At 63.5% G+C, this 55140-nt stretch carries 61 protein-coding genes and 3 tRNA genes (2 of these 64 cut by a window edge); 26 read left to right on the top strand and 38 right to left on the bottom strand.

What is annotated here, in order from left to right; translation table 11 throughout:
• Both F7R26_RS07985 and F7R26_RS07980 read right to left on the bottom strand, forming a co-directional pair.
• Positions 1–681: the 5' portion of a hydantoinase B/oxoprolinase family protein gene (locus tag F7R26_RS07985; protein WP_150985773.1), read on the bottom strand. The gene continues 2970 nt to the left of window position 1, outside the view; only the first 681 of its 3651 coding nucleotides appear in the window; it begins with the start codon at positions 679–681; its stop codon lies beyond the left edge, outside the window.
• A 105-nt stretch (positions 682–786) separates the two neighbouring features.
• Positions 787–1419: a winged helix DNA-binding protein gene (locus F7R26_RS07980; RefSeq protein ID WP_150985772.1), complete on the bottom strand. Its 633-nt coding sequence runs from the start codon at positions 1417–1419 to the stop codon at positions 787–789.
• A gap of 306 nt (positions 1420–1725) precedes the next feature.
• On the opposite strand from F7R26_RS07980, the gene F7R26_RS07975 reads away from it, so the two are divergent.
• The 8 genes from F7R26_RS07975 to pgi all read left to right on the top strand — a co-directional run bounded on the left by F7R26_RS07975 (position 1726) and on the right by pgi (position 12007).
• Complete coding sequence (locus F7R26_RS07975; RefSeq protein ID WP_150985771.1) at positions 1726–3069, top strand: amidase; 1344 nt, start codon at positions 1726–1728, stop codon at positions 3067–3069.
• 145 nt (positions 3070–3214) lie between these two features.
• Positions 3215–4177 (top strand): TRAP transporter substrate-binding protein, encoded by a 963-nt coding sequence (locus tag F7R26_RS07970; RefSeq protein ID WP_150985914.1) that lies wholly within the window; start codon positions 3215–3217, stop codon positions 4175–4177.
• A 178-nt stretch (positions 4178–4355) separates the two neighbouring features.
• Entirely contained in the window at positions 4356–4907 is a 552-nt protein-coding gene (locus F7R26_RS07965) for a TRAP transporter small permease subunit (protein ID WP_150985770.1), read from the top strand.
• On the top strand, positions 4907–6217 hold the full coding sequence (locus F7R26_RS07960; protein ID WP_150985769.1) for a TRAP transporter large permease: 1311 nt from the start codon (positions 4907–4909) through the stop codon (positions 6215–6217). Before F7R26_RS07965 ends, F7R26_RS07960 begins: the two co-directional genes overlap by 1 nt.
• A gap of 40 nt (positions 6218–6257) precedes the next feature.
• The gene (locus F7R26_RS07955) at positions 6258–7547 is read left to right on the top strand and encodes a D-amino acid dehydrogenase (RefSeq protein ID WP_150985768.1); all 1290 of its coding nucleotides are present in this window, start codon (positions 6258–6260) and stop codon (positions 7545–7547) included.
• Positions 7548–7549: 2 nt separating this feature from the next.
• Positions 7550–9175, top strand: coding sequence for an NAD(P)H-hydrate dehydratase (locus F7R26_RS07950; protein ID WP_193692138.1), 1626 nt, complete (start codon positions 7550–7552; stop codon positions 9173–9175).
• The gene (locus tag F7R26_RS07945) at positions 9172–10134 is read left to right on the top strand and encodes a DMT family transporter (protein ID WP_150990514.1); all 963 of its coding nucleotides are present in this window, start codon (positions 9172–9174) and stop codon (positions 10132–10134) included. The genes F7R26_RS07950 and F7R26_RS07945 overlap by 4 nt, the downstream gene beginning before the upstream one ends.
• 238 nt (positions 10135–10372) lie before the next feature.
• Positions 10373–12007 (top strand): glucose-6-phosphate isomerase, encoded by a 1635-nt coding sequence (gene pgi, locus F7R26_RS07940; RefSeq protein WP_150990516.1) that lies wholly within the window; start codon positions 10373–10375, stop codon positions 12005–12007.
• A gap of 12 nt (positions 12008–12019) precedes the next feature.
• Here the strand turns inward: pgi and F7R26_RS07935 are convergent, their stop codons facing one another.
• Positions 12020–12718 (bottom strand): ABC transporter ATP-binding protein, encoded by a 699-nt coding sequence (locus tag F7R26_RS07935; protein WP_150990518.1) that lies wholly within the window; start codon positions 12716–12718, stop codon positions 12020–12022.
• On the opposite strand from F7R26_RS07935, the gene F7R26_RS07930 reads away from it, so the two are divergent.
• Positions 12717–13400, top strand: a complete 684-nt coding sequence (locus F7R26_RS07930; RefSeq protein ID WP_150990520.1) for an arylesterase — start codon at positions 12717–12719, stop codon at positions 13398–13400. The genes F7R26_RS07935 and F7R26_RS07930 overlap by 2 nt on opposite strands.
• 72 nt (positions 13401–13472) lie before the next feature.
• On the opposite strand, the gene F7R26_RS07925 is transcribed toward F7R26_RS07930, so the two are convergent.
• The 8 genes from F7R26_RS07925 to mnmC all read right to left on the bottom strand — a co-directional run bounded on the left by F7R26_RS07925 (position 13473) and on the right by mnmC (position 24694).
• A complete protein-coding gene (locus tag F7R26_RS07925) occupies positions 13473–15422 on the bottom strand; it encodes a SurA N-terminal domain-containing protein (protein ID WP_150990522.1) in 1950 nt (649 codons plus the stop codon).
• A gap of 245 nt (positions 15423–15667) precedes the next feature.
• A tRNA-Asp gene (locus F7R26_RS07920) sits at positions 15668–15744 on the bottom strand.
• 56 nt (positions 15745–15800) lie between these two features.
• Positions 15801–15876: transfer RNA gene (locus F7R26_RS07915), tRNA-Val, on the bottom strand.
• Between the two features lie 301 nt (positions 15877–16177).
• Positions 16178–18589, bottom strand: a complete 2412-nt coding sequence (lon, locus tag F7R26_RS07910) for an endopeptidase La (protein ID WP_043351692.1) — start codon at positions 18587–18589, stop codon at positions 16178–16180.
• A 249-nt stretch (positions 18590–18838) separates the two neighbouring features.
• The gene (clpX, locus tag F7R26_RS07905) at positions 18839–20113 is read right to left on the bottom strand and encodes an ATP-dependent Clp protease ATP-binding subunit ClpX (RefSeq protein WP_043345921.1); all 1275 of its coding nucleotides are present in this window, start codon (positions 20111–20113) and stop codon (positions 18839–18841) included.
• Between the two features lie 247 nt (positions 20114–20360).
• Positions 20361–21011 carry an ATP-dependent Clp endopeptidase proteolytic subunit ClpP gene (clpP, locus tag F7R26_RS07900; protein ID WP_150990524.1) on the bottom strand — a complete coding sequence of 217 codons (651 nt, stop codon included), beginning with the start codon at positions 21009–21011 and terminating at the stop codon, positions 20361–20363.
• Positions 21012–21084: 73 nt separating this feature from the next.
• Positions 21085–22446: a trigger factor gene (tig, locus tag F7R26_RS07895; protein WP_150990526.1), complete on the bottom strand. Its 1362-nt coding sequence runs from the start codon at positions 22444–22446 to the stop codon at positions 21085–21087.
• Between the two features lie 223 nt (positions 22447–22669).
• Positions 22670–24694 (bottom strand): bifunctional tRNA (5-methylaminomethyl-2-thiouridine)(34)-methyltransferase MnmC2/FAD-dependent 5-carboxymethylaminomethyl-2-thiouridine(34) oxidoreductase MnmC1, encoded by a 2025-nt coding sequence (gene mnmC, locus F7R26_RS07890; RefSeq protein WP_150990529.1) that lies wholly within the window; start codon positions 24692–24694, stop codon positions 22670–22672.
• 287 nt (positions 24695–24981) lie between these two features.
• Here mnmC and F7R26_RS07885 point away from each other — a divergent pair, with 287 nt between their 5' ends.
• Entirely contained in the window at positions 24982–25839 is an 858-nt protein-coding gene (locus F7R26_RS07885) for a 23S rRNA (adenine(2030)-N(6))-methyltransferase RlmJ (RefSeq protein WP_043345913.1), read from the top strand.
• Positions 25840–25939: 100 nt separating this feature from the next.
• On the opposite strand, the gene F7R26_RS07880 is transcribed toward F7R26_RS07885, so the two are convergent.
• Positions 25940–26191 carry a DUF1488 family protein gene (locus F7R26_RS07880; RefSeq protein WP_150990531.1) on the bottom strand — a complete coding sequence of 84 codons (252 nt, stop codon included), beginning with the start codon at positions 26189–26191 and terminating at the stop codon, positions 25940–25942.
• 333 nt (positions 26192–26524) lie between these two features.
• Here F7R26_RS07880 and F7R26_RS07875 point away from each other — a divergent pair, with 333 nt between their 5' ends.
• The 7 genes from F7R26_RS07875 (at position 26525) to F7R26_RS07845 (ending at position 32569) form a co-directional block, all read left to right on the top strand.
• Positions 26525–27016, top strand: coding sequence for a hypothetical protein (locus F7R26_RS07875; protein ID WP_170301965.1), 492 nt, complete (start codon positions 26525–26527; stop codon positions 27014–27016).
• Positions 27017–27255: 239 nt separating this feature from the next.
• Positions 27256–28419, top strand: coding sequence for a DNA polymerase IV (dinB, locus tag F7R26_RS07870; protein ID WP_150990533.1), 1164 nt, complete (start codon positions 27256–27258; stop codon positions 28417–28419).
• Positions 28420–28535: 116 nt separating this feature from the next.
• Positions 28536–30227 (top strand): sensor domain-containing diguanylate cyclase, encoded by a 1692-nt coding sequence (locus tag F7R26_RS07865; RefSeq protein ID WP_150990535.1) that lies wholly within the window; start codon positions 28536–28538, stop codon positions 30225–30227.
• A gap of 219 nt (positions 30228–30446) precedes the next feature.
• Positions 30447–30968: a hypothetical protein gene (locus tag F7R26_RS07860; RefSeq protein WP_150990537.1), complete on the top strand. Its 522-nt coding sequence runs from the start codon at positions 30447–30449 to the stop codon at positions 30966–30968.
• Between the two features lie 161 nt (positions 30969–31129).
• Positions 31130–31651, top strand: a complete 522-nt coding sequence (locus F7R26_RS07855; RefSeq protein WP_150990539.1) for a hypothetical protein — start codon at positions 31130–31132, stop codon at positions 31649–31651.
• Between the two features lie 194 nt (positions 31652–31845).
• A complete protein-coding gene (locus tag F7R26_RS07850) occupies positions 31846–32226 on the top strand; it encodes a helix-turn-helix domain-containing protein (protein WP_150990541.1) in 381 nt (126 codons plus the stop codon).
• Between the two features lie 109 nt (positions 32227–32335).
• The gene (locus F7R26_RS07845) at positions 32336–32569 is read left to right on the top strand and encodes a DUF2188 domain-containing protein (protein WP_150990543.1); all 234 of its coding nucleotides are present in this window, start codon (positions 32336–32338) and stop codon (positions 32567–32569) included.
• A 69-nt stretch (positions 32570–32638) separates the two neighbouring features.
• Here the strand turns inward: F7R26_RS07845 and F7R26_RS07840 are convergent, their stop codons facing one another.
• Complete coding sequence (locus F7R26_RS07840) at positions 32639–33070, bottom strand: GNAT family N-acetyltransferase (protein WP_150990545.1); 432 nt, start codon at positions 33068–33070, stop codon at positions 32639–32641.
• An 812-nt stretch (positions 33071–33882) separates the two neighbouring features.
• On the opposite strand from F7R26_RS07840, the gene F7R26_RS07835 reads away from it, so the two are divergent.
• Both F7R26_RS07835 and F7R26_RS07830 read left to right on the top strand, forming a co-directional pair.
• Positions 33883–34623 carry a carbonic anhydrase family protein gene (locus F7R26_RS07835; protein WP_206702515.1) on the top strand — a complete coding sequence of 247 codons (741 nt, stop codon included), beginning with the start codon at positions 33883–33885 and terminating at the stop codon, positions 34621–34623.
• Positions 34624–34795: 172 nt separating this feature from the next.
• Positions 34796–35158, top strand: coding sequence for a hypothetical protein (locus F7R26_RS07830; protein ID WP_150990549.1), 363 nt, complete (start codon positions 34796–34798; stop codon positions 35156–35158).
• Positions 35159–35475: 317 nt separating this feature from the next.
• Here F7R26_RS07830 and F7R26_RS07825 read toward each other — a convergent pair whose 3' ends face one another.
• A complete protein-coding gene (locus F7R26_RS07825; protein ID WP_150990551.1) occupies positions 35476–35709 on the bottom strand; it encodes a hypothetical protein in 234 nt (77 codons plus the stop codon).
• Between the two features lie 363 nt (positions 35710–36072).
• Between F7R26_RS07825 and F7R26_RS07820 the strand changes: the two genes are divergently transcribed.
• Together F7R26_RS07820 and F7R26_RS40780 are read left to right on the top strand one after the other, a co-directional pair.
• A complete protein-coding gene (locus F7R26_RS07820; RefSeq protein ID WP_150990553.1) occupies positions 36073–36339 on the top strand; it encodes a hypothetical protein in 267 nt (88 codons plus the stop codon).
• An 845-nt stretch (positions 36340–37184) separates the two neighbouring features.
• On the top strand, positions 37185–37349 hold the full coding sequence (locus F7R26_RS40780; RefSeq protein ID WP_206702504.1) for an SOS response-associated peptidase family protein: 165 nt from the start codon (positions 37185–37187) through the stop codon (positions 37347–37349).
• Between the two features lie 1565 nt (positions 37350–38914).
• Here the strand turns inward: F7R26_RS40780 and F7R26_RS07810 are convergent.
• From F7R26_RS07810 to F7R26_RS07750, 17 genes are all read right to left on the bottom strand, one after another.
• Complete coding sequence (locus F7R26_RS07810; RefSeq protein WP_150990555.1) at positions 38915–39274, bottom strand: hypothetical protein; 360 nt, start codon at positions 39272–39274, stop codon at positions 38915–38917.
• Positions 39275–39424: a hypothetical protein gene (locus F7R26_RS07805; RefSeq protein ID WP_170301966.1), complete on the bottom strand. Its 150-nt coding sequence runs from the start codon at positions 39422–39424 to the stop codon at positions 39275–39277.
• On the bottom strand, positions 39411–39902 hold the full coding sequence (locus F7R26_RS07800) for a hypothetical protein (protein ID WP_150990557.1): 492 nt from the start codon (positions 39900–39902) through the stop codon (positions 39411–39413). Before F7R26_RS07800 ends, F7R26_RS07805 begins: the two co-directional genes overlap by 14 nt.
• A gap of 84 nt (positions 39903–39986) precedes the next feature.
• A complete protein-coding gene (locus F7R26_RS40870; RefSeq protein WP_241754456.1) occupies positions 39987–40199 on the bottom strand; it encodes a hypothetical protein in 213 nt (70 codons plus the stop codon).
• Between the two features lie 160 nt (positions 40200–40359).
• Entirely contained in the window at positions 40360–40899 is a 540-nt protein-coding gene (locus tag F7R26_RS07790) for a glycoside hydrolase family 19 protein (RefSeq protein WP_150990559.1), read from the bottom strand.
• The gene (locus F7R26_RS07785; protein ID WP_170301967.1) at positions 40892–41299 is read right to left on the bottom strand and encodes a hypothetical protein; all 408 of its coding nucleotides are present in this window, start codon (positions 41297–41299) and stop codon (positions 40892–40894) included. The genes F7R26_RS07790 and F7R26_RS07785 overlap by 8 nt, the downstream gene beginning before the upstream one ends.
• 90 nt (positions 41300–41389) lie before the next feature.
• Positions 41390–42610 carry an acyltransferase family protein gene (locus F7R26_RS07780; RefSeq protein WP_150990561.1) on the bottom strand — a complete coding sequence of 407 codons (1221 nt, stop codon included), beginning with the start codon at positions 42608–42610 and terminating at the stop codon, positions 41390–41392.
• Between the two features lie 53 nt (positions 42611–42663).
• Positions 42664–42912, bottom strand: a complete 249-nt coding sequence (locus F7R26_RS41690) for a phage tail assembly chaperone (RefSeq protein ID WP_416351326.1) — start codon at positions 42910–42912, stop codon at positions 42664–42666.
• A gap of 139 nt (positions 42913–43051) precedes the next feature.
• On the bottom strand, positions 43052–43327 hold the full coding sequence (locus tag F7R26_RS07770; protein WP_150990564.1) for a gp53-like domain-containing protein: 276 nt from the start codon (positions 43325–43327) through the stop codon (positions 43052–43054).
• 300 nt (positions 43328–43627) lie between these two features.
• Positions 43628–43876 (bottom strand): hypothetical protein, encoded by a 249-nt coding sequence (locus tag F7R26_RS07765; RefSeq protein WP_150990566.1) that lies wholly within the window; start codon positions 43874–43876, stop codon positions 43628–43630.
• Positions 43877–44727: 851 nt separating this feature from the next.
• Positions 44728–44883: a hypothetical protein gene (locus F7R26_RS40865; RefSeq protein WP_241754455.1), complete on the bottom strand. Its 156-nt coding sequence runs from the start codon at positions 44881–44883 to the stop codon at positions 44728–44730.
• A 123-nt stretch (positions 44884–45006) separates the two neighbouring features.
• On the bottom strand, positions 45007–45249 hold the full coding sequence (locus tag F7R26_RS40860) for a hypothetical protein (protein WP_241754454.1): 243 nt from the start codon (positions 45247–45249) through the stop codon (positions 45007–45009).
• A gap of 195 nt (positions 45250–45444) precedes the next feature.
• Positions 45445–45774, bottom strand: coding sequence for a hypothetical protein (locus tag F7R26_RS40855; protein ID WP_241754453.1), 330 nt, complete (start codon positions 45772–45774; stop codon positions 45445–45447).
• Positions 45758–46132, bottom strand: a complete 375-nt coding sequence (locus F7R26_RS41410; protein ID WP_277820356.1) for a baseplate J/gp47 family protein — start codon at positions 46130–46132, stop codon at positions 45758–45760. The genes F7R26_RS40855 and F7R26_RS41410 overlap by 17 nt, the downstream gene beginning before the upstream one ends.
• A gap of 2 nt (positions 46133–46134) precedes the next feature.
• The gene (locus tag F7R26_RS41405; protein WP_277820360.1) at positions 46135–46338 is read right to left on the bottom strand and encodes a baseplate J/gp47 family protein; all 204 of its coding nucleotides are present in this window, start codon (positions 46336–46338) and stop codon (positions 46135–46137) included.
• Positions 46339–46353: 15 nt separating this feature from the next.
• Complete coding sequence (locus F7R26_RS40845; protein WP_241754452.1) at positions 46354–46572, bottom strand: hypothetical protein; 219 nt, start codon at positions 46570–46572, stop codon at positions 46354–46356.
• Between the two features lies 1 nt (position 46573).
• Complete coding sequence (locus F7R26_RS07750) at positions 46574–47269, bottom strand: phosphoadenosine phosphosulfate reductase domain-containing protein (protein ID WP_241754451.1); 696 nt, start codon at positions 47267–47269, stop codon at positions 46574–46576.
• 35 nt (positions 47270–47304) lie between these two features.
• Here F7R26_RS07750 and F7R26_RS07745 point away from each other — a divergent pair, with 35 nt between their 5' ends.
• The gene (locus F7R26_RS07745; protein ID WP_150990568.1) at positions 47305–47523 is read left to right on the top strand and encodes a hypothetical protein; all 219 of its coding nucleotides are present in this window, start codon (positions 47305–47307) and stop codon (positions 47521–47523) included.
• Between the two features lie 8 nt (positions 47524–47531).
• Here F7R26_RS07745 and F7R26_RS07740 read toward each other — a convergent pair whose 3' ends face one another.
• Together F7R26_RS07740 and F7R26_RS07735 are read right to left on the bottom strand one after the other, a co-directional pair.
• Positions 47532–47771 (bottom strand): hypothetical protein, encoded by a 240-nt coding sequence (locus F7R26_RS07740; RefSeq protein WP_150990570.1) that lies wholly within the window; start codon positions 47769–47771, stop codon positions 47532–47534.
• 109 nt (positions 47772–47880) lie between these two features.
• On the bottom strand, positions 47881–48147 hold the full coding sequence (locus F7R26_RS07735; RefSeq protein ID WP_150990572.1) for a CII family transcriptional regulator: 267 nt from the start codon (positions 48145–48147) through the stop codon (positions 47881–47883).
• Positions 48148–48485: 338 nt separating this feature from the next.
• On the opposite strand from F7R26_RS07735, the gene F7R26_RS07730 reads away from it, so the two are divergent.
• A complete protein-coding gene (locus F7R26_RS07730) occupies positions 48486–48731 on the top strand; it encodes a hypothetical protein (RefSeq protein WP_150990574.1) in 246 nt (81 codons plus the stop codon).
• A gap of 185 nt (positions 48732–48916) precedes the next feature.
• Here the strand turns inward: F7R26_RS07730 and F7R26_RS07725 are convergent, their stop codons facing one another.
• Complete coding sequence (locus F7R26_RS07725) at positions 48917–49111, bottom strand: hypothetical protein (protein WP_150990576.1); 195 nt, start codon at positions 49109–49111, stop codon at positions 48917–48919.
• 89 nt (positions 49112–49200) lie between these two features.
• Here F7R26_RS07725 and F7R26_RS07720 point away from each other — a divergent pair, with 89 nt between their 5' ends.
• The 3 genes from F7R26_RS07720 to F7R26_RS07710 all read left to right on the top strand — a co-directional run bounded on the left by F7R26_RS07720 (position 49201) and on the right by F7R26_RS07710 (position 51679).
• A complete protein-coding gene (locus F7R26_RS07720; protein ID WP_170301968.1) occupies positions 49201–49896 on the top strand; it encodes a S24 family peptidase in 696 nt (231 codons plus the stop codon).
• A gap of 12 nt (positions 49897–49908) precedes the next feature.
• Positions 49909–50916: a S24 family peptidase gene (locus tag F7R26_RS07715; protein WP_150990580.1), complete on the top strand. Its 1008-nt coding sequence runs from the start codon at positions 49909–49911 to the stop codon at positions 50914–50916.
• Between the two features lie 76 nt (positions 50917–50992).
• Positions 50993–51679, top strand: a complete 687-nt coding sequence (locus tag F7R26_RS07710) for a class I SAM-dependent methyltransferase (RefSeq protein WP_150990582.1) — start codon at positions 50993–50995, stop codon at positions 51677–51679.
• 500 nt (positions 51680–52179) lie between these two features.
• On the opposite strand, the gene F7R26_RS07705 is transcribed toward F7R26_RS07710, so the two are convergent.
• The 4 genes from F7R26_RS07705 to F7R26_RS07690 form a co-directional block, all read right to left on the bottom strand.
• Entirely contained in the window at positions 52180–52554 is a 375-nt protein-coding gene (locus tag F7R26_RS07705) for a hypothetical protein (protein WP_150990584.1), read from the bottom strand.
• Positions 52555–52846: 292 nt separating this feature from the next.
• On the bottom strand, positions 52847–53407 hold the full coding sequence (locus F7R26_RS07700) for a hypothetical protein (protein ID WP_241754450.1): 561 nt from the start codon (positions 53405–53407) through the stop codon (positions 52847–52849).
• Positions 53408–53622: 215 nt separating this feature from the next.
• Positions 53623–53709 (bottom strand) — tRNA-Leu (locus F7R26_RS07695).
• 241 nt (positions 53710–53950) lie between these two features.
• Positions 53951–55140, bottom strand: partial view of an MFS transporter gene (locus F7R26_RS07690; protein ID WP_416351325.1) — the 3' portion only. 130 nt of this gene lie beyond the right edge of the window; only the last 1190 of its 1320 coding nucleotides appear in the window; its start codon lies beyond the right edge, outside the window; it ends in the stop codon at positions 53951–53953.

The following is a 55140-nucleotide window of genomic DNA, read 5'->3' as shown; positions in this document are numbered from 1 at the left end:
GTAGGCGTCCACCACCGTGGTGTCGCCACGCGAGACCAGCTTCATCAGTGGCGACACCTGGTGCGAGACGGAAATCTGCGTAAAACCGGTCTCGCGGGCGATCCGCGCGGCGGCCTGCTCGTGCGCCGCCTGGCGGTAGCCATGCAGGAACACGATGGCGATGGCGCGGATGCCGCTGTCGAACACGCGCTGCATGTCTGCGCGCAGCGCGGCTTGGTCGAGCGGCGTCACCGTTTCTCCCTGCGCATCCAGGCGCTCGCCCACCTCCACCACTTCGCGGTAGAGCAGCTCCGGCAGCACGATGTTCAGGTCAAACAGGCGCGGCCGGTTCTGGTAGGCGATGCGCAGCGCATCACGAAAGCCGCGCGTAATGAACAGCGCCACCGGCTCGCCCTTGCGTTCGAGCAAGGCATTGGTCGCAACGGTGGTGCCCATCTTCACCACTTCTACCTGCGCCGGCGTGACCGGCTCGCCCGGCGCCAGCCCCAGCAGGTGGCGGATGCCGGCCACGGCGGCATCGCTGTACTGCTCCGGGTTCTCGGACAGCAGCTTGTGCGTGACCACCGTGCCGTCCGGCCGAAGCCCCACCACATCGGTGAAGGTGCCGCCGCGATCGATCCAGAATTGCCAGCGGCGACGGTCCGAAACTACGGCAGCGGAGGATGGCAGCGACTGCGGCATACGGGGGCTTCCTTCTAGGGCGTGATGGAGATGTCGGGGAAAATACGGGCGGTCATGGGGCAGCGCGGCCGGGGTGCAGGCCGGCCGCGCGCGGTGTCCTTGCTGCTACAGGGACGTTGCCGAGCGTGCGGCCTGCTCATACAGGCCGGTCAGCACACGCAGCAGCCGTGCCAGCTCGCCGATCTCCACGTTCTCGGCACTGCCGGCGGAGAAATTGCTGGTCAGGCATTGCTCGCGAATCTCGCGGTAGCGCGCGCAGGCCTCGGTGCCCGCGGGAGTGGTGATGTAGGTGGCTTCCTTGCCGATGCGCTCGCCCTCCACCAGCGCCAGGCCCTGCAGCTTCTTGAGCGCGTAGGTGACCAGGTGGGTGTCCTCGACGTTGAGCACGAAGCAGATATCGGCGAGCCGCTTGGGGCGCGCCCGGTGGTTGACGTGATGCAGCACCAGCACGTCCAGGAAGGTCAGGTCGCGCACGCCGGAAGCGCCCATGCAGCGCACCACCCAGCGGCTGTAAGCGTTGTAGGCCGTGTTCAGGCCGAACTCGAACTCCGACAGCTCCGGGCTGCGCTCCGACACCAGGTGCGAAGACGAAACGATATTGGGGCCCGACGGATGCGCCAGCGCGCTGGGCGCGGCTCTGGCGGGCGTTTGGCCACCCTCGGCGTGATCGGCTACTGGATCGGCTACTGGATCGGCTACTGGCTGAGTTGCTGGCTGAGTTGCTGGCCTACGCGCCATGTCTTCACTCCTTTCAGGGGTTGGTGCACGCACGGAACGACAAGGATGACTAGGTGTATCCCCGATGTCCCGGCCACCATATTTGGCTTGACAGTTTATTAACAAATTATGAGGATAAACACAAAATAAATCCAAGCAAAACATCGGGGATGTCACCGTGGATTCTGCACGAAAAAAGGGCGGGCAACGCGGGTTGCGCACTATCGCGGGGACGCAGGCGTGCCCCGCCATGGGCTGGTTGCGCAGCGCGGACGCACTGGATAGACTCGACCGGACCCCTCCTGAGCGCGACTGATCGCGAGCCCCATGCCCACGGATATCCATACATTACAGACAAAACTTCGCGATGGCGCGACCTCCCGCGCCGACGTGATCGAGCAGGCTGCGCAGCACGCGCAGCAGCCGGACGCGCACGCCGTGTTCCTGCACACCACCTTCGACTCCGCCGCGCAGGTCGCCAGGGCCGCCGATGCGGCCTGCCGGGCAGGCAAGCCGCTGCATCCGCTGGCAGGCCTGCCGGTCTCGGTCAAGGACCTGTTCAACATCGCCGGCGAAGCCTCGCGCGCCGGCTCTCCGGTGCGCAGCGACGCGCTGGCGGCCACCACCGATGCCACGGTGGTGCGCCGGTTGCGCGAGAGCGGCGCGGCGCTGGTCGGGCGCACCAACATGACCGAGTTCGCCTTCTCGGGGGTGGGCATCAACCCGCATTTCGGCACGCCGGTGAACCTCGCTGACAAGCAGGTCGCGCGCATTCCCGGCGGCTCGTCGTCGGGCGCCGCGGTGTCCGTGGCGCTGGGCCTGGCGGTGGCGGGGCTGGGCAGCGACACCGGCGGCTCCATCCGCATCCCGGCCGCCCTGTGCGGGCTGACCGGCTTCAAGCCGACCGCCCGGCGCGTGCCGCTGGATGGCGCCTTCCCGCTCTCCTATACGCTGGACACCGCCTGCGCCATGGCGCGCACGGTGCAGGATTGCGTGCTGGTGGACAGCGTGATTGCCGACCAGGCGGCGCTCCCCGTCATCAAGGCCGCGGCGGGCATCCGCCTGGCCATCCCGCGCCAGGTCCTGCTCGACGACCTCGATGACACCGTGGCGCGCGCGTTCGACCGCGCCCTCGGCCGGCTGTCCGCGGCCGGCGTGCAGATCGAGCACATCGACCTGCCGGAGCTGGCCGAGCTGGCCAGCATCAACGCCGGCGGCGGCTTCACCGCCGCCGAGGCGCATGCCATCCACCGCCACGTGCTGGCCACGCGGCGCGAGCAATACGATCCGCGCGTCGCCTCGCGCATCGACCGCGGCGCGGCCATGAGCGCGGCCGATTATGTGGACCTGATGCGCGCCCGCCTCGACTGGATCACGCGGGTTACGGCCCGCATCGAAGGCTTCGATGCCGTGGCCTGCCCCACCGTGCCGATGGTGGCGCCGCCGATCGCCCCGCTGGTGGCGGACGACGCGTTGTTCTTCCGCACCAACGCCCTGCTGCTGCGCAATACGTCGGCGTTCAATTTCCTCGATGGCTGCTCCATCTCGCTGCCCTGCCACCAGCCGGACGAATTGCCCGTGGGCCTGATGCTCTCGCACGGTGCACTGCGTGACGCGCAACTGCTGGGCACGGCAATTGCATTGGAGTCCATCATCAAGCCGGCCGCCTGAGGCGCCGGGGCCAGACCGAGGTAACCCGCGCCACCCCTGAGCCAGGTGGTGCGGGCAAGACGACTTCAGAACAAAAACCAAGACACACGTAGCCGCAACGACCAACCAGGAGAGATCGATGCAAGGGAAGGCCACACTGAAGTGCATGTTGCTGGGCGGGGTGCTTGCCACCTCCGCCGTGATGACGTCGGCCGCGCGGGCGGATACCAAGTGGGACCTGCCAACCGGCTACCCGGTGAGCAACCTCCACACCGAAAACCTGCAGCAGATGGCCACCGACGTGGAGAAGGCCACGGGCGGCAAGCTCAAGATCGTGATCCATCCCAACGGCTCACTGCTCAAGGCCAACGAAATCAAGCGCGGCGTGCAGACCGGCCAGGTGCAGATGGGCGAGATCCTGATGTCGCTGCTGGCCAACGAAAACCCGGTATTCGGCGTGGACGCGGTGCCCTTCCTGGCGACCAGCTACCAGGACTCCTACAAGCTGTGGCAGGCCTCGCGCGCGGTCACCGACAAGGTGCTGGACAAGCAAGGCATGAAGCTGCTGTACGCGGTGGCCTGGCCGCCGCAAGGCATCTACGCCAACAAGCCGATCAACACCGCGGCCGACATGAAAGGCCTCAAGTGGCGCGCGTATAACCCCGCCACCTCCAAGATCGCCGAACTGGTGGGCGCGCAGCCGGTGACCATCCAGGCCGCCGACCTGGCGCAGGCGCTCGCCACCGGCACCGTCAATTCGTTCATGTCCTCGGGCGCCACGGGCGTGGACACCAAGGTCTGGGAGAGCGTGAAGTACTTCTACACCGTCGATGCCTGGCTGCCGAAGAACATGCTGGTGGTCAGCAAGAAGTCCTTTGCGGCGCTGGACAAGCCAACCCAGGACGCCCTGCTCAAGACCGTGGCCGAAGCCGAGAAGCGCGGCTGGCAGATCTCGGAGCAAAAGACACGTGAATACCTGGCCGTGCTCGGCAAGAACGGCATGACGGTGCAGCCGCCCTCGCCGCAGTTGAAGCAGGACATGCAGAAGCTTGGCCAGGTGATGGTGGAAGAATGGGCCAAGGGCGCCGGCGACGACGGCAAGGCCATCCTGGACGCATACAAGAAGTAGGCGTTGCCGTCATTGCCGTTGTTGCCGTTGTTGGCGCCGTGGTTGGCGCCGTAGTCAGTGCCCTAGCGGGAAACAAGCGATCCGTAGCCGGCCACGGTGGCGTTGCCCGCCGCCGTGGCCCTGCTGCCGCAAGTCTCCCGCGCCCTCTTTTTCACCGCATCAACCCTCCCCACTCGCCATGGAAGCCACTTCCGTCAACAAGCGCTGGCTGGACCGGCTGCTTGACCTGTTTGCCGTGCTCGGCGCGCTGTGCATCCTTGGGGTCTGCCTCATCATGATCCTGATGTCGTTCTCGCGCGAGACCACGTTTATCTTCAAGGGCGGCGACGACATCGTTGCGTGGCTGTGCGCCGCCTCCGCCTTTCTCGTGCTCGGCCAGACCTTCCAGCACGGCGGCATCGTCCGCGTGGAAATGCTGCTGGAGGCCGTCAAGCCGCGCGTGCGCTGGTGGCTGGAGCTGATCTCGCTGACCATCTGCGCGGTGTTCGCCGCCTACGCGACCTGGGCCTTGTTCAGCTTCGCCTGGGCGAGCTGGGAGATCGGCGATGTGTCGCAGGGCCAGATCGTGGTGCCGCTGTGGATGCCGCAGAGCTTTGCGGTGCTGGGCTGCGCCGGCTTCATGCTGGCGGTGCTGGACGAACTGTCGCGCGTGGCGCGCAAGCAAAAGCCGCGCTACCAGCTGGCGCAGGAAGCCAAGCTGGCCGCCGGCGATTTCGGGGAGACCGTCTGATGAGCACCGTCCTCATTTCCCTGATCCTGCTGGTGGTGATGATCGGCTTCCTGGTCATCGGCGCGTGGATTCCCGTGGCCATTGCCGTCACCTCCTGGGTGGGGCTGGTGGTGTTTGCCGATCGCGATGCGCTGGTCAACCTGGCCAATGCGTGGTGGTCGTCCAGCGCGTCGTATACGCTGGCCTCGCTGCCGCTCTTTGTGTGGATGGGCGAGATACTGTTCCGCACCAAGCTGTCCGAGCAGATGTTCAACGGGCTCTCGCCGTGGTTGAACTGGCTCCCCGGGCGCCTGATGCACGTCAACATCCTGGGCTGCGGCATCTTCGGTTCGGTGTCGGGCTCGTCTGCCGCCACCTGCGCCACCATCGCCAAGTCGGCGCTGCCCGAGCTGACCCGGCGCGGCTACGATGAGCGCGTGACCCTGGGCTCGCTGTCGTGCGCCGGCACGCTCGGCATCCTGATCCCGCCATCGATCACCATGGTGGTCTATGCGGTCTCGGCCGATGTGTCGATCATCCGCGTGTTCCTGGCTGGCTTCCTGCCCGGCCTGCTGCTGATGCTGCTGTTCTCCGGCTACATCGTGGTGTGGGCGCTGTCGAACCCGGACAAGACGCCGAAGGCGGAAGTCTTCAACTGGCGCTCGCGGCTCGCCTCGATCCGCCAGCTGATGCCGTGCATCGTGCTGATCGCCTTTATCACGTGGATCATGATCACCGGCTACTCCACCGCCACGGAAGCGGCCGCCTACGGCGTGGTGGCGTCGCTGGCGCTGGCGTGGGTGGGCGGCTCGCTCACGCGCAAGGCGTTCTGGGAAAGCCTGATGTCGGCCACCCGGCTGACCGCCATGATCATGTTCGTGCTGGGCGCAACCTCGTTCCTGTCGGTGACCATGAGCTTTACGGGCATCCCGCGCGCGCTGGCCGAGTGGGTGGCCTCGATGCACCTGTCGCCCTGGGCGCTGATCGCCGTGCTGACCGTGATCTACATCCTGCTGGGCACCGCGCTCGATGGCATTTCCATGATCGCGCTGACCACCGCCACGGTGCTGCCGATGGTGCAGGCCGCGGGCTTCGATCTGGTATGGTTCGGGATATTCATCGTGCTGCTGGTGGAGATCGCCGAGGTGACGCCGCCCGTGGGGTTCAACCTGTTCGTGCTGCAGAGCATGACCGGCAAGGACAGCAACTACATAGCGCGGGTCTCGCTGCCGTTCTTCATGATGATGGTGGTGGCCATCGGCATCGTCACCGTGTGGCCGCAGATCGTCACCTGGCTGCCCGATGTGGTGATGCAAAAAGAGCTGAAGTAACTGAAGTAACTGAAGTAACTGAAGCAACCTACGGAGCGCCATGCATGTAATCGTCATCGGCGCCGGTGTCATCGGCGTGTGCTCCGCGTGGTACCTGCGCGAGGCTGGCTTCGACGTAACCGTGGTCGAGCGGCGCGCGGCGCCGGCGCAGGAGTCGAGCTTCGGCAACGCTGGCGTGATCGCGCCAGGCTATGTCACCCCCTGGGCGGCGCCCGGCATGCCGGGCAAGGTGCTGCGCAACCTCTTCGCCAGCACCTCGCCCGTGCTGTTCCGGCCCAGCGCCGATCCGGCCATGTGGCGCTGGATCGCGCGCTGGCTGGGCGAATGCACGCTGGAGCGCTACCGCATCAACAAGCTGCGCATGCAGCGCCTGGCCTTCTACAGCCGGGAATGCCTGCATGCGCTGCGCGGCCAGCTCCAGATCGACTACGAGCAATCTCAAGGCTACCTGCAGCTGTTCCGCACCCAGCGCGACCGGGATCTCGCCGAGCCGGCGCTGGCCCTGCTGCGCGAGCACAAGGTGCCGCACCGGCTGGTCGACGCCGACGGCTGCCGGCGCATCGAGCCTGGCCTGACCACCGACACGCCGCTGGCCGGCGGGCTGCATCTCCCCGAGGACGAATCCGGCAATTGCCCGATGTTCGTGCGCCGGCTGCGCGTGCTGGCCGAGGCCGCGGGCGTGCGCTTTGTCATGGACAGCGACGCCAGCGCGCTGCGGCCGTTGCCGGGCGGCAAGCTCTCGCTTGACCTGCGCAGCACCGCTGCCGGCGATGCCCGCAGCGCGCGCGAAACACTCACCGCCGATCGCTTGCTGGTCAGTGCAGGCATCGCTAGCGCCGCGCTGTTGCGCCCGCTGGGCCTGCGCATCCCCCTCTACCCCGTCAAAGGTTATTCCGCCACCGTGCAGGTCAGCGACGAGCTGCAGGCGCCGCTGGGCGCGCTGATGGACGAGTCCTACAAGGTCGCCATCACCCGCATGGGCAACCGCTTGCGCATTGCCGGCACCGCCGAGCTCGGCTCGCGCAAGCTCGACCTGCGCCCCGCGGCCATCAACACCTTGCTCAAGGTGGCGCGCGACTGGTTCCCGGTTGCAGGCCACTATGACACGGCCACGCTGTGGGCCGGCGCGCGCCCGATGCTGCCCGATGGCCCGCCGCTGATCGGCGCCACGGCCGTGCCCGGGCTGTACCTCAACCTGGGCCACGGCTCCGCCGGCTGGGCGATGGCATGCGGCTCCGGGCGCATTGCCGCCGACCTGATCGCAGGCGATCGCCCCGGCATCGACCTGGATGGCCTGACCCCCGACCGCTACGGCTTAGGCCCACGCTGACCATGCAAAGCTCTGCCCCGACTTCTCCCACGCTTGCCGCTGCCCTGCCCGACGATGCGTGGCTGCCCCTGGATGCGGCAAGCGCCAGCGCGATCCCGCTGTACGATGTGGCGGCCGTGCGCCACATCGAAGCGGCCGCCATGGCCAGCCTGCCCGCCTTCGCGCTGATGTCCCGGGCCGGCGCCGCCGCGGCGGCGTGGCTGGCGCACCATGCGCCAGCCGGCCCGCTGGTGCTGCTGGCCGGCCCGGGCAACAACGGCGGCGACGCGCTGGTGGCCGCCACCCGCCTGCACCAGGCCGGGCGCCAGGTGCAGGTGTGGCTGACTGCCGAGCCCGATCGCCTGCCCGCCGACGCCGGGCGTGCCTGGCTGGAGGCGCGCGCAGCCGGCGTGATACTGCACGCCATACCGGAATCCGCCTGCCATGGCACCCTGCCGCCGTTTCCCCCGGACACCTGCGCGCTGGTCGACGGCTTGTTCGGCATTGGCCTGAACCGCGCCGCCGATGGCTTCACGGCGCAGTGGATCGCGCACCTTGCCGAGTCCCGGCTGCCCGTGTTCTCCCTCGACATCCCGAGCGGGCTGTTCGCCGATACCGGCGCCGGCGCGCCGGCGGTGCGCGCTCTGCGCACCCTCACCTTCATCGGTGCCAAGCCAGGCCTGCTCACGCTCGACGGGCGCGATTGCGCGGGCGAGGTCGATATCGCCCCGCTCGGCCTGCTCTACCCGCCGGCCCAGCCTGCCTGCGCCATGGTCAACGTGCCGGCGTCGTTTGCAGCGGCGCTGCCCACGCGGCGCCATGCCACCAACAAGGGCACCTTCGGCTCGCTCGCCGTGATCGGCGGCGGCATCGGCATGACCGGCGCACCGCTGCTTGGCGCGCGTGCCGCGCAGCACCTGGGCACCGGGCGCGTGCACATCGCTTTCCTGGCGCAGCCCGCGCCGCTGATCGACCTTGTGCACCCGGAGCTGATGCTGCACCCGATCGCGGAGATCGAGCTGACCAACATGTCCGCGCTGGTGATCGGCCCGGGCATGGGCACAGGCACGGCGGCGCGCAAGCAGCTGGCGCAGTTGCTGCAAGCCAGCGTGGCCGCCACCGAGCCGCCCGCGCTGGTGCTGGATGCCGATGCGCTGAACCTGCTGGCCGCGGACCCCGCGCTTGCCGCCATGCTTGGCGGCGGCCCGCCGGTGCGCGTGATGACGCCGCACCCGCTCGAAGCCGCGCGCCTGTCCGGCATCAGCGTGGCCGAGATCCAGCGCGACCGCCTGGCGGCGGCGCGCTCGCTGGCGGCCCAGTGGCAGGCCGTGGTCGTGCTCAAGGGCTCGGGCACGGTGATCGCGTCGCCACCGGATGCGCTCGGCAGCGTGTCGGTATCGATCAACCCGACCGGCAATGCCGGGCTGGCCACCGCCGGCACCGGCGACGTGCTGGCCGGCATGATCGGCGCCCTGCTGGCCCAAGGCATGCCGGCGCTGCAGGCCGCGCAGGCCGCGGTCTGGCTGCACGGGCGCGCCGCCGACCACCTGGTGGCCCAGGGCACCGGCCCCGCCGGCCTGACCGCGAGCGAGCTCTACCTGCCGGTGCGCGACCTGTTCAATGCCCTGCTGCGGGCGCAGCAGGCATGAGCAAGGCCACCGATAGCGGCGCCCGCCTGCAGGCCGCCAGCGGCTCGCCGGCCCGGCGCCAGCTGCTGACCGGCGTGGCCCTGCTGGTGCTCGGCCAATGGATCCTCAGCCTGCTGGATGCCAGCAGCAAGACGCTGACCCAGCAGGGCCTGCCGGTGGTGGGTGTGGCGTGGGTACGCTACGTGGGCCACGTGGCCGCCATCTTCCTGCTGCTCGGGCCGGTGCGTTTGCGCCAGCAATGGCGCCCGGTGAAACCGGGCCTGCAGTGGCTGCGCGGGGGCATGATGCTGGTCTCCACGCTGGTGTTCTTCAGCGTGCTCAAGCTGATGCCGCTGGCCGAGGCCACGGCGCTGAATTTCTGCGCGCCGCTGTTCGTGGTGGCGTTGTCGCCCTGGCTGCTCGGCGAGCGCCCGAGCGCGCATGCGCGCGTCAGCCGCTGGAGCGGCGTGGCGATCGGCTTCGTCGGCATGCTGATCGTGGTGCGCCCCGGCGGCGAGCTGAGCGGGGCCGGCATTGCGCTGGGCTTGTTGTCGGCACTGGTGTTCGCGCTGATGCAGATGCTGACGCGGCGCATCGCCGCGCATGACGCGCCCATGACCACCTTGATCCAGAGCGGTGTGACCGGCGCCGCCCTGACCACGCTGCTGGTGCCCTTCTTCTGGTTCGAAGCGGCACCCACGCCGCTGCAAGCCGTGCTCCTGCTGAGCACCGGCATCACCGGCTCGATTGGCCACTATTTTGTGATTCGCGCGTTCCAGTACGCCGACGCGTCATTCCTCAGCCCCTTCCTCTACCTGCAGATCCTGTCGGCGACGACCATCGGCTACCTGGCGTTCGGCCAGTTGCCAGACTGGATCACCGCGCTCGGCGTGGCGGTGATCTGCGCGGGCGGCGTGTGCGTGGCAGGGGGCGAGCCAGCGCTGCGGGCGGTCGCGCGCCGGCTGGGGCGCCCCGGCTGATGGAAGAACCGCGCCAGCGCGCGCAGGCATGCGCCCGGCGATCGATCCCCTCGGAAGCACTAATGCCGTCTTTTGCCGCCAAAACACCGGGTCGCGCCAGATGGGCGCGTTATACTTGAGACGCTCCTGACCGTCGCGCAAGGCCAGCCGGACTGGCTGCCGGGGAGCAATGCTGTCTAGTTGAAAAACCAAGCTTGAAACGGTACTTCCGCGCTGTCCTTCAAAGATTTCCGCACGCATGCCCACAGACCTCCACGCCTGGCACTCACTTCTGCAACACCACGACGCCATTCGCGAAACGCCGATGCGCGAGTGGTTTGCCGCCGGCTCCGCAGAACAACGCGTCGAGCAGTTCTCGCTGGAAGCCGCAGGCCTGTATCTCGATTACTCCAAGAACCGCATCACGCCGCAGACCATGGCATTGCTGATGCAACTGGCGGATGAAGCCGGCGTGACGAAACGCCGCGATGCCATGTTTGCCGGCGACCACATCAACGCCACCGAGGACCGCGCGGTCCTGCACATCGCGCTGCGCGCCGGCGCAGGGGCAACGTTCAAGGTCGACGGCAAGCCCGTCATGCCGGCCATTCACGCCGTGCTGGACCGCATGCGCGTGTTCTCGCAGCGCGTGCGCAGTGGCGACTGGACCGGCTTCACCGGCAAGCGCATCACCGACGTCATCAACATCGGCATCGGCGGCTCCGACCTGGGCCCGCGCATGGTGTGCCGCGCGCTCTCGCACCTGGCCGGCAACGGCCCGCGCATGCATTTCGTCTCCAACGTGGACGGCACCGAGCTGGCCGAATGCCTGGAGCGGCTGGACCCCGAGCAAACGCTGGTGATCGTCTGCTCCAAGACCTTCACCACGCTCGAGACCATGGCCAACGCCTGCAGCGCGCGCCAGTGGTTCCTCGACAAAGGGGTGGCCCTGGACCAGCTGGCCAGCCATTTTGCCGCGGTGTCGACCAATGTGGAGGCGGTGCGCGCCTTCGGCATCGACCCCGCGCACATGTTCGAATTCTGGGACTGGATCGGCGGGCGTTTCTCGCTGTGGTCCTCGGTCGGCCTGTCGATTGCGCTGGCGGTGGGCTTCGATGCCTTCGAAGACCTGCTGATCGGTGGCCGCGCCATGGATGCGCATTTCAGCAGCGCGCCGCTGGCGCAGAACATGCCCGTGGTACTGGGCATGCTCGGCATCTGGTACCGCAACTTCTTCGGCATGCCGACCAGTTGCATGGCGCCTTACTCCACCTCACTCGAATTGTTTCCTGCCTTCCTGCAGCAACTGGAAATGGAGAGCAACGGCAAATCGGTGCAGCTTGACGGCCGCCACGTGCGTGCCCATACCGCGCCGGTAGTCTGGGGCTCCGCTGGCACCAACGGCCAGCACGCCTATTTCCAGCTGATCCACCAGGGCTCGCAGATCGTGCCGGTGGATTTCGTGGCGCCGCTGCGGCCGCCTCGCCTGCTGCCCGGCCATCACGCCAAGCTGCTGGCCAACTGCTTTGCCCAGGCCGAGGCGCTGATGCTCGGGCGTACGGCCGAGGAACTGCGCGCCACGGGCCTCACCGACGAGATCCGTATCGCCCACATGGTGTTCGAGGGCAACCGGCCGAGCAACACGCTGCTGATGGAAGACATCACGCCGCATACCCTCGGCGCGCTGATCGCGCTCTATGAACACCGCACCTTCGTGCAAGGCGTGGTCTGGAACATCAACTCGTTCGATCAATGGGGTGTGGAACTCGGCAAGATCCTGGCCAAGCCGATCGAGGGCGAGCTTAACCATGCGGCAAGTGCCGCCGCCGGGCAGCACGATGCATCGACCGCCAGCCTGATTGCGCGCGCGCGCGCGGCGCTCGGCAACGCCTGACGCAGCGTTTTATCAAACCGGCGCGGTCATCCACTCGTCGCTGGCAACCCGGCCGGCTTCGATGGTCAGGATGCGCCCGCAGCGGGCCGCCACGGAGCGATCGTGCGTGACGAGCACCAGGGTGGAACCGGCATCCCGGTTCAGCTCGAACATCAACGCAATGACGGCCTCCCCGGTGGCCGTATCCAGGCTCCCGGTAGGCTCGTCGGCAAAAAGAATGTCGGGACGGGCCACAAACGCCCGCGCCAGCGCCACGCGCTGCTGCTCCCCACCAGAGAGCGTGCGTGGATAGTGGGAAAGGCGCCCGCTCAGCCCCACGCGGGCCAGCATGTCGGCGGCGCGCTCGCGCACGCCCGCGGTCTCTCCGCGCAACTCCAGCGGTAGCATGACGTTTTCCAGGGCGCTCAGGTGCCCGACCAGCTGGAACGACTGGAACACGAAGCCCACATGGCGTCCGCGTTGCGCTGCCCGCTGGTCTTCGTCGAGCTGGAACAGGTCCTGCCCGTTGAGCTTGACGGTGCCTGTCGAGGGCAGGTCCAGGCCCGCCAGCAAGCCCAGCAGGGTGGATTTTCCCGAACCGGATGCGCCCACAATGGCCAGCGTCTCGCCGGGCGTGACGGAAAACGATACGTCGTGCAAAATCGTCAGCGAACCTGTCGTGTCGGCTACGGTCTTTCCTAATGACTCGACTGCAAGAATGGATGAAGACATGAGCAAGAAGTTCTGGTGCGGTTGGCGAAAGCTGGCGCTGGCGGTGTGCGTGACCACGCTGCTGCCCGCGATGGTGCCGGCCACGGCGTCGATGGCGCATGCGGCAACGCCCGCCATCCTGGTGCTGGGCGACAGCCTGTCCGCTGAGTATGGCCTGGCCCGCGATACAGGCTGGGTCAAGCTGATGGAGGCGCGTCTGCGGGCGGAACGGTTCGATTATAACGTCGTGAATGCCAGCATCAGCGGCGAGACCACGGTGGGCGGCAAGACGCGCTTGCCCGACCTGCTGGCAAGGCACCATCCGGCCGTGGTCATCGTGGAGCTTGGCGCCAACGATGCCTTGCGCGGCCTGCCGTTGCAGACCACCGAAGCCAACCTGCGCAGCATCGTCACCAGCGCGCAGCAGGCCAAGGCCAGCGTGCTGCTGGTGGGCATGCGCATCCCGCCCAACTACGGGCCGGACTACACCGAACGGTTCTTCTCGCTTTACCCCAAGCTGGCCAGCGAGTATAAGGTCCGGCTGGTGCCCTTCCTGCTGGAGCAAGTCATCGCCAAGCCAGAGTGGTTCCAGGCGGACCGCCTCCATCCCACGGCGCAGGCGCAGGGCACGCTGCTCGATACCGTCTGGCCGCAGCTCAAGCCCTTGCTGAAGGCGCCGGCGGCGGAGACAGCTACGCGCTAGTTGTCCGCGGCTTTGCCATAAAGAGAAAGGCGCCCGAAGGCGCCTTTCTCTTTATGGTTGCGAGCGGCAGTATTACTGCGCGCCAGCCCCGCTGGCCGAACCCGCTTCCGTGGTGGTAGCGGGCTTGAGCAGCTTCACCTTGGCCCGGTCCTTCAGGCCTTCGTAGAAGGCTTCCAGCTGGCTTTGGCCCAGCATCTGGCCCAGTTGCTGCGCCTCACCCTGGCGCTGCGCGGCATCCGCCTGCGCAGGCTGGCTGACCTTGCCGATGCGATAGATCGCGTAGCCATCGGCGCCCAGGTCCACGCCGACATACGCTGGCAGCTTGGCGGTATCGGCACGCATCACGGCTTCCACAGCCTTGGGTGCGAGGCCGTCGGCCTTGGCACGCGAGACCGTTACCGGCGCGCCGAAACCGTCGGCGCTGCCGCTCTTCTTCAGTGCTTCGAGACGTTCCGCGCCCGCCTTGGCCGCAAGCTCGGCTGCCTGCTGCGCGATATAGCCTTCGCGCACCTTGGCCTGCACATCTTCGAACTTGCGCACCGTGGCCGGGCGGTAGTCGACGATGCGCGCCGCCACCAGCGTGGTGGGGCCAACCTGCACGGCCTCGGTGTTGCGCCTGTTCTTGACGGATTCATCGCTGAACAGCGCCTTGAGCAGCTTCTCGTTATTGAGCGGGTTTTGCGCGCCCAGGGCCGGGTTCGGCTGGCGGGTCACGTTGTCGGCGCTCTGGATCGCCAGCTTGAACTTGTCGGCTGCCGGCTTGAGGCTGTCGGACTGCTCATAGACCGTATTGCCAAACGCGTCTGCCAGCTCGGTGTACTTCTTGGCGGCGAGTTGCTTGCGCAACTCCGCTTCCAGTTCGGTACGGACCTGGTCAAGCGGCTTGGTCTCGGCCGGCTTGATGCCGGTAAGCTTGATGATGTGATAGCCGTAGTCCGTCTCGACCACGTCGCTGATCTGGCCATCCTTGAGCGCGTACATCGCGTCTTCGAACGGCTTGACCAGCGCGCCACGGCCCATGAAGCCGAGGTCGCCGCCCTTCTCCGCCGAGCCCGGGTCCTGCGACTGCTTGCGGGCCACGTCGGCAAACGTCTCGGGATGCTTGCGCAGGTCCTCGAGCAGCTTGGTGGCTTTTTCCTTGGCTGCCTGGCGCTCCGCAGCCGGGGCATCCTTGGGCGAACCGATCAGGATGTGGCTGGCGCGGCGCTGCTCGTCGGTGCGAAAGCGCGCGATGTTGCTGTCGTAGTAGGACTTGAGCTCTTCGGGCGTGACCGGCGTCGACGCGGCCAGCGCGTCGGCCGACAGCACCAGGTATTCGACCTTGGCTTGCTCGGGCACCGAGAACGCCGCCTTGTGACCTTCGTAGTAGGCCTTCAGCGCAGCGTCATCCGGATTGACCTTGGCGGTGAAATCGGCCGGCTTGATTTGCAGCGCCTGCACATCGCGCTGCTGGTCGCGAATGGCGATCAGGCGGTCCAGCAATGACTTCGGCACGAAGGCGGTAGCGCCAACCGAGTTGCTGAGCTGCTGGGTGGCCAGATCGAAACGCATGCGGGCATCGAACTGCTCCGGCGTCATGCCTTGCTGGGCCAGCAGGCTGACATAGGCCTTGTCGTCGATCGTGCCGTCTTGCTTCTTCGGCAACTGGGCGATGGCGGGAATGCTGCTGATCGTCTCGAGCAGGCGTTCGTTGGAAACGGTCAGGTGCTTCTTGGCCACCTCATCCGCTACCACGCGCTGCAGGATCAGCTGGTCGAGCACCTGCTGGCGTGCCTGCGCGCCTTCGAACTGGCGCGGATCGTAGTTCGTGCCAAGCATCTGGCGCATGCGCTCGCTCTGGTCACGCACCACGTTATCCACTTCTTGCGCCGTGATGGCGCGGCCGTCGACCTTGGCAAGGTCGTGCGAGCTGTCCATGAAACGCGAGTAGCTCTCCACGCCGAAGAACACAAACGACGGGAAGACAAGCACCAGCAGCAGCAAAAGCATCAAGCGCCGGTTGTTGCGTACGAAATCAAGCATGCTGACTCAGGAAAAGGGTTGTACGAACGGCAAACTCCGGGATTCTATCAGGAGCGGCAGGCTTCACGCGATTTGCAGCCCTGCGGCGCAATTGGCGAACCATATCTGCCCTTGCCGGGCGGATGCTACGGGACAGTGCAAGCCGGAGCCGGTGTGATCAAGAACGGAGCGCGGAATGGGTAAAGCGATGTAATGCGCAAAAAGCAAAACGGGCCACTAAGGGCCCGTTTTGCTGACTGCTTGTTTGGCGGAGTGGACGGGACTCGAACCCGCGACCCCCGGCGTGACAGGCCGGTATTCTAACCAACTGAACTACCACTCCTGAATCGGTGTTGCAGGATGCATCTGTGTGTCGGGCTTGTCTTGCGGCAGGAGCGATGGTGGGTGCTGAGGGGCTCGAACCCCCGACCTACGCCTTGTAAGGGCGCCGCTCTACCAACTGAGCTAAGCACCCGCTCGTACCGCAGCCGCACTGCATGCTGCAAGCATCGCCGCGCACATATCAGAGTAATTACTGCTGTTTGCGTTGCGAGGGCGCAAGTGTAATACAGCCTTCGGCGTTTTGCCAAGTAATCTTCGCAGACATTTTTACAGGCCGGAGAATGCACCTGCACGTTGTGCAAAGTGGCACGGAATAGAGGGCGGAACAGAAGGCGGAACAGGAACAGGAGACGGAATGGAAAAACGCCGCGGGGGACACCCGCGGCGTTTTTCATGTGCTACCAGCAAGCTAAGGCAGCATCAGCGAGACATCATCAGTGATGAATCATCTCGACCTTGGCAGCACCCTTGTCCGCCACATCGGCAGGCTTGGCCACTTCTTCAGGCAGAGGCTCGGGCTTGCGCTCGAGCGCGAGTTCCAGGACCTTGTCGATCCAGCGCACCGGGACGATCTCGATGGCGTTCTTGACGTTGTCCGGAATCTCCGCGAGATCCTTCACGTTCTCTTCGGGGATCAGCACCAGCTTGATACCGCCGCGATGCGCCGCAAGCAGTTTCTCCTTGAGGCCACCGATCGGCAGGACTTCGCCGCGCAGCGTGATCTCGCCGGTCATGGCCACGTCAGCGCGCACCGGAATGCCCGTGAGCACCGACACCAGCGCCGTGGTCATCGCACCGCCTGCCGAAGGGCCATCCTTGGGGGTGGCGCCTTCAGGCACGTGGATGTGGATGTCGCGCTTCTCGAACATCTCGTCCGTAATGCCCAGACGGCGTGCCCGCGAGCGCACCACCGAACGTGCTGCCTCGACCGACTCCTTCATCACGTCGCCCAGCGAACCGGTGCGGGTGATGTTGCCCTTGCCCGGCATGATCGCGGCTTCGATGGTCAGCAGATCGCCACCCACTTCCGTCCACGCCAGACCGGTCACCTGGCCCACCTGGTTTTCCTTGCCGGCCAGGCCGAAGTCGTACTTGCGCACGCCAAGGAACTTGTCCAGGTTCTCGGACGCGACCTTGACCGTGCCCGTTTCCTTCTTGAGCAGCAGCAGCTTCACCACCTTGCGGGCGATCTTCGACACCTCACGCTCGAGCGAACGCACGCCCGCTTCCCGCGTGTAGTAGCGAATGATGTCGCGCAGGGCGTCTTCGTTCACTTCCATCTCGCCGGGCTTCAGACCATTGTTCTTGATCTGCTTGGGCAGCAGGTAGCGCTGGGCGATGTTGACCTTTTCTTCCTCGGTGTAACCCGACAGGCGGATCACTTCCATCCGGTCCAGCAACGGAGGCGGAATGTTGAGCGAATTGGAGGTCGCCACGAACATCACATCGGACAGGTCGAAATCGACCTCGATGTAATGGTCCTGGAACGTGTGGTTCTGTTCCGGGTCCAGCACTTCGAGCAATGCCGACGACGGATCGCCGCGGAAATCCATGCCCATCTTGTCGATTTCATCGAGCAGGAAGAGCGGATTGCGCACGCCGACCTTGGCCAGGCTTTGCAGGATCTTGCCGGGCATCGAACCGATGTACGTACGACGGTGGCCACGGATCTCGGCCTCGTCGCGCACGCCGCCCAGCGCCATGCGCACGAACTTGCGGTTCGTGGCACGCGCAACAGACTGCCCGAGCGAGGTCTTGCCCACGCCAGGGGGCCCGACCAGGCACAGGATCGGCGCCTTCACCTTGTCCACGCGCTGTTGCACTGCAAGATACTCAAGGATGCGTTCCTTGACCTTCTCGAGACCGTAGTGGTCTTCATCCAGCACGCGCTCGGCATTGGCGAGGTCGTTGTTGACCTTGCTCTTCTTGCGCCACGGCAGGTTGACCAGCGTGTCGATGTAGTTGCGCACGACCGTGGCTTCCGCCGACATCGGCGACATCAGCTTGAGCTTCTTGAATTCGGCGTCGGCCTTTTTCTTGGCTTCCTTCGGCATGCGCGCAGCCTTGATGCGCTTGTCGAGTTCTTCCAGGTCAGCGCCTTCTTCGCCCTCGCCCAGTTCCTTCTGGATGGCCTTGACCTGCTCGTTGAGGTAGTACTCGCGCTGGCTCTTCTCCATCTGCCGCTTGACGCGGCCACGGATGCGCTTTTCCACCTGCAGGATGTCGATCTCGCCTTCGAGCTGCGACAGCAGGCTCTCCAGGCGTTCGGTGACATTCACCATCTCCAGGATCTTCTGCTTCTGCTCGAGCTTGATCGGCAGATGCGCGGCGATGGTGTCGGCCAGGCGACCCGGCTCATCGATACCCGACAGCGACGTCAGGATCTCGGGCGGGATCTTCTTGTTCAGCTTTACGTACTGGTCGAACTGCGACACGATGGCGCGGCGCAGCGCCTCCGTTTCGGCGGTCTCGACCGGGCCCGGCGGCACGGGCACGGCTTCGCACATGAAGTGCGATTCATCTTCGCTCACTTCGCGGATATTCGCGCGCTGCGTGCCTTCCACCAGCACCTTGACGGTGCCGTCGGGCAGCTTGAGCATTTGCAGGATGTTGGCGATGCAGCCCACCTCATAGAGGTCGTCAGCGGTCGGCTCATCCTTGGCCGCCGTTTTCTGGGCCACAAGCATGATGCTTTTGCCCGCCTCCATCGCAGTTTCCAGCGCCTTGATGGACTTCGGACGTCCCACGAACAGTGGGATCACCATGTGCGGAAACACCACCACGTCGCGCAGCGGCAACAGTGGCAAGCGGATCGGCTCAGCCGGGAGGAGTTGTGTTCCGGACATCATTTTCCCCAGTCAGTCATTTAGGCGTAAATTGGGTCTCATGATTCGATTGCAAGACATCCTTTGCGCACGAATCGATGCTAGTTGCAAAATGCTGCTCCCCGCACTTGCAAGACCCGTCCAAACAGCATACCCCCGTTTCCTCCCCTTCGTTTTACGAAAATGAAGAAAAAAAGCCGCTCGCTTTTCGCGAACGGCCTCTCAGGACTCGCTGCCGGCCTGGCATCGTCATAAGCGCCGGCGTTCGCGTCAGTTCGAACCAGCCACCTTAGGCTGTTCCTCGTACATCAGCAACGGCGGAGCGTCCCCGGTGATGGTGTTCTCATCGATCACCACCTTTTGCACGCCCTTGTAGTTAGGCAGGTCGTACATCACATCCATCAACGATTGCTCAAGGATCGAACGAAGGCCACGTGCACCGGTCTTGCGGCGAATTGCCTTGCGGGCAATCGCGGAGAGCGCGGCCGGGCGGATTTCCAGCTCAACGCCTTCCATCGCCAGCAGCTTCTGGTACTGCTTGATCAGCGCGTTCTTCGGCTCGACCAGGATCTGCATCAGCGCGGCTTCGTCCAGCTTGGCCAGCGTGGCCACCACCGGGAGGCGGCCGATCAGTTCCGGGATCAACCCGAACTTGATCAGGTCTTCCGGCTCGACCTGCGGCAGCACTTCGCTGGCCTCGCGCTCTTCCTTGCTCTGCACTTGCGCGGCAAAACCGATACCGGTCTTGTCCGAACGCTGCATGATGACCTTTTCGAGGCCATCGAACGCACCGCCGCAGATAAACAGGATGTTGGTGGTATCCACCTGCAGGAAGTCCTGGTTCGGGTGCTTGCGGCCGCCTTGCGGGGGCACCGAAGCCATGGTGCCTTCGACCAGCTTGAGCAGGGCCTGCTGCACGCCTTCACCGGAGACATCGCGGGTGATGGACGGGTTGTCGGATTTGCGCGAGATCTTGTCGATCTCATCAATGTAGACAATGCCGCGCTGTGCCTTTTCCACCTCGTAGTTGCAGTTCTGCAGCAACTTCTGGATGATGTTTTCCACGTCCTCGCCGACATAGCCGGCTTCGGTCAACGTGGTGGCATCGGCAATCACGAACGGCACATTGAGCAAGCGCGCCAGCGTTTGCGCCAGCAGCGTCTTGCCCGAACCGGTGGGGCCGATCAGCAGGATGTTGCTCTTGGACAACTCGACATCGTCCTTCTTGCCGAGGTGCTTCAGGCGCTTGTAGTGGTTGTACACCGCTACGGCCAGGATCTTCTTGGCCTGCTCCTGCCCGATCACATATTGATCCAGGCTTTCGCGGATCTCGTGCGGGGTGGGGAGATCGGACTTGGCCGTGGCCCCCGCGTCCTTGTCGGATGCAGCAGCCTCGTCGCGGATGATCTCGTTGCACAGGTCGATGCATTCGTCGCAAATGAACACCGACGGGCCCGCGATGAGCTTCTTTACCTCGTGCTGGCTCTTGCCGCAGAACGAGCAGTAAAGGAGCTTCTCGCTGGATGAACCTTTTTTATCCGCCATAGGAATCAGTCACATTAGCAGTGTGCGTGCCGCAGTGCCGGAGCGCTGCGGGGATACGCTTCAAACGCATCATACGCCAAAAAAAATGGCGCGGCGGGTAGACCCCCAAGCTGTGGGGCAAAAGCAAAAAACGAGGCACAAGGCCTCGTTTCTGTATAGCCTTCTTCGTTGCGGCCGTGCGGCGATACCCGAGGGATCGCCGCACGGCCCCTGCCCGGCCCGCCTTGCAGCAAGCCGGGCCGGTCTGTCAGGCACGGCGGGCGAGCACCTTGTCGATCAGGCCGTAGTCCACTGCCTGCTCGCCGCTCATGAAATTGTCGCGATCGGTATCGCGGGCAATCTTCTCGACCGGCTGGCCGGTGACTTCCGACAGGATCGTGTTGAGCCGCTCGCGCAGGTACAGGATCTCGCGGGCCTGGATCTCGATGTCCGAGGCCTGGCCGCGCGCGCCGCCCAGCGGCTGGTGGATCATGATGCGCGAGTTGGGCAGCGCCGAACGCTTGCCCTTGGCGCCAGCCGACAGCAGGAAGGCACCCATGCTGGCTGCCATGCCCATGCACAGCGTGGCCACGTCCGGCTTGACGAACTGCATGGTGTCGTAGATGGCAAGGCCAGCCGACACCGAGCCACCCGGCGAGTTGATGTAGAGCGAGATGTCCTTGTCGGGATTCTCGCTTTCCAGGAACAGCAACTGGGCGACCACCAGGTTAGCGGTCTGGTCGTTGACTTCGCCGACCATGAAAATCAGACGCTCCTTCAACAGGCGCGAATAGATGTCATAGGCGCGCTCGCCCCGACCGGACTGCTCAACCACCATCGGCACCAGCCCCAGTCCCTGCGTTTCCAGGGCGGAGGCCTGCGTGGTGGCCAGACGGTCAAGCAAATCATTGCGGGTCATGCAAGTTCTCCTGGAGTTCGGTAAGAGACAAGGCTGCGGCCAACGCGCCACGCGCGCCGGCCACGGGCCAGGCTCAGGCCTGCTGAGGCTGGTTGTTGCCTTCGGCAGTCAGTTCCTCGAAGGACACCGTCTTGTCGGTGACCTTGGCCTTGTCGCAAACGAAATTTACCACGTTGTTTTCGAGCACGTAGGCCTCCATCTCGGCCAGGCGCTGTTGGTCACCGTAGTACCAGCGCATGACTTCCTTCGGGTCTTCGTAGCTCTTGGCGAAGTCTTCGATCTCGGCCTTGATCTGGTCTGCCTTGGCGTCCAGGCCGTGAGCCTTGACGATCTCGGCCAGGATCAGGCCCAGCTTGACGCGGCGCTCAGCTTGCTGCGTGAACATTTCGGCCGGGATGGGCATGTCCTTGGCGTTGGGCATGCCACGTTGCTCCAGGTCGCGACGCGCCATTTCCACCAGGCGCTCCTGGTCTTGCTCGATCAGGGCCTTCGGCACTTCCAGCTCGCTCGCCTTCAACAGCGCGTCCATGACCTGGTCCTTCAGCATGGCGTGCGTGCGGCGCTTGACTTCGCGCTCCAGGTTTTCGCGAATGTCGGCGCGCATCTTCTCGACGCTGCCGTCGGCGATGCCCAGCGACTTGGCGAACTCGTCGTTGACTTCCGGCAGGTGCGCCCACTCGATCTTCTTGAGCGTGACGGTGAACTCGGCGGTCTTGCCGGCCACGTCCTTGCCGTGATAGTCCTCGGGGAACGCCAGCGGGAAGGTCTTGCTTTCGCCAACCTTCAGGCCCAGCGCGGCTTGCTCGAACTCGGGCAGCATGCGGCCTTCGCCCAGCACGAAGGCGAAGTCGTCAGCCTTGCCGCCGGGGAATTCCACGCCGTCGATCTTGCCGACGAAGTCCAGCGTCACGCGGTCGCCGTTCTGGGCGGCCACTTCCGCGCCGCCGTCGCCGTGCTCGCCGGCTTCGCCACGGGTGTGGTAGTGCACGCGCTGCTTGCGCAGGATGTCGATGGTCTTGTCGACTTCGGCATCGGTGATTTCGGTCTTGGTGCGGGTCACTTCGGCGCCAGCCAGGTCACCCAGCTTGACTTCCGGATAGACCTCGAAGGTCGCGTCGAAGGCCACTTCGTCTTCGCTCACGCCGTCGGTCTTGACTTCGAACTTCGGCTGGCCGGCAACCTTGACGTCTTGTTCTTTGGTGATGTCGAAGAACTTGCGGGCAGCCTTGTCGAAGCGCACTTCGAACTCGACTTGCTGGCCGTATTGCTTCTCGACCATCTTCATCGGTACCTTGCCGGGACGGAAACCGGACATCTTCACCGTCTTCGACAGGCGAACCAGACGTTCCAGCTTTTCCTTTTCGACTTCGGCCTTGGGAATGGCCAGGGTCACCTTGCGGTCCAGTTTGCCAAGGTTTTCAATGACATTCGACATGGTCGTTGATCCAATCCAGAGTGTTGTTGTGTTCGTAAGCGCACCCCGCTCGCGTGCCCGAGAAGACACAGGCAAAGCGACGGCTAATGCCGATACCCGGCACGCAAACCGCGTCGCACGCAGGACACGCGCAAAAATCGGCGTTTCCAGAGCATCCGGGCGCAGGTCCACGCAAACGGAAAACGGGCATTATCGCACGGTTTTCATTCGGTTCCGGCAGTTTTTACCCGGGAACCGGCTCGGCGGGCACATCGCGGCTTGCCACGGTCCCCTGGCGCAAGGCGCGCACCAGCAGGCGCGCCGGGTCGATGGCCTCGGCCAATTCGAGCTCGAGCGGCAATGGCTCCCCTTCGATCTGGCTGGCCAGCAATTCCGCCCCCAATGCGGCCCATGTGAGGCCGCGCGAGCCATATGCAAGTGCCGCGTAAAGCCCCGGCAGCCGAGGGATATCCCGTAGGCGTGCCCCGCTGAGCGCCGCGGCGTCCCGCGCCGCCTGGGTCTCGTCGGCCACGCGCCCGATCAGCGGCAGGCGGTTGTGCGAGACGCTGCGCACGCCCACATACCCCTTGAGCATTGCCGGGTCCAGGCTGGCGGCCGTGCCGGCAAGCGCCGGCAACAACGCGGCGAGCCGAGCCAGGTTCTCGGCGTGCACCGCGGGGCGCTCATCCAGCGCGCCGGACTCCTGCGCGTCCGGCTCGTAGCTGGAACCGATGCGCGCGGTGCCGTCCGCAGCGCGCGGCAGCAGGTAGCCGGTGCCGGTGACCACGCAATCGGGCCATCGCCCAAGGCGCGCCAGCTCTGCCGGCGCCAGCGTGGTGAGCTGCCCGCGCACCCGGTCGATCGTCATATGGCGCAACCCGAGCAAGTGCAGCGCTTCGTACGCGTTGGCCACGACCACCACCGGCGCCGCGGCCATGACCATGCCCGCCTCGTCCAGCGCCTGCCAGCCATCCGCCACACGCGCCAGCCGCGCCACGCGGCTGCCATAGCGCGCCGTTACCGCCGTCCCGGCCTGCGCCAGCTGCGCGCGACAGATCTCGGGCGGTGGCGCCCAGCCGCCCTGCCCGAACCACAGCCCGCCATGGGCCACCGGCGCGCCATGCCGGCTGGCGGCTTCCTCGGCGCTCATCCACCGCGCGAACGCTTCCGGAAAGCCCAGGGCGGCAAGAGCCGCCTGCTGGATATCCGCATCCTCCACGCCCGCCCCGGTCTGCAGCACGCCGCAGCCCTGCCACCCTGGCGCATGCCCCGCCGCCGCCAGCCCTGCCCAGGTCCGCAGGGCCTGCAGGTTGCCTGCGCGCGACAGGCGCGACAGGATGCTGTCATCCGAGGACAAATGTGGATGCATGGCGGCGGCACGGTGGGCTGAGGTCAGCTGCGCCGGGCCGTCATGGGCATCGAACAAGGTCACGCGCCAGCCGCGCGCGGCCAGCCGCTCCGTGACCGCGCAGCCGGCCAGGCCCGCGCCGATGACGATCGCGTGCCGCTCAGGCCACGCCGCGGCGGATGGCGGCGGCTGCCGCCGCGTGCCGCGCATGACAGGCAAGCGCGCCACGGTCATCGGTGGCTCCGAGCCATATCCGGGTGCAGAGCTGACCGTGAAGCCGGCGGCTTGCAAACCCCGCTGGAAGACGATGTCCGCCACGTGCGTGGCCAGCGTGGCTTCCGGACGGGCCAGCCGGGCCAGTCGCTTCATCAACTGCGGCTGCCACATATCGGGATTGCGGGCGGGCGAAAAACCGTCCAGGTAAAACGCATCCGCGCCCAGCACCAGGCGCGGCAGCAAGGCGTCGATATCGCCAAACGCCAGCGTCAGCACGACCGCCCCGCCCTCGAATTCCAGCCGGTGCAGGCCTGGCAGCGCGAGCGGCCATGCGGCCCTCAGCTCGGCGGCCAGCGGCGCCAGCGCCGCCTGCGCGCCAAGGCTGGCATGCATCGCGGCAAGCCCCTCGCTCGTCAACGGATGCTTCTCGATCGACACAACGTGGAGCCGCCGGCAACGCTTGGGATCGTCTCGCCATGCCTGCCAGGTTGCCAGGAAGTTCAGCCCCAGCCCGAAACCGGCCTCCACAATCACGAACTGGTCGCGCCCACCCCAGGCCTGCGGCAAGCCGTTGCCGGCAAGGAAGACGTGACGGGCCCGCTCCAGGCCATCCTCGTTACCGTGATAGGCCTCGTCGTAGCGTCGCGAATATGGCAAGCCCGAGGCGGAAAAAGCGGGCTCGGCGAGATCTAGGCTGCGGGACATGGACAAGGCAACAAGGTGACAAGGGCCGGGAGAATGGGAAATGCGCAGGACCGTCAGACGCGCAATGCATTGGAAGTGCATTGGGACGGGAGGATGGCGCAGGAGCCGGCAATCGGCAATCGGCAATCGGCAATCCGCAATCCGCAATCCGCAAACGCCCGCCAGGCGCGCCCTCCGGCACGCCGCCGGGCCGCCCCGAAGCCGGGCGATGGTAGCATAGCGCCCTGTGCCGCCGGCCCCTCCAGGCCGGCACCCGCACGCCCCGCACGCCCTTTTCCCGCCTCGCCATGCTCAGCTACCGTCACGCCTTCCACGCCGGCAACCACGCCGATGTTCTCAAACACGCCATCGTGGTCCAGTTGCTGGAGCAGTTGAGCCAGAAAGACAAGCCCTTCTGGTACATCGACACGCACGCTGGCGCCGGGCTGTACGCGCTCGATCACGCCTACGCGCAGAAAAAGGGCGAGTTCGAGACCGGCATTGCCCGGCTGTGGCAGGCCGCCGCCGCCAAGCGGCCCATGCCGACGCTGGTCGAGGATTACCTGGAGCAGGTACGCACGCTGAACCCGGACGGCAACCTGAAGCACTACCCCGGCTCGCCCTGGCTCGCCTGGCAGATGCTGCGCGACGCGGACCGCTTGCGCCTGTTCGAGATGCATAGCACCGAAATCCAGGTGCTGCGCGACAACTTCCGTGGCGCCGGCCGCCGCGTCATGCTGTATGACGGCGACGGTTTCACCGGCATCAACGCCATCCTGCCCCCGCCGCCGCGCCGCGCGCTGGTGCTGATCGACCCCTCATACGAGGACAAGCAGGACTACGGCCGCGTGGTGCGCAGCCTGCAGGATTGCCTGCAGCGCTTTGCCACCGGCATGTATGCGATCTGGTATCCCGAAGTGCAGCGCCGCGAATCCGTGCAGTTGCCGGTGCAGTTGAAAAAGCTGCCGCTCAAGAGCTGGCTGCACGTCACCCTGCGCGTCAAGCACCCGGTCGCCGGCGGGCTGGGCCTGCACGGCAGCGGCATGTTCATCGTCAACCCGCCGTGGCGCTTGAAGGAAACCCTGGAGGCAGCCATGCCCGCCCTGGTGACGATGCTGCGCCAGGACGACGGCGCCGGCTTCACGCTGGAAGCGCAGGAAAGCTGATCCTGGCGGCGGAACCCGCACCGCTGCCGCCTCGCACGGCAAACGCATCGTGACAGGCCGACGCCCCTTACGATTGGATCCGCCAGCGATCGAGCCGCCGTCAGGCGATGGTGTACCTGTTCTGCCGGCTGCGGGAATAGAGCCCGCGTGCGAGTTCCAGGATGTGGTCGCGGTGGCGGTCGAATGCCTCCAGCACGGCAGGCTCGTCCGGGCGCAGTTCGGGGCTGAGGTTGGAGAGTACCGCTCGGTCGACCTCGAAGGAGATCTCACGCGAACTGTCGTAGCCCCAGAAACATACGCAATGCCTGGACGGGTCGTAACTCCGGCTGGGATTGGGAAAATTAAGTGCCATGTCTGTATCCTAGTCCGATTCGGCCCCCTCTGTACGGTATAGAAGGCAGGACTGCCGTATTTGCGCCGGATTGGGCAAAGATCCCATCCGCAAGTCTGGAGAAGACCCCTTCTCACTGCCATATCGCTTACCGATGACCTAGTGCCGGGCCGCACAGACATGCCACGACATAGGTGTCGGGAAAACCAGATCTAAGCATCTTCTACTTCGCCCGCGCGCAGCCAGACCGTACGATTCCCATCGCAACCACGGTGGCACGATCGCCGTGATCCAGGACAGGACGGCAACCATAAAGCTGTCCGCCGGACATCAACACAAGGGTCAAGGGGTCTTATGAAAAGCTTGCGCGGAGCCAGCAACGGGTGGGCGCCGGATGTCGAGGTGACCGACAGGGGCATCTGGAAAAACACGATCGCCGCAGCCAGCCACGCGCTGGAAACCGTCGCCCTCATCGAGCACGGCGTTGGCATGACATTAAAGCTGCAGCGCAAGGTCCGTGCGCTGCGCGAGCGTTTGCACGCCACGCAAACCGAACTGGACCGCTACCGCGACATGCACGCCGCCGCCATGGAAGCGTTGCGCCAGGCCGAGGTGACACCGCCCGAAGACACCGGCCGGCTGCGCGCCGAGGGCGAAGCCCTGCAGATGCGCCACCGTGCCTACAAGCTGCTGGTCGAGCACTATGCCCGGGCCGGCATACCCATCGACCTGGCCGTCTTCGCCAGGCAGCGCCGCCAGGTCCTCCAGCACATCCTTTTCCAGCAGCGCCGCGGCGTCGCGCCAGCGCAGATCAGCGTCGACGATATCGCCTTCCTGCTGCGCTGATCCCATCGCCAGAGGGGAAAGAGATTCCGACGGCCATTGCGACAATCGCGAGCCAGCCGGATCCGCTTACACCGGCTGCGCTTTCAAAGGCCCGCGCAGTTAGCGGGCTTTTTTTTCGCGCCGGCGGGCCGGCGCCATGACTGCCACCTACGTGCATCGCTGGTAGCGCGACCGGGACACAGCGGTATTCCCGGCAGAATTCGATATACTGTACATGCATACAGTAACCCGCCGACGCCATGTCATCTGTACCCCGCCGCATCGCCCACCTGGATATGGACGCGTTCTACGCGTCCGTCGAGCTATTGCGATATCCGGAGCTGCGCGGCAAGCCCGTGGTGATCGGTGGTGGACGAAATGCGGTACCCGAGATACTGCCCGACGGCAGCCGGCGCTTTGCCCGCCTGCGCGACTACGCCGGGCGCGGCGTCGTCACCACATCCACCTACGAAGCCCGCGCGCTGGGCGTGTTCTCCGCCATGGGTATGATGAAGGCCGCGCAGCTCGCCCCCGACGCCATCCTGCTGCCCACGGATTTCGACTCGTACCGGCACTACTCCCGCCTGTTCAAGGCTGCCGTCGCCACCTTCACCAGCGACATCGAAGACCGCGGCATCGACGAGATCTACATCGACCTGAGCGACTTGCCCGGCGAGCCCGCCGATATCGGCACCCGCATCAAGCAAGCGGTGCGCGAAGCCACGGGACTGAGCTGCTCCATCTGCATCGCCCCCAACAAGCTCCTCGCCAAGATCGGCTCCGAACTCGACAAACCCGACGGCCTCACCCTGCTGGCAGCCAGCGATGTGCCACTGCGCATCTGGCCGCTGCCCGTGCGCAAGGTCAACGGGATCGGCCCGAAGGCCACCGAGAAACTCGCCACGCTGGGCATCGCCACGGTCGGCGACCTCGCCAGCGCGGACCTGGGCATGCTGCAAAGCCATTTCGGCCGCAGCTACGCCGCCTGGCTGGCCGAGATCGCGCAAGGCCATGACGAACGCCCGGTGGTCACCAGTTCGGAGCCCAAGTCCGTGAGCCGGGAAACCACCTTCGAGCGCGACCTGCACCCCAGGCAAGACCGCCAGACCCTCTCCGAAGTCTTTACCGGCCTGTGCCAGCGCGTGGCGGAAGACCTTCGCCGCAAGGGCTACGTGGGCCGCACCATCGGCGTCAAGCTGCGCTACGACGACTTTCACACCGTCACCCGCGATCTCAGCATGCCAGCGCCGACGGCGGACGCCGTACAACTGCGGCGCGCCGCCACCGAATGCGTCAAACGCGTTCCGCTGGATCGGAAGATCCGCTTGCTGGGCGTGAGGGTCAGCGCGCTGACGCCTGCGGGAGAGCTGGAGCCGGCTGCGCTGCCGGTACAGGCAGAGTTGCCTTTCGCCGACAACGCTTAGCTGGCTCCGCCGCGAGCCGATCCGTCTGATAGTATTGGCGCAGCCGTGCATAACTTCGCAGCACCTGCGCACAATCAACACCTTCGGGCTAACGTCAATTGTCATTTGACCTGGATATGCGGGCCTCTACCGAAGCGGAAACCAGACGTGAACGCATCGACACCTCAAGGTCGCTGAACCTGACAGTCGCCTTACAGCAAGAGCGGTTTGACGCGCTGACACGACTCGCGCGGCACCTCTTCAGGGTTCCGGTTGCGCTGGTTACGCTGCATGACGTGCCCCATGATGCACATACTGGCGACGTTCCCATCCTCATCGACGGCCTGCACATGGGCTTTCACGCGGCGTGCCCTCTGACCACATCGAGCGGCAGCCGGCTTGGCGCCTTCTGCCTGTTCGATGCCGGATCACGCGAACTGGACCAGGCGGAGCGCGGTCTCCTGCAGGACTTTGCCGACATGGCGGTCGCCATCATCGAGCGCGACCTGGCCCAAGGCAAACTGAACGACGACGCCAGCAGGCTGGAGGAAAACGAAAAGCGGCTTGAACTGGCCATCGCCGGAAGCGGCACGGGCGTCTGGGACCGGGATATCCAGGCGGGCAGCATCCACTATTCGGCCGGCTGGAAAGCCATCATCGGCTACGAAGAATCCGAGATCACCAACCGGATCGAAGACAGCTATACCCGCATCCATCCCGAGGACCTCGCCTACGTCCAGGCCACCATACAAGCCCACTTCAACCAGGAAACGGAAAGCTACGCGGTAGACCACCGGATCCGCTGCAAGGATGGCAGCTATAAATGGATATCCAGCCGCGGCAAGGTTGTCAGCCGCGGCAGCAACGGCGAGCCGCTGCGCATGATCGGCACCACCACCGATATCACGGCCATCCAGGCACTCGCCGAAGAACTGCAGCAAACCGTCGACCTGATCACCAGCCTGACCAACGAAGTCCCGGGCCTGGTATTCCAGCATCGCCTGTTGCCGACGGGGGAATCCTTCCTGCCCTACGCCAGCGCCGGCATCGCCGATATCTACGAGCTCACGCCGCAACAGGTAGCCGCCAGCACAGGCCCCATCCATGCCGTCATCCATCCCGACGATCTGGAAGCCTACCGCGCCTCGCTTCACGCGTCCGCCGCGAGCCTGACACCCTGGCACCTCGAGTACCGCGTCGAACTGCCCAGGCAAGGGCTGCGCTGGCGGCAAGGCGACGCGCGCCCCCGCCGGCTCGACGACGGCAGCACGCTATGGCACGGATTCATCACAGACGTGACCGAGCGCAAGCGCATCGAGGGAGAATTGCAGGAATTTGCAACCATCGATTTCCTGACGCAACTACCCAATCGCCGTCACTTCGTCGTGCGGATCGAACAGGAGCTCGCACGGATCCAGCGCACCGACAGCCGCCCTGCCGCCGTCCTGACGTTTGACCTCGACCACTTCAAAGCCATTAACGACACCTGGGGCCATGCCATGGGCGACCACGCCCTGCGGTGTTTCGCGGCGCTGCTGCGCAATGCACTGCAAAAGCACGATTTCGCCGGCCGCATCGGCGGCGAAGAGTTTGCCGTGGTGCTCCCCGATGCGAGCCTTGAGACGGCGACACGATTTGCCAGGCGCATACAGCATCAGATCGCGGAAACCTCGCTGCTCGACGGCAGCCAGATCGTCACGCTGACCGTCAGCGTCGGCATTGCCCTCATGCATGCCACCGATCCCAGCGCGGACCTGTCCCTGTTGCGCAGCGATGGGGCGCTCTACCGCGCCAAGGAACGCGGCCGCAACCGGATCGAGTGTTACTGATCCACGCCAGGCCGGTGACTGGCGAAGCGATACCTGATACCTCACAGCAATGACGCACCGGCAAAATCCCCTGCACCCCGGCCAGCCTCTCACGCCATTCATCCATGGCCGGAAAACCTTCCCTGATGCATAAACCACCCATTAAATTACCCATTAGTCATTGAATTTGCAGTACCAAAAGAAAATTTACCTTCAGGTAATGCACAGGTTTAATGGGCCATGGATATTCAAGACACGCGTGAACAGCGCCTAGCCCAGATCATGGCCGAACAGTTCGGCGGCTCCATAGCGCGCCTATCAGACCGGCTGGACCGTGACCCCTCATACTTCTCCCGCATATTCTCGGCCACAGGTAAAGCCGGGAAAAAACGCATCGGCGAACATCTCGCTCGCGACATCGAAGCCAAGCTCGGCCTGCCGCGCCTTTGGCTGGACGGCGACGCACAAGACGCCGCCGCACCCCCGAAAGAAGAAACCCTGCCGCCCGAGATAGCCGCCCGATTCGCCCGCCTGATCAATGGCTTGCGCAATGAAGACATCGACAGGATGCTCGCGGCCATCGAATTGATCACGCAGGTCGAAGCCGTGCAATCGGTGCGCAAATACAAGAAAAACACCAAAACTGCCCGCGTGCTGAAGACCGGCGGGAGAAGCACGGCATTCAAGCAAGCCAGCAACGCCGTTCACGAAAGCGGCACGCAGACACCCGCCAGGCCACGCAAGAAAACGTCCGCAAGCTGAGACAAGCACGACATCCGGCTTGCCGGATGTATCACCCCGCCCTGCGCGCTCCGCACGATCCTATTGGGGCGCCGCAATTACCCAATGAGCTTGCCTTTTTGATTACCCATAGGTAATCTTTGGCGTCGACTTCCCTGAAGCTGCACGACCAAGGAAACCTCATGCTCATAGGCCTCTGCGGCCGCCCGGACTCCGGCCAGGACCTCATCACGAACTACCTGGCCTGCGGGAGCCGCGCCTTCCACGTCATCACCTTCGATGCCCCGCTGCGCCACATGATCCAGGCCTGTGCGGGCATCCATGAGACGTACTTCAGCCTGGCAAGACTCCACGACGTCATCCCGGCGCTAGGCAAGTCACCCGCCCAGTTGCTGCACACGCTTCGGGAAGCCTGGATCCGTGCGCCGATGGATCCGGATGTGTTGGTCAGGCACTTCGCGCAAACGCTGGCCCGGCACGACGGCCGGAATGTTGTGGTCCCCGATGTGTTCACACAAGCAGAGGCTGAGTTCATACAGGCGCGCGCTGGGCGGTTGATCCGGGTCGTTTCGCGACACGGGCTGGGGGCGGGCCCGTCGATCAAGCGTGCATGGATTGACCTGGAGCTGAAGGCAGATGAGGCGTCGGATCGGCTGTATGCGCAAATAGATGCGATCGTGGGCGAGGACGCTCTGGCGGGTTGACGGGTTGCGACGCCGGCCAATGGTCAAGGTTCGGCGCATCGGGCGCGACGGCAACCAGCAAACAATATTTGCACAATGGTTAGCCGCAATGGCTACCATGAAGATGTACATGATCGCATTCACCAGGCATTCGGCCCGGTGGCCCAAGCCGCCCCGGGAATGTCCGGGAATGCCGATCGAGGAGGTGCCTTGCCATGATCAATATTCAGTTCATCGAACGCGACGGCCGCCCCGAATTCGCGGTAGTGCCTATTGAATTGTGGGAGCGCATCAAGCACCGGGTCGAGGACCCGATCGATGCCACGCTGCCAGGCCACGCGAAGGCCCAGGACCACACCTTTCGGATCCCCGCTGCCATCCTGGACGCCGAACTCGCCGGGGATAACCCGGTCAAGGCCTGGCGGGAATATCGCCGCATGACCCAGGATGCGCTCGCGACAGCGGCAGGCCTTAGCAAGCCCTACCTTAGCCAGATAGAGAACCGCAAACGCGATGGCAGCCCCGAGGTTTTCCAGAGCCTGGCGGCGGCGCTGCGCGTCCCGCTCGACGTATTGGTGGGACAGCCGGAAAAATAGCGCGACATCCGATGTCCGGGCGAAGTACCGGACATCTCCCGCCACCCCGCCATGCCGCGGACAGAACATCCCCTAAAACAGCAGTAGCGCACTGCTCAGAGAGCCAGCCATGGATTCGATACCGCAACGCAACGTACACGTCGTGCCGCATGGCGACGGGTGGGACATCATCCACGAGGGGGCGAAGGGTGAAAGAGCACACTTCCTCACCCAGGAAGAAGCGGTGGAAGCCGCGACGGTGATTGCACAGCGCGAGAAGGTGGAACTCCTGGTGCACGGTCAGGATGGCCAGATCCGTACGCGCAACAGCTACGGGCCAGACCCACGGAGCATCAGGGGCTGACCATGCCCAGGCGGCTGGCGTCCAGGCCCCGGCGCGCCAGCCTGCCCCATGCCATCGCCACTAGCGGGATCAGAGCACTTTCTTCATCGAGGGAGCAGGATGGAGAACATAGCTCTCGCGCTCATAGAAAGGAATGGCCTGCGGCCGTGCGTCGAGAAACACCGCAGTCATGTCGCGCGCACGCGCGTCGGCTTCCGCATATGCCATCAGGGCGTGACCGGCACCACTTCCGCGCGCTTGCCCGTCGACCACAAGGTCATCGACGTGCAGGTGTGCCCCACGCGCCAACGTATGGACGGGCCGCATCCCCATCACGCCGATCAGCTTGTCGCCTTGAAAGGCACCAACCAGCTCGTAGCCGGAATGGGATTGCCGGCGCGCCCGGCGCAGGAACTCAGCCTCATCCAGCGAGCGCAATTGCGCAATCACAGGGAAAGCTTGCCCCCATTGCGCAGGGGAAAGCCTTCGGATATCCAGACTGGCGCTGCGATTTGCAGTCATCGTTTCATTCCTGACTCGTTGCCGAAATCACGATTCTGGCACAGGCTTGCGCAGCCAGCAGCCAACATCCACTGCGAAGTCACCCGCTATCGCGTAAAGCCCTAGCCCCCCCTCTACGGCGGGGTACTGAAACTGGTGCGACGCACCACAATCAATAGCGGCGACAGATTGCCCCTTTGCCTTCTCCCGAGGGTGCAGGCAACTACATTGTCGCCCCCTTTGTCACCCAACCGGGATGCAGCATGCGAATGACTCCGATTCTTGCGCTAATGTTGGTGCCGGGCGCAGTTCACGCCCAACTCACGGCCTACAAATCTTCCGGATCGGCTGGCTACGGTGGTTATGCCGCCGCCTCGCAGCAGCAGGGCAGCACGGCCTACGGCTCAGCACAAGGTCAGAGCAATTCGCTCTCTGGCGTAAATGGCGCTATTACGCAGCGCTATAGCAATGCCACTTCGGGCCATCAGCGAGAAGACATGACCGCCGCGCAGACTGCGGGAGCTTCGCGGGACTACGGTGGCGGTGCAAGCAGAACTTCGTTGAATCCGTCGACAGCCCGCTCTCAGCCGGGCAAATGATGGCAGCGACACCGGCTTGCTGAGACCATGAGCGGTGCATTTTCCTGAGTACCCAAAACGAGACGCGGCCGCGGCAAGCTCAAGCGGCATGTCCGCGCCGCTCTCAGGCTCGTAGACCTGAAATGCCGTCTCACCCCAGTACTTTCCATACAAGTCCGGTTTCCGCTTCTGCGCAAACGAAGCGTTAACGTTCGTGCTGACAACGCGGGGATCCCGCCGTGGGACCAAGGTCCAATAGCTCGGGAACCTCACTGCAAATACCATGGGTTTAGCGCTATTCCACAAGCTAAGACCGCGCTCGGCTTCGCCGCCGTTGGGCTGGCGGGAAGCATGGGGGGCGCTGAATCAGCCTACGCGGTGGCGCTATCGAAATCTGCGCGAGACAAATTGACACCGGACCAGATTATCGAGAGCCTTAAGCAAGGAAATAGACGTTTCCGTTTGGGGAAGATGCTACCCCACGATTATCTGGCGCAAAAAAGAGAGACTGCCGGCGGGCAGTATCCAGCGGCGGTGATCTTGAGTTGCATTGACTCCCGAGCCCCGGCCGAGATCATCCTTGACACGAGAATTGGAGACACCTTCAACGCGCGTATCGCGGGCAATATCCTCAATGAGGATCTCATTGGAAGCCTGGAGTTCGCCTGCGCGGCGGCCGGCGCTAAAGTGATCTTGGTGATGGGGCACACAGGATGCGGAGCAATCAAGGGCGCGATTGATCATGTCGAACTGGGAAGCCTGACCGGTCTCTTGGCCAAGATCAGACCGGCTGTGGAAGCAACGCAGTACTCCGGCGACAGAAGCAGCAAGAATGCTGAATTTGTCGATGCGGTGGCAAAGACCAATATTCGGCGCACGATCGACGCCATACGAAGCGGAAGTAGCGTGCTGGCGCCGATGGAGAAGGATGGAACAATCAAAATTGTCGGAGCGATGTACCACTTGAACGGTGGGGTGGTCGAATTCCTCATCTGAAAACGAGACGTGTTGCGTGGAAATCCGACAGGTAGCCAGGATCGGGCTGGTCGAGCTGTAAAGAGGTTGCAGCGCCGAGGACACTGTATATCCATACAGTTAACTCAACTATCCACGCCTGGCTTACGGCGTCTCTTATACTGGATATCCATACAGTACAAATGAGAGAGACATGTTCGCCTGCGATCTGGAAACCGTCTTCCTGTACCGCCGCGCAGCCGATGCTGTCGCCGTGCCCTTTCCTTGCGCGCACATCACGGTGGACGATCCGCTGCTGATTGCCGACACGTGGAATCCTGAGGCAGAAGCGGCGGCGCAGGCCAGCAGCGCCACGCTTACCCTGAACGGCATCGACACGGCAGCAATCATGGCGCTGCCATGGACAATCGACCGCCTGGCATTCAATTACCAAGGCGCCTGGCTAGGCTTCCAGCTTGCCTACAGCATCCAGTTCACAGGTCCTCGCTCGATTTGCCTGCGCACCCGCGGCGAGCGCCACTATGCCACCCGCCAGGAGACGGCATGTTCCCTGTGACCTGCCAGGCGGCGGCGACGCCGCTGCGCGCACGGTTCCCACAGCGGTGAAGTAGCCCTACCGTCTGCCGCCATGCCACCCGATGCTCCAGAGAAATGGGCCCGGGCGCTACGCCACGCCGTTCGCGGTGGCATGCCGGATCCCTATGTCAGGATCTATCGCATGCAGTTCTACATCCCCGGCCCCAACGGCGAGCCGGTGAAGGAGTCGCGCATGCAGACGCACCAGGAATTCCTGAGGTGCGGGTTCAAGCGGTTCGTCCTGCGCACCAACCTGGTTGAGCGGAGCGCCCGCGTCTGGACCTGTTTTTGCCGCATTCACCAGTATCGGCAGTTGGTAACCGGCCCAGTGTTGATGCATCGGATCTGATTGCTGTCTTGAGGCGTCAGTGGCGCAGCTTGCGGCGCCACGTATTGCGGCATTTGACGCCATGCGTTCTGCTGTTGCTGCATCTGCTGGTTTTGCTGCTGCAATTGCGCATTAAGTTGCTGCATTTGCTGGACTGTCATCTGCTGATTGAACTGATACATCTGCAGCTGCTGATCGGTCATTGCATCCCTGTATCCCGTTGTCTGACCGTCCGAGTTAAAGCACATGATTCGGCTTGGCGAAAGGACCCTGTATCGCTCGCATGTCGAATCGCCTGCCATGTAGTATCTTCCGTTCACGAAGTTCGGCGCCGCCGAGCTTGCGCAGCCGGCGACTGTCACAGCCAGAAAGAGCGTTGCAATTATTTTCATGGGTTGTTTCTTGAGCCCGTGTTGCGACGCGCATTCGTCATGCATCGTCCAAAACGATCGCGATTTTCGCAATCGTTGACGCGTCATGCAAGCGGTATTGCAGGCAGCGGACTATCGGCGATCCTCCCTCGTACATCATGATCTGCCCCAAGAGTAGCGGACAGGCATTCGCTCATGAACCGCTTCCATGCATCCAACATCCGGGCCAAGGTCATCGCGCAGCCAACACCGCCTATCGCAGCAGGCCTGGCGCGCAGCTTCGGCGTACTCAACGCTCACAAGCCTGGTCACGACCCTTGCCGGCACAGGCGCAATCGGCGCCCAGGATGGGCCCGTCACGTCGGCAACCTCTCCCAGCCCGACGAGCGTGGGACCAACGGCGTGGTCTATGTCGCGGATTCAGGAAACAGCAAGATCCGTAAGCCCGCGCCAACTCCGTAAACCGTAGCGGATAGCTGGGCGACAGTGCCGCGCTGCGCCTCCCCCCAAACTCACCGTTCAGCGAGATATCCAGCAGTTCGTGCCGGTCTGGGCGACCCACACTACCGCGCACGCCAGCGGCGGCCCGGAAGGCTGCTTCGCCCACTACGCCACAAAAAATGAAGAAGCCGGCACATGACAGGCTTTGACTGAATTTAAGGACATCTTGTCACCTGACTTTTACAAATTAAATTTATTGCATATCAGATTTTAATTTGATTTAATTCGCGCCGCACGGCATCTGCTGTGCCCCTTTGCGCTCCTGCTTCCGCGCAAGACCGGCAAGGATCTCCCGTCTCGGCCGGTCTTCTTTTTATGCCCGCATCCGATACGGCGTGTCCCAGCGCTGGTGTGACACACGATGCCGGCCAGCGTTGGCACTGATTGCCTTTGGCATTCACTTACGCCATCCACTCTTGCCCGTGGCCAGGCACACCCCAACCAGCTGCAGCGCGCATACGGCGGCAGTTGTCACGCGTCGCACATGCAAATCCTGGAGACTTTCCGAGCCAAGATCCGCTGGAAGCCATGCGTCGAAGAGTGCGAGGCTTGGGAAAAAGGGTTCTTCTCGCCCTAGCAGAACGTTTCCACTCGCAAGGAAAACCGGAGGGACTAGCCGCGTGAACAACTACCCCCCTATTCAGCGCCAGTTGCTCCGCGACATCTATTGCGTCGAGCCCGCCTCCGCTCGACTATCCACCGTAGGCTTGGCCGGACTATGCCGCGCCGATCATAGTCGGCAACGGCGGCCGCCAGACGCCGGTCCGCACGTTCGGGATAGCGCCGAAAGGCGCACCCCACCCAGCATGGCCAAGTTCGACACGACCAACGCCAGATCGGAGACGGGGATGGGGGAGAAGCGGTCGTTCTCCGGCTCGTGGAAGAAGGGGCAGCCCTGCCTGGTGCCGGCCAGCGCGTTCTATGAACCCAACTACGAGGCCGAGCTCAAGTCAGTCGGCTGGAAGATCTGACTGAAGGATGAGCCGGCGTTCGCCCTCGCAGGCCTGTGGCGCGCCTAGCTTAGCGAGGCCGGCGGCAAGGTACTCAGCTTCACCATGCTGACGACCGACTCGGACGAGCATCCACTGGTCAACCGCTTCCATGCTCCGGGCAAGGAAAAGCGGATGATCGTGATCATCTGCAGGCGGAGTGGGATGATTGGCTGACGTGCCGGAACCCGGAACGGGTGCGCGGCTTCATGTGACTGCGCGATGACCTGCCCGACCAGAGCGCCTGCTTGTGGAAGTGCTTCACACCTTGGTGCAATACCGACGAGAAGCCGGTCTTCATCACCCCCTCAAGAGTCCCCGCCGGATAAGTGATGCTGCGCTCGCCAACCTGGGAGCGGACCCAAGAGAAACATCGCCTCACCGCCGCGGGCGCCAGGGAAGTGCCGCCGAAGGTGACGTAGGCCATAGCACCCAAGTTTCCTATCGGCCCGGACGGCCGGTACCAGCACCCGAAGCGTACCGCCGCCGAGCGCCGCGCCATCTACGCGCGCAACCCCTGCCCCGAGGTCCGGGAACTGCTTTGGGAGATTCACCGCCTGCACATCCTGCTGCTGCGCGCCAACCAGTTGCAAAGGCCTATGGTGCTGGCTGTCATGCCACGCACGCGCAGATACTGGAGGCATTCCAAGCCGAGATTCGTGGCGAGCCGTGCATCGAAGAGCGGGAGGCCTGGGAACGGGAGTTCTTCGGGGACCCAGCAAAGCACCTACACTCGCAAAGAAGACCGCAGTGACCAGCCGTGTGCAACAGCCACGCCCCTGTCGGCTCCAAATCCGAATCAGGGGTGTACCTTGGGAACCCCCCTAAATGCCGGGTGATATGGCACCTTCCAGCCATTCCGAACCCTGTCGATCGCGGTCTGCTGGCAGACGCCGGCCTGAATCTGCTTCTCAACTTCGGCGTTGGCGGCTTCGCTTTGGAAAATCGGGGTGTCTAGCGGCTGAACTGGAGGGCATGACCCCGGTTTTGGAGGCGGCACACGTCCGACCCTTTCCGGGACGAACTCGCAGAACCACGTTCTGCCATTGCACGCCTGCTGATCAGGATCGACCCAATATGTAAAAACGCCGAATGCCAGGATCCCTATCAGGATGAGCGCCGCCCGCGCACTTACGAACCGCCAATAGAATAAAACGGCCGCCGCCCATGCTATAGCGCCCATGCCTTCATGCCTCCTGTGCGTGTATTGTGGCAACGCCGAAACGCGCTGGGGCTGAATTGTAGCGCCTCGCGGCGCCATGCTGCCACACTCAAGCTAGCGCCAGACGGCGTCGACCTGACGCTGTTTCAGTAATCGCTACTGGCAGGTGGCTACGGTCGCCCTCAGCCTGACCTCATAGCCCGCGCGCAGCGCAAGCTCGGCCAGCGCGGCCTAGAGGAACTCGAAGTCGCTAGCGGTGGCGGGGACCTTCGCCAGCGGCCAGTCCAGCTCGGGGATCTCGGCCGCCTTACACTGCACGGCCACCGGCACCCTCACCTCCGCCGGCTTCTCGATCACCTGCGGCGCGGCGGCGCAGCCGGCGAGACTACAAAGCGCGGCGCAGATTATTCGCAAAATTTTGCTGCGTGCCGCCTGCGCCGCAAAATTGCGTTTTTGCGCAAGTTGCCCGTTCATAGCTTCGCCGCTCGGTCGTGAAGGTCTGCCACAACCCGTGCAGCGACGCGCATTGATCCGCGCCCGACGTCTGCGCTTGGATCTTGCCGGCCAGCAGTGTGTATTTGGACTGGGCGGCCTGCGCTTCGGCGTCGGCCTTTGCCGCGGCATAGGCGCAGATCTTGGCCTGCGCCGCCAGGTCAGCCACCGCGGCATTCTGCTTTGTCGCCGCGTCCGCCAGCGTCTGGTTGTCGTCCCTGCCCTTGACCAGGTCTATCCGGGCCCACACCAACTAAGCGCGCGCCGTGTCCCGCTCGCCGCGATAGACGCAGACCGATCCGCCAGCCAGCGCCAAGATGATCAGCACGGCCGCGCACAGGATGCGCTCGGGCGTGGCGAACACGGCTTTGATGGCCGCCCCGATAGCGTCAAGAATCAGCATGGTGAATCACCTCCGTGGGCGTGAATTGGTAGCCTTCCCGGGCGTACTTCTGGGCGATCCAGAGCGGGAACGGCATGTCGTGGATGCCTTCGTCCTTGCCGGTGTGGTGGGCCTTGCAGAGCAGAAGCCCGTTCACCGTCATGTCGTCAACGAAGGTGTAGGGGTCGGCCGGGTCGAAGCGATCCCAGTCGAAGACGGCCGCGTGCGGCCCCAGCGCGCCGGCGCGCGCGAATGTGGCCACGCTGGCCCAGTCGATCATGTTGGCCAGCAAGCGCTCGATGGGATGGTGGTGCGCCTCGAGCAGGTGGCCGCTTTCTTCCGCCGTCTCGCCGCAGATGAAGCAGCACCCGCCCTCGCGCTCGATGAGCGCCTTCTTGGAATGCAGGAACAGGGGCGTGGTGGTGCGCGCCTCGTGCCCCGGCAGCAGCACGTCGACGGCGAGCGTCTCTTTCTCTTCGTGGGTATCGGTGACAGCCATTGGGGCCTCAGAATGCAAAAAACCGCCCGAAGGCGGCTGGAATGAGAAAAATGATGGTGGTCTGAGAGAAAAGGCGGGGACCTGTCAGCAGCCCCCTCCCTCCGGAAACTCGGCCAGCGGCACCGTCTGGCCGGCCAGCGCATGCGTGCAGTCGCCCAGGAACTGGATGCGGCCGTCCGTCACGAAGCTGTGGCACACGCCACACTCGAAGTCGCGCTCTTCGTCCGGGTGCTCGGCGTAGTAGGCGCACCAGCAGCCGCCGCCGTCATGGCCCTGGACGTGATGACCAGCTCGCACCAGCACGCTGGGCGTGAAGGTCGGCGCTCGACATCGCCTTTCCAGCCCCAGCGCGGGCCAGGCCCGGCGCCATGCTAAATCGTGTGGGAAGCGCCGCAGCCCGGGCACCAGAAGGAAAGCCCGTTGCCGGGCGAGTCCTGCAAAACCTTCGAAAGCACGCTCATGCAACCTCCAGTACTGTTTTGGCCTTCGCCCAGAACGCCCGCCGCTCGGCAATGCCATTGATCCCACCGTTGATGGCCCGCGTCAGCCCCACGAAGTCGCCCGCATCGGCAAAGCGGTTCAGGTTGTGCGTGTGCCAGTACCAGCCGGCAGACGCCGCCGCGTGTACGGGCAGCTCGGGCTGCGTCAGCAGGTCCAGGTGCAGGCCGAAGCCGCACAGCAGGTAGTTCTTCCGCCCGGTGACCTGGATCAGGCCGCGCCCCATGAACCGCTTGCCGTCGCCGGGCTCGACGTTGCCCAGATCCGCCCTGCCCTCGTACCGGCGCTGCGTAGGCGTCGGCCCCCAGATCTCGCGCAGCAGGCGCAACTGCCCGGACTCGTGCGCAACCTGGGCGAGGAACGCAGCCGCGCGCGTGGACGTGTTGACCTCGAACTGCAGCATCGCGGCGGCCAGCGGCGCAGCGAACGCGTCGGCGCGCGCGCCGGCCAGCGGCATGATGGCGCGCAACAGCGCAGCGGTAACCAGTGCATCAGCCATGATTGCCCCTCGTCACCGCGTCGCGCACTTCCCCCGCCACCTCGGCCAGGTCCTTGTCGCGCCGGCGCTCGATGAAGTTGAACAGCCAGCGCACGATAGCCCAGCCCGGCAGGCCGCAAGCGAATACAACGCCGAACAGCGCCACCAGGCCGATGTAGTCGTGCGTCCAGGCCTGCAGCCCGAACTTCTGCACGACGGCCGCGCCGCCGGCCACGCTGGAAACGACGGTAGAGATCAGCCCTACCGCCCACTCTCTTGGGCTTCGTGGAGTCATCATCATCACTACGAGGGCGGCGAGACCGGATGCGCCGGCGGCAACCGCCGCCGGGCCGCCGAAGGCTTTGAAGGCAGCAGCGCCCGCCACGCCGGCTGCGGCACCGCCGCTGATTGGTTCGGACATTTGTGACCCCGGAAAAGAAAAGGCCCGCTCTATGGCGGGCGTGAAAAAGCCGCCCAGAAGGCGGCTGTGGTGGCTATCAGAAACTGAACTCTATGCGTGCTGTGCACCTTCGTTCGTCGCCGCGGCGAGGTGCGGTGGCGCTACCCACCTTTTCATCGCCCGCATCAGCGGAAGTTCAACAAATCGGTGTACGAACAGCGCCAGAAGGATGCTTCCAACGAGAGCTATTGTGAGACCCATGCCACTTTGGCTCATGTTCATCCAGGCCCACTGCTCGCCAATCGTTCGAATCGTTTCCAGCAATATGGTGTGGGTCAAATAGAGAGCATAGGAGGCATCCCCCAGCAGCAGCACGGGGCGCCACTTACTGGTGAATCCAGCGGAATGCAACAGGAGGATCGTAGATACAACGAGAACTGGAACCGAATAGATCAAAGGTGCTACCGGAACGAAACGATTAATCTCCATTAGCTGCGGATGCGCGGCCAAGTTCGAAACCAAGAATAGAACCAACACGAATCCCGACATTACAACAAGCGACACCCTACATTCCTTGATCGCCTCCACAGGTAGCGCCTTCCAGACATAGAAACAAGTTATTCCCGAGATGAAGTACCACGTATGCTCACCTCCGTAGAAGGAGACAAACTCATTACCTCCATCTAATGCCAGATTCGCCCCTATGATTACAAGCAAAGCAATTGCGGTGAGCGGCGGCGCAAACCTTCGGGAAACGAACAGGGATACTGAGTACAAGACATAATAGAACATCTCAAGATTGAGCGTCCAGCCAACACCCAACATAGGCTGCATATTCCCTGCATGGTCTCGATAAGGAATGAAAGCTAGGCTCTTGAACAGGTTTACTAGATTATCGCCATTGCCTAGCCCATGGCTGGTCGTCATCCAGACAAAAATCTGGGTCGGCTGGCGTAGCGCCCAATCAAGCAAAACTGGGAACATGTACAGTGGATTTGATAACCCTAGCCCCACCCAAAGCACACAGAACACGACTGCCAGCCAATATAATGGAACCACTCTTACTAGCCGCCGGAACAGAAAATCTCGGGCAGAAACAGTGCTCTGCGCGATGTAGGTCATAATGAACCCACTGATAACAAAGAAAATATGAACCCCTTGGAAATCAGTATGCCTCAGATCACCGACAATGTAATTTGTGTGATAAAAAACAATCGCAAGCGCCGCCAATCCGCGCAACAACTGCAAATTTGTAATCATTGATGGAAGCCTTATTATTTCCAGATTGCCGCCCAACCCGATCCAATCTGTTACTGGCGTAGATTTTCGCACAATCTCTCCGGCTGCGCCGCCCCTAGCGGCTAGCTTACCTTCAGCCCACTCGACTATCGAGCTGGACTCGACGGAAAGTTGACCGTATGCGGTAACCCGGGCTGCGTCGATACGTCTCGAAGAGCTTGGCGGTAGACCAAGAACCGATCCCTTGTCGCAGTCGGTACGTCGGGAAGCTGCGTCCAATCGGTAGCGCGAAGCATCTTGTCGCGGACGGTACGCGTAGTAGTAGCCAGATCCGCAGCGGTGGGATCCGGGCGATCCACGACCTCGGGATTGCCATCGGCGTAGGCGACTATCATCTTCACTGCTGACTCGGCCAGCATCAGTTCGGCTTTCCGCTGGGCGCTGGGCGCTGAGGTCGACAGGGAGATTTGGGTACTCATCCAACGAATCGGCGGGATAGAAGCCACCAGTCGTACTTAAGAATTTCCAGTCCATCTACCACCCCACTATGATTGCGGTAATTTGAGAGGCGCTGGAGCTGCCGTTGTTGAGCTGCGTTGCCCCGGTCGTTGAAGGCGAACCGATGCCGCCGGCGGCAGCCCCACTAATGCCTCCCGAGCCGTTAAAACCTGCAACGTCGTTGAGGTAGACATTGGGGAAGGCAATCAGGAAAGCCCAGTTAGAACCACTGCCAGAGGGAACAGCGGCAACGGAACGCCACTGAATGATCAGAGTAAGTTTAGACCCGCCCACAAGAACCAGGATCTTCACGTAGCGATTAGCCGAGAGGATTTCCGCAAACTGCCCAAGGTTGACCGCATGCTGAGTCGCAGTTGGCCTCGCTACTGCGAACAGCTGGCTAGCCAACCCAGCTAGGGCCGCATACCGCGCGTCACCCGCCCCAAGGCTCACCGCATGGTTACTCTGCGCGGGCGCTGCCGCCTGCAGCGCGCCGCCAGCGCACTCGAGCAAGACCCACGAGCTGATGTCCCCCCGCCAGACTGCCTGGCACTTGCCGCCAGCGACAATCTCCCCACCCTGCAGCGCACTTTGCGCGCCGCCTACCAGCGGCTAAGCGCCCAGGCCGTTGACGTTCAGCGTCGACGCGCCGCCGTTCGCGGTCTTGGCCTTGCACCACAACACCATACGGTCGGTCAGAGCGGCGATTGCCGGGCTGTAGCTGACGGCATACACGTTGGCCGAACTGGTATCCACCGCTATCGTCAGCGCGTTCTGCTGGAGTGCATGCAGCAGGTCGACTGGCAAGATCGGGGCGTTCGCGGCCTGGGCGATGTTGGCCGTGGTGATCGTGTTCGCCACCGTCACCACCCACAGCCCGGTATAGCCAGCATCCGGGGCCGGCGTGGTCTACGTGCCGGTGGTGGCCGAGACACCGGCCTTGACGGTGATAGTTACGCGAGCAGTGAATGATCTGGTGTCCGTGAGACGCTAGAGCGCTCAAAATATCCCCCTTTGTAGGGGACCGATTTCCGAGCAATCGGCGCATCATTCCTACCGCCAATCTGGCCCCGGATTCGATAGCCTCAGTTGCTGATATGACCCAAATCGCCTGCTTCTTCGCTTTCCAGCCGCTCTGGTTATTCCCTCTCCGCCGAATCTTTGCGCGGACACACCTACCCACGTCGATTGCCTTCCTCGCAATTATTCCGGCTGTAGGCCCGCTGATCTGTGCGTGGATCCTACCGATACGCCCCTGGCCTATTAGGCGACGAGTGGCTGATTCATTTAGGTGAGCAGCAGGTGGCTAGCGTCAAGCGCGCTGCCTGCCATTGTTGGCGATGTAGATTCCCCCGTCGTGGGGGATCGTCCAGCAGCTGCATCGACGCAGAATACCGATGGCCCGTTAGATTGGGACTTGCTAGCCCTCTCCACCGAACTTCTCCGCCACAAGGATCTTGCAGTGATGCACGCGAACAACTGCTCAACCGCGACTCAGAAAATAAAGCCAACGGCACAGCAGCTAGCCGAGCGACGAATCCGAGCGCTCGCGGATATGCTAGAGGAGGCTATCAAGAGCAGCCCTCCGCCGAAACCTCCCCGCACAAAAAACTGCGGAGCGAGCGCCTTACCGACTCACGCCCACACCCGATAGGGCGTCCCCGGCTCAGGCGCGACGACAATGCCGCTCAGCGCCGCCAGTTAATCGGCGGTCAGCTCGCGTGCCACCCTGAGGTGGCGCGACCACGAAGCGGCATGAGCTTGTACTGTGCAATGCGCCTCCACACGATCGTGACCACAGGCTTGACGCTGTCGACGGCGGCATAAATGTCGACGTCGGTCAGGCCGCCCTGGATCATCGAGAGCAAGGCGTATGATGCGCGGGAAGCTCGCGCGTAGCCGCCGGTACGAGATGCCGTAGCCGGCAATGACCGGAATCCCCGTGCCAACCGAGCGCAATGCGGTCACGAACGCCTGGAATGGCATGAGTATCAGCCGTGGGCACCCGTCATCCCATACCCAATCAGCGGGCCGCCATGCACCCCAGTGTCCGCCGGCCGCGTCGGCTCGATCACCACGGACGTGCAGCCGGTCAGGTCCCGCAGCACCCTGATCTGCCCGGCGCGCGTCGCCCGCTCGCGGAACAGGTTGATCTGGATCCGCCCCCGGAAGGAATCGTCCGGCTGGTTGGTCGTACGCAGCAGCGCTGAACCGAAGAAGTCCGCCGCGATCATGTCGAGCCAGCCGTCGGTGGCGGACTTGATGCGCGCCTACAGAAGCAGCATAGCTCAGCAGGCTGTAGATGAAGGCAGCAGCGTAAGCCAAACCCTGCAGCGGCCGGTGATAACCGGAGATCGGCTCTCATCGGGGAACCAGCGTGGCAGATCGCCCCACAGCCAGCGGTAGAGATCGTTTTGATCGCCGGTCACTTACGCTACCGAAACCGAAGACCTCTTGATGGCTTGCTGCACCGTTGCGGCCAGATCGGCCGTGCCACAATTCAGCGCCACGCCAGTCACGCCGATCGCGCTGGTCACGCTGGTCACGCCCGGCGAGGCGTCGTAGACAACGTGGGCCCATCGGGAATTGGTCAGCGTCTGCCCGAGCCCGATCGCATTGATGTAGTTCTTCAGTGCCGTCACGACCAGCGCTTTAGCTGCCGTCGCGTCGTAGCCAGCCACGATCGCGCACATCGTGACCACCAAGGCATCGAGCAGCGCCGGCCCGAAGACCCCGATACTTCTACACAGCGATAGCATTGGCGACCATAACCTGGAACGTGCCGCCCGACGCGCCAGTGCCGTCATCCACCACCACATAGAAGTAGCCCATCTGTACTGCGCCAGCGTAAGTCTGATTCTCGACCAGTGAGTACGTGACACCCTGCTTGAGGGACGTGATGGCGTAGCCCACGGTATCCTTCGTGGCCTTGGACAGGCTGCGAGTGTAGGCGATGAAGCTCGCGCGCGAGGCCGGATCCAACTCAGCGTCAGCGCCGTTGGCAAAGCTGGCGCCGTTCGTGACGGTATCCACGCTCGAAATTGCCCCCGCGATCACCGAGACCGCGCCGATCACAGCGTTGCCGGCCGCGCCGACCACCATCGATAAGACGGCCACGCTCACACCAGGCTTGCCCGCCACCAGCGCATAGCCGCACAGCGCGGCGCGGCAGGCCAGATTTGTCGTGCGGCGACGACCGCATACTGCTGCCTGCCGTCGGCCGTCTGAATGGTGGCGCCGACCGGCACCGCGACCTGCTGCGTCGCGGTTAAGCCAGGGAACGTGACTAGCCAGGTCGCGTATGTGGCCGGTAGCCGGCTCACGCCGAAGTCGGCCACCTAGCTGTCCAGGTCGGCACCGCTGGACGTGGCCGCACGCGTGATTGCCAGGACCTGCATGATCAGGCTTTCGAGCCAGACCGTCACCGCGGCGTTCGCCTCCACAGCCGCACGCAGGATCGACCCGATCGTGAGATCGAGCAGGACGCTTGCATAGCCCTGAATGGCGGTCACGCTCTCGCGCACCAGCGTGGTGAAGTCTTTCGTGGAAATAGCCATGTCAGCGGTTCACGTCAAAGCTGGAGGTACAGCGGGTTAGGCTGAATACCGGCCAGTTCGTGAGCTTGGAAGACGTCGCGTGCGGTCCAGCGCAGGATTGGTCGGTAGTTGAACAAACCACCGCCCACCACCTCGAAAGCCCGCACGCACCAGTGCCTTGCAAGCGGTCACGCCGGGAGTCGCTTTCGTCAATGCGCACGCCCTGCCACGACCAAACGGCAAGGCCAGCGTCCAGCAGGTCGACTGCATACTCGGTCAGGGGCTGGGTCTTGAGGTAGTCGGTGCAATACTGGCGCTTCCTCGAAGGGAAGCCGCCCTTCAGCATGCACATGTCCAGATAGGGGTTGCCGGTCGGATGCAGCAGATCGAGTGCGCGCGCTGCAGCGGCAGGCGTCCATTGGTACATGAACTGGCGCCGGCCGTACACAGCACTCTCGGGCTCGCCCGCTGCCAGCCGAGCCAGGTTTGCCCGCTTCGTAGCAAACTCGTCTGCGAAGTCCGCTCGTACAACGTCCACCTTGATCCCCAACGCGGCCGGCAGATAGGTCAGCGCATACTCGTACGTGGCTTGGTGCTCATTGCCGGTGTCAGCGAAGACGAACCGGCATGCGGCGACGCGATGCTGCTCGATCGCCAGGATCGCAGTTGCCGTGCTGTCCTTGCCGCCGGACATGGATACGACGTGGACAATGCTCATGCTAGGATCTCCGACCAACGACCGGAGAGACTGACATGAGCCGTGCGAACCGAGATAGAAAGCTCCTTGACGCGCTGAAAAAGGAGCGCGATGAGGCGCTGCGGCTACTTGAGATAGAGAAGGAGCGGTGCAGGCTCGGCGGCGTAGACGGCCCGCATCTTCAGCAATTGAACCTGCAATACTCGGATGCGTACCGGAAATACAAAGCCCTGTCTGACGCCCTCGGCCATGGTTCGGCTCAGGGCTCGAAATAGGTAATCCTTCACGCCGCCACCTCGTCGCAAACCTCGTCCTCAATCGGCACGCCGCTGATCGGGCGTAGATCGCTGTCGTAGCAGTCGAATTCGGTGTCCATGCCGGACACCCACGGCTTATCAGCGTCAATGACGCGCAGCGGCGCGCCGGCCGTCTCGCATAACCAGGCAGAGCCATCGGTGATCCAGCGGCCCGGACCAAGCACCCGAACGATGTGACCGAGGTTCTCGGGATAGGGGTCGCGCACAATGTAGGCCAGATCGCCAGGCTTGCAGTTCGTGGCCGCATCTCCCAAAGCACCAACGCGCCGACGATCACAATCACCAGCGCCACCCAGCCCATCATCAGGTCGTCCATCACACGCCCTCCAATCCCTTCTTGGCCAGGCAGCGCAGCGCCTCGTACTCGGCGCGCGGCAGGCAGACGGTGCTGCCATCCCCGGGCGCGACCACGTCCAGCTCAAGCACTTCGAACAGCTGGCAGATCTTCGCGAACGGCAGGCTGTGCCCGTTGTTGTTCAGGAAACGCGAGAAGTTCGTCGGCTCGACGCCAATCAGCTCTGCGACACGCTTCTGGGTCATGGGAGCAACGCGGTTCAAAACCATCGATTCCAGGCTAGGCATGCGGTGCTCCCGTGTGCGTTAACCGTTCCATAAGATTCAATCCAACAAGACAACGCAGCTGGCGCGCCGAGGCCGCCGGCAGGAAAAGGGAAAAATGGGAAACGGATGCCATCACCGAGCGCCCCCGCAGGAAGCGACCCGGCCGGCGCGTGTGCGCCTGCTATTGTCATGTGCAGCCATCTGCGTATGTCGCAGCATGGTGATTCCCCCGGTCGGGCTCTATCAGGACCGTTCAATAAAGCGCGAGTCGCCCCGCGCGCCATCTATCTGGCGCACCCCCTCAGGTGTGGAACAATCAAGACATCTGACCTTCCCAACTGCCCACAAACGGGGGATGCATGAAAGAACAAGACATCACGGCTGCTTTTGTTGCCAACGCGAAGACCGGCCTGCATTTGGAAAGCGGGTTGGTCTTGCTGGAGCTTTCCTTGGCAAACTCGCCAGAGGACGCAGCTGCCGGCAAACTCACGTCACAGTGGTACGCGCTACCGCCCGAAGTCGCGCAGCAGCTCGCTGTGCGACTCGCCGAGCAAGCTCGATCTCTTCTGGCGTGGGATCAGGCTCAACAAGGACAAAGAAACTGATTCCGCCGATGGAGAGGCGACACGCTACAAGGCGGCTGCCTACGGAATCGCAAAGCGGTTTCATGTGCCTATCTCCGGCGGTGCGGCTTCGGGTCATAGATCGCTCTCCGCGGGTCGCTTTTAGGCGGCCTCGGGATGGGATTCGTGGGTGGTCGCCTTGGGGCCGGCACCCTTCTTCGACGGCTTCAGTTCTTCTCGATCTGCCAGATCCAGTTGCCCCAATCGACGGCATCTGGAAATCGCGCACGCAGAAACATCACCCACGACCGAGGTATGTGGTTGCTCGTCTGCCATTGCGAAATCCGGCCCTTACTGAGACCTGTCTCGCTGATGACAGCCTGGGGGCCACCGAGGGCCTGGATGAGTTCGCGTGCATTCATGCCGCCAAGTGCAGAACTCTAAACCACCACTATCGAGCCCTCTAAACCGACTTTGGTTTAGATTTCTAAAAATGACCCTAAGCGAACGAATGCAAGTGATCCTGGACGAAACCGGCGCCGAGGCTGTGGCGCTGGCGAAGGCCGCCGGCGTTACCAAAGGAACGGTTAGCCAGTGGCTGAGCGGCCAGATCAAATCCATCAAGCTGGAATACGCCGTTGGCATCCAAGATGCCTACGGCTACAACGCCTTGTGGATCGTCATGGAGAAGGGTGAAAAGAAGGTGGCGGCGGCTGCGGCCAATGACGACGAAGCGCAGACGGACGAAGAGCTCAAGGCATTCGCCGGTAGCGACTTCCAACGCATGCCCAAAGGCCGACAAGTTCCTGTCGTGGGCCAGGCCCAGGGCGGCCCCGACGGGTACATCAGCATCCACGACTACCCGCCAGACCAAGGTGACGGCTGGATCATCATGCCCACCCGAGACCCGTCGGCCTATGGCCTGCGTGTCCGCGGGGACAGCATGCGCCCACGAATCAAGAGTGGGGAGTTCATCCTGGTCGAACCCAGCTTCGAGGCGCAACCAGGCGACGACGTCGTGGTCAAGTTCCGGGATGGCAGCGCGGTCGCCAAGGAACTGCTCTGGGTCCGCGATGATGAGGTGTGCCTGGGGTCCATCAACAATGGCGTCCCCCCGATGACACGCCCCCTGGAATCTGTGCAAACGATCCACCGGATCGCAGCCATCATCCCGCGCGGATCTCCCCTACATGTGCCCAGTGCCTGACGCGATCGAACCATGAGTGCACCTAGGTGGCGCGCTCGAAAGACCCTAGAGGCCCGGCAGCTCGAAGACGCTGAACGGCTGAGCGCCCTATTCGCGCAGCACAAGGGCCCCTTCAGCGTCGCTGAATTCGCTCGCCACCATGAGATCGGCCCCCAAATTACGCAGTACCTAGCCGGACAATTGCCGCTCAGCGTGAACATCGCGGCGGCCTTCGCACGAGGCCTCGGCCTCGAGATCGACGCGATCGGCCCCCGCCTGGCAGCGGAAAGCCGTCGACTGCCATCCGACCTAGACACCATCATCACGCTCACGGCCGGCGCAGAGGGCGGCAGCACGCCGCCCGAGCGACTGCTGATCGCGATGGCAGAGCAGCACCTGGACGTCAGCGCCCTCTCGGCCCAACTGGGCATCGAGACCGCGGTGGCCAGAGGCTGGCTTGAGCCGGCCGCGCCAAAGCTACAGCTGCACCACGCAGTCAAGCTGCAGGAAGCTTACGGCTACAGCCCGGCATGGTTGATCAATGGCGTCGGCGCCTCAAAGCTCAGCAATCTGCAGGAAGCTGAGCTGGACGAACCGAGCCTCTCGTTCGATATCGTCACAATCCCCCCGAACAGCTTCAGGCGCATTCCAGTGGTTGGCATGGCACAACTCGGCGACAACGGCCACTTCTCGGACATCGAGTATCCAGTCGGCCATGGCGATGGCTTTGTTACGTTCATTACGTCGGATCCCGACGCATACGCCCTATGCTGCAACGGGGATTCTATGCGGCCGCGCGTCAAACATAATGAGTTTGTTGTGATCGAGCCAAACCGCTCGGTAGCGAACGGCGACGAGGCTCTGGTGAAGTCCCAGGATGGCCGCGTCATGGTGAAAGAACTGGCCTACGAGCGCGACCGGGTTGTGAGCCTCTCGTCGGTCAATGAGCGCCATGGCATGCTGCGCATCCCTCGGGAGCAGATCGAGCGGCTGCACTATGTCGCGGGCATTGTGAAGGCATCGGCCTGGCGGCCGGATTGAGCTATCCTAAGTGGGGGCTAGGAAATGCGCAAAAATGCATATTGCATCACTACTTCTTAAGGAGGAGATGTAGGGAATGGTTAAGAGCTTATTAAAGAAAATTACAACGGTAGAACAGCGCACTGCTATTCGGGGATTGATAAAGAAGCTCACTCCACCAGAAAAGGCTCCTCTTCCGGAGGAGCCGCGCTTCATAGACCGACTTCATGAATTTGCGCCGCCTTACAGACTTCATCTGGGCTGTGGAAATATCAAGCTCGAGGGATTTTGCAACGTTGACGCCTTGAAAACGATTGCGGCCGATGCAATCGACGATATTCGGGCGCTTGAGAGGTTCTCTGCGGGATCCGCGAAGGAGATCTATGCTTGTCACGTACTTGAGCATTTTTCCCACGATGAGGTGTTACCTCTACTGAAGCGCTGGCATGGCGTCCTACAGCCGGGTGGAATTTTGCGCATTTCCGTTCCCGACATTGACCGGATCGTTCGGATTTATCACAAGAACTTTGCGCATTTCGAGAAGCCGGGAAATACCCCATGGATTGGGCTTATCTATGGTGGACAGTCAACACCTTACGATTTTCATAAGACCGGATTTAATGCCACTTGGCTAAAGTACCTCTTGGAACAATGTGGCTTTGTGGACTGCGAAGAGTACCCACATGAGCCTCATTTTGTCCCCGGCACCATTGACGCTTCAGTTGCAAATGCGACTTTTGGCGAATATTTTTCCTTGAATATGATGGCGCGACGCCCTCTATAGTGCTGAGAATGCGTGCCAGGCTGGCTTCAACCAGCCCACGTTAGGTCCATCCTTCTGGACCAAGAAGCTAGCCGCCCTCGAGGCGGCTTTTTTTGCGTCTTACGTGTCCGAAGCACCTTCGGTGCATCCCATGCTCTGAAACCTCCTGGCATCACAGGGTCAGCGCTGCCCTCAGCCGTGCATCAAGGCCCAGCCGGCATAGGGTCGCCCCCACCTCCGTCAGCAGCAACCTCTCCGTCCCCTGAATGGCCGGATCGGCCAACAGCACAGCCAGGCCGGCTATCGCGTCGTCGATCGGCGACTCTGTTTCCTCATCCAACGCCAGCTACTCGAACTCGCGGATCACGTCGTCCGGTTCCATCCCACCTCCCCAGGATCACCCCAGATCAGTCTAGGCGGCGATGCGGGCGCTCGCGAGGCGCCCTTTCGAACCCGGTCGGGCAGAACACTAAACTTTTTAGGTTTAGGTTTAGGTTTCTTTACCTTTGAAGATTAGTGTTCTAACCTTTGTTCATGCCGCTGACGTTCACGGCGGTTCGCCGGAGACAGAGATGCGCAAGCAAGCCAAGCAGTCGTGGGAAGTGGGTCAACAGGTCAAGGTGGGGTTCCTGGCCGGCCTGACCGTCGTCGCCAAGATCCCGACCCCGGATGACTTCGCCCCGGACGCCTACGTTCTGGTGCGCGGCGAGCAGTTCTATGCCTTCGTGCCACACAACGGCATTTCGAAGATCGAAGCCGCCGAGGCCTGCGAGATGGTTGCCGAAGCCAAGCGCATTCGCGCCGCCGCAGAGGCCCGCGCCACCGAACAGGCCGACCGCGTCATCGCCACCGCCAAGCTCGCCGCCGAGCTGATGGCTGCCCGAGGAACTGGCCATGACCAACCTCAGCACCTACGCCCGAGTCTTCCGCCAGCCGCGCCTGCGCGCCGACGAGGCCCAGGCCGTAGTGACCGCCGCCGGCCTGTTCTGGTCGGTCACCGGCGAGCTCACCACCCCGGCCCTTGGCCAGACGCCCAAGTTCGTGGCGTCAGCTTTCCGCCTGGTCAACGCCGACGGCAGCGAGACCACCTTGTCGACCGTCAGGCTGGTGAGCCCCAATATCTCGCCCGACCGCATCGCCGTCTCGATGGCGAACAGGAAGGCGACAGCCACGCGCTGCACTGGCAGCTCAACCGGCAGGCCCTCTCAGAACCCCAGCGACTGGACGATCAGCGCTGCCTCGGCATCCGTGATGCGCCGCCTCGCGCGGCGGGCTGTCCGGCGGCCGGCTTACCGTCTTCATCGGGTCGGTCAGCAGCAAGCCCCACTCGTCGCGCGCCACCTTCAACGCGTGCGACAGCAACGACATCTCCCGCGACACCGAGGCCCCTGCCACCTCCCGTTCCCGGGCGTCCCGCCACGCGGTGATGTGGTGTGGCTTGAGGTCCATCAGCCGGATGTCGCGGAACAGCTTGCCCTCGATCTCCTTCCGGCCGATCACCTCGAGCCGCAGGAACTCCCACCGGCTGCCACGCTTCTTCGGGCTGACGTCCTTTTGGTACTTGTCCAGGACATCGCCGATCGTGTGGGTCTTGCTTCCCATCCCGGCGTCGATTGAGCGCATTTCCGTCTCGCGCTTGGCCGCCCAGGCCTGCGCCTCGGCCTTCGTGTCGAAGTAGCCGCTATCGCGCTGACCTTTGACATACAACTCGGCACGCCAGCCGGAACCGATTCGCCTGAACGACGCCATGCCTAATCTCGCCCTATCTATTCGCCGTCACTTTGCGGCACGCCGATTATAGGCCGGGCTGGCGTAATCCTTAGCGTAATTTTGGCGTAACGCTACTCAGTTTTGTGTGGTTTTGAGTGGTTTTTACGCCAGATCTTCGAGCATCAAAATCATCGGAAAACCCTTTGAAATCAATGTCTTGTGGCGTGGTTTGGCGTAATGTGAATATGGAACTTTGGTGCGAGGGAGGGGACTCGAACCCCTACACCATTGCTGGCGTCAGGACCTAAACCTGGTGCGTCTACCAATTTCGCCACCCTCGCAGTCCTTGCGGCGTGCATCCCTGGCGGGAGGCCGCTGTGCTCGTTGTCTTACAGGCGTGCCGGGCAGCGTGAGAGATGTCACAAGAGCACAAAAGCAAACAGGCGGCTGGAACTGCCCGCCTGGCTTGTGGTACCTGTGCTGCCGGCGCACTTTGCGCATGCAGCGCAACGAGGCAGCGGATTCTAGCGCAAAGCGCCGCTGGAATCCAGCCCCCTCGTGCTGCCTGGGGCATCTCTTGGGCTATGCCTTCGCGCTGACCTTGGTTTTGATGCATGCCAGCACCAGGACGGTGGCACAGGCTTCCAGTGCGGCGACAAAGTACAGGCCGGACGAGAGCTGGCCGGTGCTGGTTTTGAACCAGCCGATCATGTAGGGCGCGACGAAGCCGGCGAGGTTGCCGATGGAGTTGATGAGGGCGATGCCTCCCGCGGCGGCGGTGCCGGCGAGGAAGGCGGAGGGCAGCGACCAGAAGACCGGGAAGGCGGCGAGGATGCCGACGGAGGCGATGGTGAGCGCCACCATGGCGAGCACAGCGCTGTGCAGCCACATGCCGGTGAGCACGAGGCCGGCGGCGGCCATCAGGGTGGCTAGCGCACAGTGCAGGCGGCGTTCGCCGGTGCGGTCGGAGTGGATGCCGTTCCAGACCATGGCGAGGGTGCCTGCGATGAAGGGGATGGCGGAGACGAGGCCGATCTGCAGGTTGCCCTTGACGCCGAGCTCTTTGATGATGGATGGCGACCAGAAGGCGATGGTGGCGTTGCCGCTGACTACGCAGAAGTAGATGGCGGCGCAGATCCAGACGCGCGAGTTGGTGAAGGCGGCGCGCAGCGAGGAGTGCTTGGCGGGGTCGCGGTTTTCGGCTTCGATCTCGCGGGTGACGAGGTCGCGTTCGCTGGGGGTGAGCCATTTGGCGCTGATGGGCTTTTCAGGCAGGAACATCAGCACGGCGATGCCGGCGAGTACGGACGGGATGCCTTCGATGACGAACAGCCATTGCCAGTTGGCGAGGCCGTCGACGCCTTCCATGCTGCTCATGATGAAACCCGCGAGCGGGCCGCCGATGACGCCGGCAATGGCGAACGAGGTCATGAACAGGCCGTTGATGCGAGCGCGGCGCTGGGCGGGGAACCAGTAGGTGAGGTAGAGCACGACGCCGGGAAAGAAGCCGGCTTCGAACACGCCGAGCAGGAATCGCAGGGCGTAGAACTGCATGGGGGTCTTGACGAAGATCATCGCCATGGAGGCAAAGCCCCACAGGATGGTGATGCGGGCGAGCGTGCGGCGCGCGCCGATTTTTTCCAGCAAGAGATTGCTGGGCACTTCGAACAGGAAGTAGCCGATGAAGAAGATGCCGGCGCCGAAACCGTACACGGCTTCGCTGAATTGCAGGTCTTGCAGCATCTGCAGCTTGGCAAAGCCGACATTGACGC

The organism is Cupriavidus basilensis, from assembly GCF_008801925.2.
GTDB lineage: Bacteria > Pseudomonadota > Gammaproteobacteria > Burkholderiales > Burkholderiaceae > Cupriavidus > Cupriavidus basilensis.
Note: the sequence above shows the minus strand (reverse complement) of the source record. Positions and strands in the feature narration are given on the sequence as shown.

Coding starts and splice junctions, on each gene's coding strand:
- F7R26_RS40845 (WP_241754452.1), bottom strand. CDS start 46,572: ATGGCTATTTCCACGAAAGACTTCACCACGCTGGTGCGCGAGAGCGTG.
- F7R26_RS07975 (WP_150985771.1), top strand. CDS start 1,726: ATGCCCACGGATATCCATACATTACAGACAAAACTTCGCGATGGCGCG.
- F7R26_RS07980 (WP_150985772.1), bottom strand. CDS start 1,419: ATGGCGCGTAGGCCAGCAACTCAGCCAGCAACTCAGCCAGTAGCCGAT.
- lon (WP_043351692.1), bottom strand. CDS start 18,589: ATGTCCGGAACACAACTCCTCCCGGCTGAGCCGATCCGCTTGCCACTG.
- F7R26_RS07960 (WP_150985769.1), top strand. CDS start 4,907: ATGAGCACCGTCCTCATTTCCCTGATCCTGCTGGTGGTGATGATCGGC.
- F7R26_RS07945 (WP_150990514.1), top strand. CDS start 9,172: ATGAGCAAGGCCACCGATAGCGGCGCCCGCCTGCAGGCCGCCAGCGGC.
- tig (WP_150990526.1), bottom strand. CDS start 22,446: ATGTCGAATGTCATTGAAAACCTTGGCAAACTGGACCGCAAGGTGACC.
- mnmC (WP_150990529.1), bottom strand. CDS start 24,694: ATGTCCCGCAGCCTAGATCTCGCCGAGCCCGCTTTTTCCGCCTCGGGC.
- F7R26_RS07965 (WP_150985770.1), top strand. CDS start 4,356: ATGGAAGCCACTTCCGTCAACAAGCGCTGGCTGGACCGGCTGCTTGAC.
- F7R26_RS07970 (WP_150985914.1), top strand. CDS start 3,215: ATGTTGCTGGGCGGGGTGCTTGCCACCTCCGCCGTGATGACGTCGGCC.
- F7R26_RS07875 (WP_170301965.1), top strand. CDS start 26,525: ATGAAAAGCTTGCGCGGAGCCAGCAACGGGTGGGCGCCGGATGTCGAG.
- F7R26_RS07840 (WP_150990545.1), bottom strand. CDS start 33,070: ATGACTGCAAATCGCAGCGCCAGTCTGGATATCCGAAGGCTTTCCCCT.
- F7R26_RS07730 (WP_150990574.1), top strand. CDS start 48,486: ATGAAAGAACAAGACATCACGGCTGCTTTTGTTGCCAACGCGAAGACC.
- F7R26_RS07700 (WP_241754450.1), bottom strand. CDS start 53,407: ATGGCGTCGTTCAGGCGAATCGGTTCCGGCTGGCGTGCCGAGTTGTAT.
- F7R26_RS07935 (WP_150990518.1), bottom strand. CDS start 12,718: ATGTCTTCATCCATTCTTGCAGTCGAGTCATTAGGAAAGACCGTAGCC.
- F7R26_RS07715 (WP_150990580.1), top strand. CDS start 49,909: ATGAGTGCACCTAGGTGGCGCGCTCGAAAGACCCTAGAGGCCCGGCAG.
- F7R26_RS07885 (WP_043345913.1), top strand. CDS start 24,982: ATGCTCAGCTACCGTCACGCCTTCCACGCCGGCAACCACGCCGATGTT.
- F7R26_RS07930 (WP_150990520.1), top strand. CDS start 12,717: ATGAGCAAGAAGTTCTGGTGCGGTTGGCGAAAGCTGGCGCTGGCGGTG.
- F7R26_RS07925 (WP_150990522.1), bottom strand. CDS start 15,422: ATGCTTGATTTCGTACGCAACAACCGGCGCTTGATGCTTTTGCTGCTG.
- F7R26_RS07855 (WP_150990539.1), top strand. CDS start 31,130: ATGCTCATAGGCCTCTGCGGCCGCCCGGACTCCGGCCAGGACCTCATC.
- F7R26_RS07725 (WP_150990576.1), bottom strand. CDS start 49,111: ATGAATGCACGCGAACTCATCCAGGCCCTCGGTGGCCCCCAGGCTGTC.
- F7R26_RS07785 (WP_170301967.1), bottom strand. CDS start 41,299: ATGTCCGAACCAATCAGCGGCGGTGCCGCAGCCGGCGTGGCGGGCGCT.
- F7R26_RS07820 (WP_150990553.1), top strand. CDS start 36,073: ATGAACCGCTTCCATGCATCCAACATCCGGGCCAAGGTCATCGCGCAG.
- F7R26_RS07955 (WP_150985768.1), top strand. CDS start 6,258: ATGCATGTAATCGTCATCGGCGCCGGTGTCATCGGCGTGTGCTCCGCG.
- F7R26_RS07720 (WP_170301968.1), top strand. CDS start 49,201: ATGCAAGTGATCCTGGACGAAACCGGCGCCGAGGCTGTGGCGCTGGCG.
- F7R26_RS07805 (WP_170301966.1), bottom strand. CDS start 39,424: ATGCTGATTCTTGACGCTATCGGGGCGGCCATCAAAGCCGTGTTCGCC.
- F7R26_RS07845 (WP_150990543.1), top strand. CDS start 32,336: ATGGATTCGATACCGCAACGCAACGTACACGTCGTGCCGCATGGCGAC.
- F7R26_RS07710 (WP_150990582.1), top strand. CDS start 50,993: ATGGTTAAGAGCTTATTAAAGAAAATTACAACGGTAGAACAGCGCACT.
- F7R26_RS07830 (WP_150990549.1), top strand. CDS start 34,796: ATGTTCGCCTGCGATCTGGAAACCGTCTTCCTGTACCGCCGCGCAGCC.
- F7R26_RS07850 (WP_150990541.1), top strand. CDS start 31,846: ATGATCAATATTCAGTTCATCGAACGCGACGGCCGCCCCGAATTCGCG.
- F7R26_RS40860 (WP_241754454.1), bottom strand. CDS start 45,249: ATGATCGCGGCGGACTTCTTCGGTTCAGCGCTGCTGCGTACGACCAAC.
- pgi (WP_150990516.1), top strand. CDS start 10,373: ATGCCCACAGACCTCCACGCCTGGCACTCACTTCTGCAACACCACGAC.
- clpX (WP_043345921.1), bottom strand. CDS start 20,113: ATGGCGGATAAAAAAGGTTCATCCAGCGAGAAGCTCCTTTACTGCTCG.
- dinB (WP_150990533.1), top strand. CDS start 27,256: ATGTCATCTGTACCCCGCCGCATCGCCCACCTGGATATGGACGCGTTC.
- F7R26_RS40780 (WP_206702504.1), top strand. CDS start 37,185: ATGGCCAAGTTCGACACGACCAACGCCAGATCGGAGACGGGGATGGGG.
- F7R26_RS07735 (WP_150990572.1), bottom strand. CDS start 48,147: ATGCCTAGCCTGGAATCGATGGTTTTGAACCGCGTTGCTCCCATGACC.
- F7R26_RS07745 (WP_150990568.1), top strand. CDS start 47,305: ATGAGCCGTGCGAACCGAGATAGAAAGCTCCTTGACGCGCTGAAAAAG.
- F7R26_RS07825 (WP_150990551.1), bottom strand. CDS start 35,709: ATGACCGATCAGCAGCTGCAGATGTATCAGTTCAATCAGCAGATGACA.
- F7R26_RS07860 (WP_150990537.1), top strand. CDS start 30,447: ATGGATATTCAAGACACGCGTGAACAGCGCCTAGCCCAGATCATGGCC.
- clpP (WP_150990524.1), bottom strand. CDS start 21,011: ATGACCCGCAATGATTTGCTTGACCGTCTGGCCACCACGCAGGCCTCC.
- F7R26_RS07865 (WP_150990535.1), top strand. CDS start 28,536: ATGCGGGCCTCTACCGAAGCGGAAACCAGACGTGAACGCATCGACACC.
- F7R26_RS07950 (WP_193692138.1), top strand. CDS start 7,550: ATGCAAAGCTCTGCCCCGACTTCTCCCACGCTTGCCGCTGCCCTGCCC.
- F7R26_RS41690 (WP_416351326.1), bottom strand. CDS start 42,912: ATGATAGTCGCCTACGCCGATGGCAATCCCGAGGTCGTGGATCGCCCG.
- F7R26_RS07750 (WP_241754451.1), bottom strand. CDS start 47,269: ATGAGCATTGTCCACGTCGTATCCATGTCCGGCGGCAAGGACAGCACG.
- F7R26_RS40855 (WP_241754453.1), bottom strand. CDS start 45,774: ATGCTATCGCTGTGTAGAAGTATCGGGGTCTTCGGGCCGGCGCTGCTC.
- F7R26_RS07705 (WP_150990584.1), bottom strand. CDS start 52,554: ATGGCCAGTTCCTCGGGCAGCCATCAGCTCGGCGGCGAGCTTGGCGGT.
- F7R26_RS07880 (WP_150990531.1), bottom strand. CDS start 26,191: ATGGCACTTAATTTTCCCAATCCCAGCCGGAGTTACGACCCGTCCAGG.
- F7R26_RS07800 (WP_150990557.1), bottom strand. CDS start 39,902: ATGGCTGTCACCGATACCCACGAAGAGAAAGAGACGCTCGCCGTCGAC.
- F7R26_RS07790 (WP_150990559.1), bottom strand. CDS start 40,899: ATGGCTGATGCACTGGTTACCGCTGCGCTGTTGCGCGCCATCATGCCG.